Source organism: Polaromonas sp. P5_D5, assembly GCF_054049435.1.
Genome location: NZ_JBFUMJ010000009.1, coordinates 1 through 57,167, shown reverse-complemented (window position 1 = coordinate 57,167; position 57,167 = coordinate 1). Strand labels below are relative to the sequence as shown.

Here is a 57,167-nt window from a genome sequence, read left to right as displayed (position 1 = left end):
AAGTACCCGTTTATTCCTGCCTAGCGTTTGACGCAATCCGCGTAGTAGCGCGTCTTGCCCTTGGCATCCACCTGTTCCACAAGGCCATGGATGTCTGTTTCAAAGCCTGGGCACTGGGCGTTGAACTCGCGCGAGAACTTCAGGTAGTCCACGATTTTCCGGTTGAACACCTCGCCCGGTATCAGGAGCGGAATGCCCGGCGGGTACGGCGTGACCAGGCCCACGGTGATGCGGCCTTCCAGGTGGTCGATTTCAACCCGTTCCGTCGTGCGATGGGCAATGTGGGCGTAGGCGTCGCTGGGTTTCATGGCGGGGGCCAGGTCGCTCAGATAGACCTCTGTGGTCAGGCGAGCGATGTCGTACTTGGCATACAGCGTATGGATATGCTGGCACAGGTCGGCCAGGCCCATGCGCTCGTATTTGGGGTACTTCTGGCAGAACTCCGGAAGGATCCGCCACATCGGCTGGTTCTTGTCGTAGTCGTCCTTGAACTGCTGCAGCGCCGTCAGCAGCGTGTTCCAGCGGCCCTTGGTGATGCCGATGGTGAACATGATGAAGAAGCTGTAGAGGCCGGTCTTCTCGACGATCACGCCGTGCTCGGCCAGAAATTTGGTCACGATGCTGGCCGGGATGCCGGTTTTGGCAAACTTGCCGTTCAGGTCAAGGCCGGGCGTGACGATGGTGGACTTGATCGGATCCAGCATGTTGAAACCGGTGGCCATCTGGCCAAAGCCGTGCCAGTTGTTGGCGCCGTTTTTGGCCGTCTTGGCACTGCGGGATTCACCCTTGATGATCCAGTCCTGCGACTCGCCGATGCCCTCTTCGACCAGCTTGTCCGGCCCCCAGACCTTGAACCACCAGTCGGTGCCGTATTCCTCGTCGATCTTGCGCATGGCGCGGCGGAAGTCCAGCGCCTCGGCAATGCTTTCTTCGACCAGTGCCGTGCCGCCGGGTGGCTCCATCATGGCCGCGGCCACGTCGCAGCTGGCGATGATGCTGTATTGCGGCGAGGTTGACGTATGCATCAGGTAGGCCTCGTTGAAGAGGTGCCTGTCGAGTTTGGTGTTCTGCGAATCCTGCACCAGCACGTGGCTGGCCTGGCTGATGCCGGCCAGCAGCTTGTGGATGGACTGCGTGGCGTACACCACCGCATTTTTTGGCCGCACTCGGCTCTTGCCCATGGCGTGGTAGCTGCCGTAGAAGGGGTGGAAGGCGGCGTGCGGCAGCCAGGCCTCGTCAAAGTGCAGGTTGTCGATGTAGCCGTCCAGCATGCCCTTGATGGTTTCGGTGTTGTAGAGCACGCCGTCGTAGGTGGACTGCGTCAGCGTCAGCACACGCGGCTTGACCTTGCTGCTGTCCACACCCTTGAGCAACGGATTGGCGTCGATCTTGGCGCGGATGGCTTCGGGCTCAAACTCGCTCTGCGGAATCGGCCCGATGATGCCGAAATGATTGCGCGTCGGCTTCAGGAACACCGGAATCGCACCCGTCATGATGATGGAATGCAGGATGGACTTGTGGCAATTGCGGTCAACGACCACCACGTCACCGGGCGCCACTGTGTGGTGCCACACCATCTTGTTGCTGGTCGAGGTGCCGTTGGTCACGAAGAAACAGTGGTCGGCATTGAAGATGCGCGCGGCATTGCGCTCGCTGGCGCCGATCGCGCCGTCGTGGTCCAGCAACTGGCCTAGCTCTTCCACCGCGTTGCAGACGTCGGCGCGCAGCATGTTCTCGCCAAAAAACTGGTGGAACATCTGGCCGACCGGGCTTTTCAGGAAAGCAACGCCGCCCGAGTGGCCCGGGCAGTGCCAGGAATAGGAACCGTCTTCGGCATAGTCGAGCAGTGCCTTGAAAAACGGCGGCTGCACGCCTTCCAGGTAGCTCTTGGCCTCCCGCAGGATGTGGCGCGCCACGAACTCGGGCGTGTCCTCAAACATGTGGATGAAGCCGTGCAGTTCACGCAGGATGTCGTTGGGGATGTGGCGCGAGGTCTTGGTCTCGCCATAGACGTAAATCGGCACATCCAGGTTCTTGCGGCGTACTTCCTCGATAAAGGTGCGCAGGTTGAGCACGGCCGGGTCGAGGTCGGGGCCCGGCGAAAACTCTTCGTCATCAATCGACAAAATGAAGGCGCTAGCCCGGCTTTGCTGCTGGGCGAACTGCGAGAGGTCACCGTAACTGGTCACCCCCAGGACCTCGAAGCCCTCGGTTTCAATGGCCTGGGCCAGCGCTCGAATACCCAGTCCGGAAGTGTTTTCGGAGCGGAAGTCTTCGTCAATGATGACAATGGGAAAACGGAATTTCATGGCTTGGGCTGGAGTTCATGGTCGCCCTGAACCTGTCGGAGGGCATGGGAAACGCTCAGAGGGCATAGACAGGTTGAGCCCGGGCGGTGAGAGGAAGCTTTTTCCAAGCAGCGAAGTGTAAGGACATATTGTTGCGCTACGCTTGTCTTGGGGTCTAATTGCCCCAAAATGTAGCGGATGACCGACAAAAGGAGGATGCATGAGTGAATCGACTATTTGGTGGCTGCTGGCGGGGGCCGCAGTGGCGGTGGAGCTGGCCACGGGAACGTTTTACCTGCTGATGGTGGCTTTGGGCATTGCAGCGGCGGCCATTGCCGCGCATTTGGGCGCCTCGACGTCCATGCAGCTTATTGCAGCGGCCGTCGTGGGCTCGGCCACCGTGAGCATTTGCCACCTTGTTCGCAGCCGCGGGCCCAGGGAGCTGCCGGCAAGCACCAACCCGGACGTCAACATGGATGTCGGCGAAACCGTGCAGGTGGACGCCTGGCAGGCGGACGGCACGGCGCAGGTCCGCTACCGCGGCGCGCAATGGGCTGTGGTTCAGGCGGAAGGCGGAACACCTTCTGCTGGAACCCACCGCATCCGGGAAGTCATTGGCAGCAAATTAATCGTAGAAAAAACCTGAGGGAGTCAGCATGTCGTCTTATGTAGCACTGGTCATTTTTATCGTCGCGATGATCTTCGTCATCCGCGCCATCAAGGTCGTACCCCAGCAAAACGCCTGGGTGAAGGAGCGCCTCGGAAAATACGCGGGCACATTGACCCCCGGCCTGAACTGGCTGATTCCCTTTGTCGACCGCGTCGCCTACAAGCACAGCCTGAAAGAAATCCCGCTCGACGTCCCCAGCCAGGTTTGTATTACCCGCGACAACACGCAGCTGCAGGTCGACGGCATCCTGTATTTCCAGGTCACGGACCCGATGCGGGCCAGCTACGGCTCATCCAACTACATCGTGGCCGTCACACAACTGGCCCAAACCTCGCTCCGCTCGGTGATCGGCAAACTGGAGCTCGACAAAACCTTTGAAGAGCGCGACATCATCAATGCGCAGGTCGTTGCCGCCATTGACGAAGCCGCCCTGAACTGGGGCGTAAAGGTGCTGCGCTATGAAATCAAGGATTTGACGCCGCCCAAGGAAATCCTGCACGCCATGCAGTCGCAAATCACTGCCGAGCGGGAAAAACGCGCGCTGATCGCCGCCTCTGAAGGCCGCCGCCAGGAGCAGATCAATATTGCCACCGGTGAGCGCGAGGCATTCATTGCCCGCTCCGAAGGGGAAAAGCTGGCCGCCATCAACAACGCCCAGGGCGAAGCCGCCGCCATCATGGCTGTGGCCGACGCCAACGCCAAAGCCATTGAGCTGGTGGCCGCTGCCATCCGCCAACCTGGCGGTGAACAAGCCGTGCAGCTCAAGGTTGCGCAGCAGGCGGTAGAGGCCTACTCGAAGGTGGCGAAGGACGCCAAAACGACATTGGTCGTGCCCAGCAACATGACTGAAGTCGGTGCGCTCATCAGCTCGGCCATGAAAATGGTGCAGGCCAACAAGGTATAACGACGGGCTTTTCGCAGGCAAGACCATGAGCGCAAAAAACGTACTGGGCACGGATTTGGTGCCCTGCTCCTATGACCCGCTGACCGGCTATTTTCGGGACGGTTGCTGCAACACGGATGCGTCGGATGCGGGGTCCCACCTGGTATGCGTTCGCGTCACGCGTGAATTTCTGGCTTTTTCCGCCAGCCGCGGCAACGATCTTTCCACGCCGCAGCCTGTGTACCGCTTTGCGGGCCTTCAGCCGAATGACCGCTGGTGCCTGTGTGCCAACCGGTGGCGCGAAGCGCTGGAGGCCGGCTTTGCACCGCCTGTCGTGCTGGAGTCGACGCACAGCAAGGCGCTGGAATTCGTCTCCCTGGCCCAGCTGGAAAAGCACCGGTTCCAGGACGCACTCCACTGAGCCTGTTGCGCTTCGGGTGCAATTCCTGCCTCCGTCTGTTCGCAGCACTGCTATAATCGAAGGCTTCGCGGAAGGGTGGATGAGCGGTTTAAGTCACACGCCTGGAAAGCGTGCGTRGGGTTAAACCTACCGCGGGTTCGAATCCCGCCTCTTCCGCCAAACAGTCTCGTCGCCGTGAGTTTCCACACGGTGGCAAAAACTCCTAAAAGCCCAGCTTGCTGGGCTTTTTTGTGCCCGCTCCACTTTCGGCGCCTCATTTCCGGTCTTCCCGGGTTTTTGCCGGGCAAAAAAAAGCCACCTTGCGGTGGCTTTTTTCTTGCGGTGAACGATTAGTTCAGAGCAGACTTCTTGCCGTCTTTGTAGACGTACAGGGTGATAGCGGGGTTCTTCAGTTCGCCATTGGGTTCAAAAGCGATCGTGGTGGTCACGCCCTTGAAATTGGTTTTAATCAGCTCAGGGGTGTAAACCTTTGGATCCCAGGATCCGGCGCGCTTCATGGCATCAACCAGAACGAAGGTCGCGTCATAGGTGTACGGGCTGTAAACCTGGAACTGCTTCGGATACTTGGCTTCGTAGCGCTTCATCCAGGCTTCGCCGCCTGGCATTTTGGCCAGCGATGCGCCGCCTTCAGCGCAAACCACGTTGCCGATGGTCTTGGCGCCTGCAGTCAGCTTGGCAAGTTCTGCGGTGCAGATGCCGTCGCCGCCGAAGTACTTGACGTTGCCCATGCCGAGTTGTTCCATCTGGCGCAGCATTGGGCCGCCTTGTGGGTCCATGCCGCCGAAGAAGATCGCGTCAGGTGCTTTGGCCTTGATGGCGGTCAGGATGGCCATGAAGTCGGTAGCCTTGTCGGTGGTGAACTGCTCGTCAACCACGGTCATGCCTTTTGCCAGGGCCGTTTTCTTGAACACTTCAGCAACGCCCTGGCCGTAAGCCGTACGGTCGTCAATGATGGCGACTTTCTTCAGCTTCAGCGTGTCGGCAGCATAAAAAGCCAGGCCAGCGCCAAGGGCGTTGTCATTGGCAATGATGCGGTAGGTGGTTTTGTAGCCTGGCTTGGTCAGGTTGGGGTTGGTTGCAGCGCCCGTGACGTGGGGAATGCCGCAATCGTTGTAGACCTTGGAAGCGGGAATGGTGGTTCCGGAATTCAGGTGGCCGACCACGCCGGCGACTTTGGAGTCGCACAGCTTTTGTGCAGCGGCGGTGCCCTGTTTTGGATCAGCGGCGTCATCTTCAGCAACAATTTCAAACTTGACCTTTTTGCCGCCGATGACCACGTTTTGCGCGTTCAGGTCTTCGATGGCCATGCGCACGCCGTTTTCATTGTCTTTGCCGTAATGGGCTTGCGAGCCGGACAGCGGCGCCACGTGACCGATCTTGATCACTGCGTCTTGGGCAGAGGCAAAACCCGCTACTGCAGCGAGAGCAGCCACTACTGTCAGTTTTAATTTCATTTGCATAAAAAACACTCCGATTAGGAAATTACCGTTAAAGGTTGAGAACAATTTTTTTACTCAACGGGGCCGAACATAACGCAATTTCCGGGCCCGCACCATAGCAACGTCCCTAGGTTAAATTCCGATAAGGGGGTTTACCCGGGGAGCAGATTGCCTTATGTGAACTTGTGTTTCAAGGGTTGGGCACAGCGAAAAAGCATCTGTGCAGACAGCCGCTCGCGCATCCTATGCGTCCGTGTTTGGCGGTGCCGCTTCGTGCTTCAAAGCCTGGCTCACAGATTGACGGACAACGTCCTCAATTTCTTCGCGCAGACGTGGAACCAGGGTTTGCGTGTGCTCCAGGATAAGTTGCCCTACGACCTCCCGCAAACGCCGCTCAAGAACCAGGTTCACCCGCTGCAGCACGCGTTGCACCATCTGCTCCTGAAGCTCTGCAGAAGCGGTAGACGGCGGCACCGGCAAACCAGTCCTGGCTGGTTCAGGCGGCGCAGCCGGCATCGGTGCAGGCATGGGCCGCACGACTTCCGTCAGCGTCGGCACAAACCGCGGCGGTGCGGGCGGGCGGTTCATGCGCCCTCCCCGGCCGTCGCAAGGTCATGGCGTTTCATGGCATAGCCCCTGTCGGTGTAGTGCTTCCACCGGCTTCGCGCTGCAAGACGGTCATCGTCGGCCTGCGCCACAACTTCGATAAAACGTTCGAAGCGTTCAAATTCGGCGGGAATGCCATGCCCCAGATTGACCAGTACGCCGTAATGCGGGCAGTCCTTGAGCGACTCGGCCAGCACCACCGGCGTTGCCGCCAATGTACTTTGGGGGGCGCCCGCACGGCAATGCGGCACAAATTCCGCAGGCGAAAAACTCCAGATCAACTGGTCCAGTTCCGCCAGCACCGCCGCATCCCCCGTCACCACAACGCTGGCGCCGCTCAGGTAGGCCTTGCGAAGTAACCGGCAGCTGTAGGCCAGCTTGTCCGGCACATTGAAGTGAAAGGCGATTTCGGTCATGCCCGGGTTTTGGATGCGGATTTGCGCCTGGAAACTGTTTTGGCTTTTTTGCCCGATGCTTGGGCCGAAGTCCCTGCCCTGGCAGGCACCACCTGGTCCAGCAGGTAGTCCAGCAGTAGCGGCACCGGCCTGCCGGTCGCACCTTTGGCGGCTCCGCCTTTCCAGGCCGTACCGGCAATGTCCAGGTGCGCCCATGGAAAACTGGCTGTAAACCGCTGCAGGAACTTGGCCGCGGTCACCGCACCCGCGGCACGCCCCGCCACGTTGGCGACATCTGCAAAATTGGTCTTGAGTCCTTCGGCATAATCGTCATCCAGTGGCATCCTCCAGCACAGGTCCAGGGACGATTCGCCTGCCGTCGACAACGCCTCGGCCAAGGTGTCGTCGCTGGAGAAAAGCCCGCTGCGCACGCCGCCCAGGGCAATCACGCAGGCGCCGGTCAGCGTCGCGATGTCCACCACCGCCCGGGGCTTGAAGCGCTCAGCGTAGGTCAATGCGTCGCAGAGCACCAGCCGCCCTTCGGCGTCGGTGTTCAGGATCTCAATGGTCTGCCCGCTCATGCTGGTCACCACATCGCCGGGCTTGATGGCGCGGCTGCCCGGCATGTTTTCGCAGGCGGGAATCAGGCCTACCACATTGAGCGCCGGCCGCAGCTCTGCCAGCGCCCGGAAGGTGCCCAGAACGCTGGCGGCACCGCACATGTCGAACTTCATCTCGTCCATTTCGGCCGCGGGCTTGATGGAGATACCGCCCGTGTCAAAGGTGATGCCTTTGCCAACGAGTACGACGGGCGCCTCGGCCCTGGCCGCCCCCTCATAGCGCAGCACGATAAAACGTAACGGCTCGGCCGAACCCTGCGCCACGGCCATGAAGGAGCCCATACCGAGTTTGGCGACCTCTTTGGGGCCCAACACCTCCACCTTGATGCCGCGCAGCTTGCCCAGTTCCCTGGCAGCGCCGGCCAGAAGCGTCGGTGTCGCGTGGTTGGCCGGACGGTTCGCCCACTCCTTGGCAAATTCAATGCCCTTGATCAGCGCTGCGCCTTTGTCAATGCCGGGTCGCGCGATTTGGGCACTTGCGGCGTCATTCACGGCAACCACCACCCGTTGCAACCTGCCGGGACCGGCTTTTGTGTTCTTGGCGGCTTTGGACTTGGTGGTAGCGTAGGTATAAGTGGCATCACCGCAAGCGACCACGGCCGCGCGCACGGCTTCAGCTCGAAGACCGCCCACGGCACCGAAGCAAATGGTCAGGTGCTGCACGTTTGCAGCCTTCAGGGCGCCCAGGCCGGCACTGACGGCGGTACGAACGTTTTTGGCGCTGGCATCCCCGACGCCCGCCAATACGACCCGCCTGGCAGTAATGCCGGGAGCGCGGTACGTGCTCAGGAGCTTGCCCGGCTTGGCCTCAAAGTCCCCCGACTTGATCGCCAGCGATGCGAGCACCGAAAGAGGGTCATTGCCGGAGCCCGGATCCTGGGGTACGAGAACCAGCAGCGCGTCGGTTTTTTCACTGCAAATACGGGTGGGTGTCAGTGTTTTGAGTTCAAAGTCCATAATTCAGGGTCTGGTAAATAAACCAAAGTAAAACAAAAAATAAAACGAAGCCAAGGCAGATATTCAGTCAATGTTATTCCAATCCACGATTCGCAAAGAGCTGGCACGCAGTTTTGGGGCCACGCTGGTCGTCCTGGTCACCATCGTGATGACCATTGTTCTGATCCGCACCCTGGGCCAGGCATCGCGCGGTTTCATCAATCCGCAGGACGTCATGCTGTTCATGGCCTACTCGGCGCTGGGACGCCTGCCGACCATCCTCACGCTGTCGCTGTTTATTGCGATGGTCAGTACCTTGTCGCGCATGTACCGCGACAGCGAAATGGTGGTGTGGTTCACCAGCGGTCAGGGCCTGTCGGGTTTTCTGCGGCCGCTTTTCCGTTTTGCATGGCCTGTCCTGCTGGTCATCACGCTGATGGCTCTTTTTGTTTGGCCCTGGACCAACCAGCAAACCAAAGACATGCAAAGCCGCTATGAGCAGCGCGGCGACCTTGACCGCATTGCCCCTGGCCAGTTCCAGGAATCCTCCAGCGGCAACCGGGTTTTCTTCATCGACCGCGACCTGGCGGGCGAGCGCTCCAGCAACAACGTCTTCATCGCTGCGACCGAAAAGGGCAAGAGTTCCATCACCACGGCCCGCTCGGGCCGCATCGAGGCCAGAGGTGACGCGCAGTTCCTCATGCTCGAAAACGGCCAGCGCCTGGAAAACGTGATCGGGCAATCGGCGCTCAAAATCAGCGACTTCGAAGAGTACGGCACCAAAACCGGCGATAACAATCCGCTGACCGAAAACGCACCGGAAGCCAAACTGCTGTCCACCCGCTCCCTGATCAAGGCGCCGACCCGCGGCAACCTCAGCGAGCTGGCGTGGCGGCTGGGGCTGGCGCTGGCATCCATCAACTTTGTCGTGCTGGCGGTGGCCCTGGCCAGCGTGAATCCGCGCGGTGGCCGCAGCGGCAACATGATCTTTGTGCTGCTGACGTTTGTGGTCTACAACAACCTGGTCAACCTCGGGCAAAGCTGGATTTTTGTGGGCCTCATCAGTTTCAGTAACTTCCTGCTGGCGCTGCATGGCGGCGTCCTGCTGCTGGCCCTGGCCTGGCTATCCAAGCGGCAGTTCAACTGGACGCTGCGGCCCGCCCGGCGCATCAACCGTACACCGCTGGCCGTACGTGACAGTGAAAGCCACGCATGAAAACCATACGCCGCCTGATCTACGGTGAAGTGCTGGCTGCCATCGCCCTGGTGGCACTGGGCTTCCTGGCCCTGTTCTTCTTTTTTGACCTGGTCGATGAACTGCAATACCTCGGCAAGAGCAGCGGCATCAACGCAGCCGATATCTACCAGATCAGGCACGCATTGTTGTATGTAGGCCTGCTGATTCCCAATCATTTGTACGAGCTGCTGCCGATCTCCGTCCTGATCGGCACCATCTTTGTGATGGCCCGGCTGGCACAGAGCTCCGAATACACCATCCTGCGCACCAGCGGACTCGGCCCCTGGCGCGCGCTGAAGTTGCTGCTGGTCCTGGGGGCGCTGTTCGTGGTGTTCAGTTTCGCCGTGGGCGATTATGTGGCGCCTGCCAGCGAACGGGCCGCACAGCTGCTCAAGGCGCGCTACCAGAACAAGATCACCATCGGCCAAACCGGTGCCTGGCTGAAGGAAAAGCAGGCCTACAACACCTTTGTGGTCAATGTGAGGGCGCTTACTCCCGACAACGAAATGCAGGGTGTGCAGATTTTCGAGTTCAACAACAAGGGACTGATCGTCTCCACCACACAGGCGCCGCTGGCAGCGTTCACCGCCGGCGATGCCTGGGAATTGAACCAGGCCACGCGCGCAGAGTTTGATGTTCCAGCCGGCGCCAGCAGCGCCGCCAAACCCGGAGGCAGCGCCAAGGTCAACCGCACAGTGCTAAAGAGCTTTCGCTGGCCTACCGAAATCAGCGCTGAAATGGTTTCGGTGGCGCTGCTCAAGCCTGAGCGCATGGGCACCATTGACCTGTTCAATTACGTCCGTCACCTGGACGCCAATGGGCAGACCGCGCAACGCTATGAAATAGAGTTCTGGAAAAAAGTCTTTTACCCGCTCAGCTGCCTGGTGATGGTGATTCTGGCGCTGCCTTTTGCCTACCTTCACTTTCGCTCCGGCGGCATCGCCGGCTACGTGTTCGCCGGTGTGATGATCGGCATCAGCTTCTTCCTGCTCAACAACGTGTTCGGCTATATCGGCAACCTGCGAAACTGGCAGCCCTGGCTTGCGGCTGCCACGCCAGGCCTGCTTTATATGGCCGTCTCGCTGGGCGCGTTTGGCTGGCTGGTGCTCAGGCGTTAACGGACGCTACCGTTCATGACGTCCCTGGCCCATACGCCGCGCGGCATCATCCTGCTTGCCCATGGCTCGCGCGACCCGCAGTGGCGCGACCCCATTGAGGCGGTTGCCGCTCAAGTCCGTCTCCGCGAGCCCGGCACCCCTGTCAGTTGCGCCTACCTGGAGCTCTGCCCACCTTCATTGCCTGAAGCCGCTACAAATTTAATAGCTTCTGGCGCCCGCCATATAAGGGTGTTTCCGCTTTTCTTTGGTATAGGCAAGCACGCCCGGGAAGACTTGCCGCTGCTGGTCGAACGCGTCAGGTTGGCACATCCAGGCGTAGAAGTCGAGCTTCTGCCTGCAGCCGGGGAATACCGCGAATTGACCGCACTTATGGCCAGCATTGCCTTGTCATAACCGTGGAGGCATGGCGCATCGGTACGGCGGTTGGGCTCCTCTTTAGCGTAAAACAGGCATAATAAAACCAATAATTAGCCTGAATTCGATATGAACCTTCACCAATTCCGCTTCGTCCAGGAGGCCATCCGGCGCAACCTGAACCTGACAGAGACCGCCAAGGCCCTGCACACCTCGCAGCCCGGCGTATCCAAGGCCATCATCGAGCTTGAAGAGGAACTCGGCGTCGAAATCTTTGCACGGCACGGCAAACGCCTCAAGCGCGTGACGGAACCCGGGGAACACGTCCTCAAAAGCATTGAACTCATCATGCGCGAAGTCGGCAACCTGCGCCGCATTGGCGAGCAGTTTTCTGCCCAGGACAGCGGCACCCTCTCCATTGCCACCACCCATACGCAAGCCCGTTATGTGCTTCCGCAGCCCGTTGCCAAGCTGCGTGAAGCCTTTCCCAAAGTCAATGTCAGCCTGCACCAGGGCTCTCCCGACCAGGTGGCGCGCATGGTGCTTGATGAGGTGGCCGAAATCGGCATCGCGACCGAATCATTGACGCAGTACGAAGACCTGGTGACCCTGCCCTGCTACGAATGGCAGCACATGCTGGTCATTCCTGTTGACCATCCGTTGGCCAAAAAAGACAACATCACGCTGGAAGACCTGGCGCAAGAACCCCTGATCACTTACCACCCGTCTTTCACCGGCCGTACCAAGATCGACCTGGCGTTTGCCGCCAAGCGCCTGCAGCCGCGCATTGCGCTCGAGGCGATTGACTCCGACGTCATCAAGACCTATGTGCGCCTGGGACTGGGCGTGGGCATCGTCGCAGAAATGGCCATCAAGGAAGACGGCACCAACAGCGACCTGATTGCCATCGCGGCCGGCCCGCTGTTCGGTATCAACGTAGCCCGCGTGGCCTTTAAGCGCAGCGCCTACCTTCGCAATTTCGTCTATAAATTCGCCGAACTGCTCAGCGACAAGCTGGACCGCGCCCTGATCACCAAGGCCATGGCTGGCCGTGTCAATGACTATGAGGTTTGACTCCCCCCCGTGGCGGGCTTCGCCCGCCTCCCCCTCAGGGGGCGCCGCAAGCGGCCCGGCAAAGCCGGTTCCGCCGCGGCCGCTTGCAAAAGAAACACATCCAGCCCAATCATGACCATGATCCTCGAACGAACTCCAGATCTCAAAACCAAGCTGCCCGCTGTCGGCACCACCATCTTCACGGTGATGTCCACACTGGCTGCTGAAAAAGGCGCTGTCAACCTGGGCCAGGGATTTCCTGATTTTGAGTGTGACCCACAGTTGGTCAACGCCGTCACGGACGCGATGACAAAAGGCCTGAACCAGTACCCGCCCATGACGGGCGTTCCGGCGCTGCGCGAAGCCATCTCAGCCAAGGTGGCCAAACTTTACGGTCACCGCTACGACGCCAACACCGAGATCACCATTACCGCGGGCGCCACGCAGGCCATCATCACGGCCATCCTGGCTGTCGTTCACCCCGGCGACGAGGTCATCGTGCTGGAGCCCTGCTACGACAGCTACGTGCCCAACATCGAGCTGGCCGGTGGCGTCGTGGTGCGCGTTCCCCTCACGCCCGGTACCTTCCGGCCCGACTTCGACAAAATTTCCGCAGCGATCACATCCAGGACACGGGCGATCATCGTCAACTCGCCCCACAACCCGAGCGCCACGGTATGGACCGAGGCCGACATGCTCACGCTGCAGGACATTCTGGCGCCCACTGACGTCCTGCTGATCAGCGACGAAGTCTATGAGCACATGGTGTTCGATGCGGCCCAGGGACGCATCCATCAAAGCGCCGCACGTTTTCCCGGCCTTGCCGCGCGTGCGTTCATTGTCAGCAGCTTTGGCAAGACTTACCACGTCACCGGCTGGAAGGTCGGCTACGTGGCCGCACCCGCAGCACTGACCACCGAGTTCCGCAAGGTGCACCAGTTCAACGTCTTCACCGTGAATACCCCTGTGCAATACGGGCTTGCCGCGTACATGGCCGATGCGCAGCCTTACCTGGACCTGCCGGCCTTCTACCAGCGCAAGCGCGACCTCTTTCGCGAAGGCCTTGCCAAAACCCGCTTCAAGCTGTTGCCCAGCGAAGGCAGCTACTTCCAGTGCGTGGACATCTCCGACGTGAGTGACCTGGACGAAGCCGGGTTCTGCAAATGGCTGACCACTGAAATCGGCGTGGCGGCGATTCCCCTGTCGGCGTTTTACGGCAACGGCTTTGACCAGCGCGTGGTGCGGTTCTGTTTTGCCAAAAAAGACGAAACATTGAACACGGCGCTGCAGCGCCTGGCCAAGTTGTAAACGCGGCAAGCCTCGCATGTAAGCCAAGGCTGTCAGTATTTGCCGACGGCTGGACAGGCGTTCATCCTGCTTGTTTGCGCCCCGCACCGGGAAAGAATCACTTCACATAACAAGGAGTGCTTCAAATGTCCCTATCCCTTATCCTGCTGATCGTTCTTATTCTTATCCTGGTCGGCGCTTTGCCTACCTGGGGCCACAGCCGCAGCTGGGGTTACGGGCCCAGCGGGGGTGTCGGCCTGGTGGTGTTGATCCTGGTCATCCTGCTGCTGATGGGACGCATCTAGTCCGCACCTTCCGTTGGTGATTCACCAGGAAAAATGGCCTTGCATTGCAAGGCCATTTTTTTGCGCTCCCATCTCACAAGCCTGTTTCAACTATTCAGTTGCTGCCACGCTTTTTAGCGGCGGCATAACAAGCCTTCGGCAGTTGTTAGCCTTCGCCGAAAGGTCTGGACTCAGCTATTGAGCTGAGCCCAGACCTTTTCTAACCGCTTAATGCTGACCGGCTGCGGTGTGCGCAGCTCCTGCGCAAAAAAGCTCACACGCAGCTCTTCCAGCAACCAGCGGAATTCCTGCATGCGCGCATCCACCGCGCCTTTTCGCTCAGCCACCAGCCGCCAGTAACGCTGCTCCTGCGGTCGCAACTCGGTCATCCGTGCGGCATCACGTGCCGGGTCGGCGCGCCATTTTTCCAGCCGCAACGTGATGGCCTTGAGGTAGCGTGCGAAATGCTGCAGTTGCCCATAAGGTGTGGCCGTCAGAAAGCGTTTGGGTACGAGGCGCTGCAGTTGCTGGGCGGCATCTGCCGCGGCTTCGGCGGCATTTTTCGTGTCCTTGATCTTGCGTTGGGCCACAGCGAACTCGGTCAGGATGCCGGCAGCCAGCCGGGCCACCTCGCTGGCAATCAAGGTCAGGCGCCCTCGCCCATCGTCGATGCGTTTTTTGAACTCGGCTTCGTGCGTCGGCAACGGGTCGAGCAAAAAGGCACGGTCCAGCGCCACTTCGATGATCTGCTCGCGCAATTCCTCCAGCGTACCGCCGCCGGAATTGTCGGCTGCGCGGCCCACCAGCATGTAGCTGGTAGCCGTTTTCTGCAGCTCCGGCAGGTTCTTTTCCAGGTACTTCAGCGCATCCTTGATTTGCAGGGAGAACAGCCGGCGCAAGCCGGCGCGGTGCTTCGCGGCCGCCACGTCGGGTTCGTCAAACACCTCGATCGTCACCGCATCGCCCAAATCAATGAGCGCCGGAAACCCTATCAGCGTCTGCGAACCCTTGCGGATTTCCATCAGCTCCGGCAACTCGCCAAAGCTCCAGCTGGTGTAGCGCTCCGGCGCTCTGGGTGCTATCTTTTCAGGAGCTGCTTGCGCACGTCCTGATTGGGCCGGAGGCCGATTTGATACTGAATTTTCGGTGGATACCGTCTTTTCGGACCCAGATTCGGGTGCTTTTGCCAGGTTTTTGAGTCCCGCCAGCGCCTGGAAGGCACCCCGTGCCTGCGAGCCCAGTTCGCCCTTGAGCGCGCCCAGGTTGCGGCCCGCGCCCAGCTGGCGCCCGTGCTCGTCGACCACGCGGAAGTTCATGAACAGGTGCGGGGGCAGCATATCCAGCTTCATGTCATTGCGCTTGACGTCCAGCGAGGTCGCATCGCGCACCAGCTTGAGCACCGCATCGGTCAGCGAGCCGCTGCCGAACACCTCGGGTTGCAGCAACTGCTCCGTCATGCGGGCGGCGGTATCGGGCAACGGCACCAGCCGCGAGCGCGGGCGCTGGTGCAGCGTCTTGATCAGCGCCTGCACCTTGTCCTTGAGCATGCCCGGCACCAGCCACTCGCAGCGCTCTTCATTGACCTGGTTGAGAGCGAACAGCGGCACATCCACCGTCACGCCATCGCGCGCGTCGCCGGGTTCGTGCAGGTAAGTGACCCAGCAATCCACACCACCCATTCGCAGTGTCTTGGGAAACGACTGCGTAGTGATGCCGGCAGCCTCATGCCGCATCAGTTCTTCACGCGTCAAGAGCAGGAGCTGCGGCTGCTTTTTGACTTCCTCCTTGTACCAATGTTCGCAACTTGCACCACTGTGTACGTCAGCCGGGAGTTGCTGGTCATAAAAAGCGTAGATCAGTTCCTCGTCCACCAGCACGTCCTGGCGCCTGGCTTTGTGTTCCAGATCCTGCACCTGCTGGATCAGCTTCAGGTTCGCCGCGAGGAAAGGCAGCTTGGTGTCCCAGTTCCCGGCCACCAGTGCTTCACGGATGAATATCTCGCGCGCCGTGACCGGGTCGACACGGCCGAAATTGACGCGCCGCCCGTTATAGACCACCAGGCCGTAAAGCGTGGCACGCTCCAGCGCCGTCACCTGCGCAGCCTTTTTCTCCCAGTGCGGGTCCAGCAGCTGCTTGGCTAAAAGATGCCCAGCCACCTGTTCTATCCAGGCCGGGTCAATGTTGGCAATGCCACGGCCAAAAAGGCGTGTGGTTTCCACCAGCTCGGCCACCACAATCCAGCGGCCCGGCTTTTTGCTCAGGCGTGCGCCGGGGTGGCGGTAGAACTTGATGCCGCGTGCACCCAGGTACCAGTCTTCCTCGTCGCTCTTGCAGCCGATGTTGCCGAGCAGGCCGCACAGCATCGATAAATGAAGCTGCTCATAGCTGGCAGGCTTGTCGTTCAGGACCCATTTCTGTTCGCCCACAACCGTATGCAGCTGCGAATGGATGTCGCGCCATTCGCGCACGCGGCGGATATTGACGTAGTTCTCGCGCAGCAGGTTCTCATACTGGCGGTTTGACAGTTTATGGTCGGTGCCGTGGCCGCCACGCGCGTCGCCCAGCCATTTCCACAGCTTCAGGTAACCACTGAACTCGCTCTTCTCATCATCGAACTTGGCATGCTGCTGGTCGGCTTGGGCCTGTTTGTCCATGGGGCGGTCGCGCACATCCTGCACACTGAGCGCGCTGGCGATCACCAGTACCTCGTCGAGCGCGTTGCGGTCCTTGGCTTCCAGAATCATGCGGCCCACGCGCGGGTCCAGCGGCAGCTTGGCCAGCGTGCGGCCGACGCCGGTGAGCTCGTTGTCTTCGTCCACCGCGCCCAGCTCGGCCAGCAGCTGGTAGCCGTCGGCAATGGCGCGGCGCTGCGGCGGCTCGATAAAGGCAAACTCTTCCACATTGCCCAGGTGCAGCGCCTTCATGCGCAAAATCACCGAAGCCAGCGAACTGCGCAGGATTTCAGGGTCTGTGAAAGGCTGGCGGCCCTGGAAGTCCTTTTCGTCGTAAAGGCGTATGCAAATGCCATCGGCCACCCGGCCGCAGCGGCCTGCACGCTGGTTGGCCGCGGCCTGCGACACCGGCTCCACCATGAGCTGCTCGACTTTGTTGCGAAAGCTGTAGCGCTTGACGCGCGCCGTGCCCGCATCCACCACGTAGCGAATGCCCGGAACAGTCAGCGAGGTTTCGGCCACGTTGGTGGCCAGCACGATGCGCCGCCCACTGTGGCCGTCAAAAATGCGGTCCTGCTCGGCCTGGCTCAGGCGCGCGAACAGCGGCAGCACCTCGGCGTTGCGCGTCAGCGGCTGGTGCGCCAGGTGCTTGCGCAAGTGGTCAGCCGCCTCGCGGATCTCGCGCTCTCCGGGCAGGAAAACCAGGATGTCGCCTGCGCTGTGCGGGCTCAGCCAGAGCTCGTCGACTGCGTCAGCAATTGCATCGTTCAGGTCGTGCTCGCGTGACTCCTCAAACGGCCGGTAGCGCTGTTCGACGGGAAACATGCGGCCCGACACCATGATGACCGGCGCCGGAATTTTTGACCCCCACGCTCCGCGCTGCGCGTCGTCGCTGCCCCCCGAGGGGGCGTCGCCCGGCTTAGGGCGGCCCGGCGCCGGGGCGGCAGAAGCAAAGTAATCCGCAAACCGCTGCGCATCAATCGTCGCCGAGGTGATGACCACCTTGAGGTCGGGCCGGCGCGGCAGCAGCTGGCGCAGGTAGCCCAGCAGAAAGTCGATGTTCAGGCTGCGCTCATGGGCCTCGTCGATGATGATCGTGTCGTAGGCTTTGAGCAGCGGGTCGGTCTGCGTCTCGGCCAGCAAAATGCCGTCGGTCATCAGCTTGACGGAAGCGTCGCGCGAGAGCCGGTCCTGGAAGCGCACCTTGTAGCCCACCACGTCGCCCAGCGGCGTTTTCAACTCCTCCGCGATGCGCTTGGCCACGCTGGACGCGGCAATACGGCGCGGCTGGGTATGGCCTATCAGGCGGCCCTGTCCGGCCGGGTAATTGAGCTTGCCGCGCCCCATGGCCAGCGCAATCTTGGGCAGTTGGGTGGTTTTACCCGAGCCAGTTTCGCCACAGACAATGATGACCTGGTGGGCCGCCATGGCGGCGGTGATTTCGTCGCGTTTGCCCGAAACGGGCAGCGACTCTGGAAAGGTAATGGCGAGGGGAGACAAGGATGGAGGCGAAGAAAAAGGCAAGCAGAGCAGGATAAAAGCGGCAGCAGCGCTGCCAGAGCGCTCAATTATCGGGTGTTCCAGCCCGCAGCGGACCGGCTATGGTTATGGCGCCGCGATCAGGCCGCCAGCACAGGCAAGTCGACGGCTTCCCCACTGGTCTCGTCAAACCACGCAATGCGGCTCGGGTAGCTCAGCGCGGTGCGCGACATGCCTCGCCCTATGCTCACTGCCGAAGAGGCGCGCGCATCGGATTTGGAGACCCGCAGCACGCCAAGGCCGACCTCGGCAACCCAGCGCGTCTGCTGGTTCCCTACCAAATCACCCTCCAGTGTGGTGTTAAGCACCACCGGCCGCGCCAGGGCGGCCTGGACCCCGCGCGCCAGGTGGATCAGCTGGCCGCTGTCATGGCAATTGCGCATCAGCAGCAAAAACCCGTTCTCTTCCAGGCGCCCCATTTCCACATGCGCGGGTACGGTGCGGCGCAACCGGCCGGCACATACAAACAGTGCGTGGTTGGCGGCCGCATGGCCATAGAGCTTTTCCAGCACATAAAGATTGGCCACCGACACCACAATCACGCCCAGCGGCACGGGTTCATCGCGGTAACGCCTGAAGGCCGCCTCCAGCATGTTGCCGGTTTCGCTGTGCGAGCGCATGCGTGTGACCGGGTCGTAGCTGGGGCCGTGTGCCATGGCCCGGTTCAACTCGATCAGGTAGGAATAACGGGTCCAGAGCACAGCCGCCATGGTGGCCAGATAACACGTGCCGGCGACAGCGGTCACCGCGTGCACCTGCCACGGCACATGGGCACGGTCCAGTGCCACCCAGCTCAGCCCCGCAATGGCCACCAGCATGAAGGAGACGCCCGAGACGGCCACCCAGGCCAGGCGATCCCCCCGCACGGCGCTGCGAAGACTGAGCGCCATTGCCACCAGCCCCAGAAAACACGCCACCGCCAGGCTCAGCGCCAGGGCGTGGCGCGGGCTCAATGCCCAGCCAGCCGCGATACTCAGAAGAGCCAGGCTCGCCAACCAGGTCAAGGCGCGCCGGGCCGAGTCCGGATTGCGCAGGATGCCAAGAATGGAAAACAGCAGGTAAGCCAGTAGCGCAGAGACCACGCTGGCCACATGGGCCAGGAAACGGTCCAGAAGATCGGCGTTCTCGATCGGCAATCCGCCCAGGAAGGCCACCACAAAAAACGTCGAGGCGATTGCCGAGACAGCCGCATTGACGGCAATGCGCCGCAGGGACCGGATATAGGCAAATGCTGAACCGGCCAGCATCAGGCTGGCTGACCCGAAATAGCAGCCCCAAAACCCGATCGCGTATTTGTCCATGAACCCGAACCATACCCCGCCGCCCCTCATTAAGCAAACCCTCAAATGCAGTACGCCGGCAAAAAGCACACCCTCGCCAAAGCCGGCATTTGCATCCCTCAGGCCGGCTGTGTCTCCCTTACACTCACTGGACTTTTTCCGTTTACCGGGGAAACAGCGCCCAGGGAGACCGCTTGCCACCTTCCGCGCCGTCCCCGGCTGCCCTTGACCCGCCACAACCGATCCCGAAAGCGCGCCCATGTCTGCCGTCTTCAATTTCACCTTTGTGCCCTGGTTCCGTTCAGTCGCACCCTACATACACACCCACCGCGGTAAAACGTTCGTCGTAGGCATTGCCGGCGAAGCGATTGCGGCGGGCAAGCTCCAGCACATTGCCCAGGACCTGGCACTGATCCAGAGCATGGGCGTGAAGATCGTGCTGGTGCACGGCTTTCGCCCGCAGGTCAACGAGCAGCTCAAGGCCAAGGGGCACGCCGCAAAATATTCGCACGGCATGCGTATCACGGACGAAGTCGCGCTCGACTGTGCCCAGGAAGCCGCCGGCCAGCTGCGCTATGAGATTGAGGCGGCCTTCAGCCAGGGCCTGCCCAACACCCCCATGGCCGGCTCCACGGTACGGGTGATTTCGGGCAATTTCATCACCGCGCGGCCGGTCGGCATCCTCGACGGTGTGGACTTCAAACACTCGGGCCTGGTGCGCAAGGTGGACACCGCCGCCATCGGCCGTGTGCTGGATTTCGGCGCCATGGTGCTGCTCTCGCCCTTTGGCTTCTCACCCACCGGCGAAGCCTTTAACCTGACCATGGAAGAAGTCGCCACTTCGGTGGCCATCGCCATGCAGGCCGACAAGCTGATCTTCCTGAGCGAAATTCCCGGTATACGCATCCACCACGACCAGCCCGAAAGCGAAGACAACCCCATCGACACCGAGCTGCCGCTGGCCGCCGCCGAAAAACTGCTAGCCACCCTGCCCAACGGGGAACGCCCCACCGACACCGCGTTTTACCTGCAGCACTGCGTCAAGGCCTGCAAGGCCGGCGTGGAACGCAGCCACATCCTGCCCTTCGCGGTAGACGGCGCGCTGCTCCTGGAAATCTATGTGCACGACGGCATCGGCACCATGGTGATCGATGAAAAACTCGAAGAACTTCGCGAAGCCACGGAAGACGACGTGGGCGGCATCCTGCAGCTGATCGAGCCTTTTGAAAATGACGGCACGCTCGTCAAGCGCAGCCGCACCGAAATCGAGCGTGACGCCGCCAACTACAGCATCATCGAACACGACGGCGTGATCTTTGCCTGTGCGGCGCTTTACCCCTACCCCGAAGCCAAAACGGCTGAAATGGCGGCGCTCACCGTGTCGCCGCAAAGCCAGGGCCAGGGCGACGGTGAGAAAATCCTCAAACGCATCGAGCAACGTGCCCGCGCCGCCGGCCTGCAAAGCATCTTTGTGCTGACCACCCGCACCATGCACTGGTTCATCAAGCGCGGCTTTGTGCAGGTAGACCCGGACTGGTTGCCCGAAGGCCGCAAGCGCAAATACAACTGGGACCGCAAGAGCCAGGTGCTGGTCAAGAAGTTGTCATAGGGGCTTTCCCCTTGAACGGTTTTTCTTTAGCATCCGGTGACTCCCGTCCCATCTACACAGGAAACCCCAGCATGCTCCAGCTCCGCCCCAACTGCGAATGCTGCAACCGCGACCTGCCCGCCGAGTCGCCCGATGCCCGCATCTGCACCTTTGAATGCACGTTCTGTGTTGACTGCGTCACCACCAAGCTCAAAGGGGTCTGCCCCAACTGCGGCGGTGAATTCACCACGCGGCCGCGCCGCCCGGCCGACATGCTGGCCAAGTACCCGCCTTCGAAAGAGCGTGTTTTTAAACCTCAGGGTTGCGGAGCCGCACCATGAACACCGCCACCCTGCTGCTTTTTTCCATCGTGGCACTGGTGGCTATTGCCACGCCCGGCCCCACCGTCCTGCTGGCGCTGGCCAATGGTTCGCGCTACGGCGTGCGCCGCTCCGTGCCCGGCATGCTGGGGGCCGTGGTGTCCGACTTTGTGCTGGTAGGCGCCGTAGCTCTCGGTCTGGGTGCGCTGCTGGCGGCCTCCGAGTTCTGGTTCTCGGTGCTCAAGTGGGCAGGCGCGGTCTACCTGGCCTGGTTGGGCATTCGCCTGCTGCGCTCACGCGGCGGATTTGAAATCCCCGCCGAAGGCAATGCCGGCACGCAACACGGCAGCCGCGCAATTTTCATGAAGTCCTTCCTGGTGGCGGTGACCAACCCCAAGGGTTACCTCTTTTGCTCAGCCCTGCTCCCGCAGTTCATTGACCCGGCTGCTGCCCAGGCACCGCAATACCTCGCCATTTCGCTGGTATTCGCCGGCATCGATTTTTCCGTCATGTTCGGCTATGCCTTCATAGGCGCACGCGCAATACGCCTGCTCAAGGCCTCGGCCACACGCTGGATAGACCGCGCTTGCGGCGGCGCGCTGCTGGCGCTGGCGGGCTCGCTGGCGTTCTACCGCCGGGCAAACAGCTAGGGTCGCACGGCCCCGCTATGTGCGCTGGCGCACGGACTTTTCAGGCAAGACCTGTACACTGCCGGAGTCTTTGCAAAGACTTCACTTATCCCCGGCCAGGATTCTGGAAGCGCCGCCCATAGTCGGCGCTTCGCAGGGTCGTCGTTACTTTTACAGAAACATGGCCCATGTCACCTATTACCAGCCTGAGCGTTCTTGACGCCATTGCCAAAGCCGATGGCATAGAGGTCAAGCGCCAGGAAGCACTGCTCAAGACAGGCGCATTGCAGACGGCCATCCTGACGAGCGAAAATTTCTCGATCATCGCAACCGACGAAAAAGGCATCATCCAGCTCTTCAACGTCGGTGCCGAACGCATGCTGGGTTATATGGCGGCTGAAGTCGTCAACAAGATCAACCCCAGCGACATCCATGATCCGCAGGAAGTGATGGCCCGGGCCCAGGCGCTGAGCCTGGAGCTCGCCACCACCATCACGCCCGGCTTCGAGGCGCTGGCATTCAAGGCCTCGCGCGGCATTGAAGACATTTACGAGCTGACCTATATCTGTAAAGACGGCAGCCGCTTTCCGGCCATCGTGTCCATCACCGCATTGCGCGACGATTTCGGCACCATCATCGGCTACCTGCTGATCGGCACCGACAACTCGGTACGCAAGCAGGTCGAAGTGGCCTTGAAGGAAGCGATGGCCGTGGCCGAGAAGGCCAACCTCGCCAAATCGGACTTCCTGTCCAGCATGAGCCACGAGTTGCGCACACCGCTCAGCGCCATCCTCGGATTTGCGCAGCTGATCGAATCCGGCACGCCGCAACCCACGCCCTCGCAAAAACGCAGTGTGGACCAGATCCTCCAGGCCGGCTGGTATCTGCTGGAATTGATCAACGAAATCCTGGACCTGGCATTGATCGAGTCCGGCAAGCTGTCGCTGTCGCTGGAACCTGTGTCGCTGGCCGAGGTCATGCTTGAATGCGAGACCCTGATCGAGTCACAGGCCGGCAAGCGCGGCATTACCGTGACCTTTCCGAAATTCCCTGTGCCCTGCTTCGTGAATGCCGACCGCACCCGGCTCAAGCAGGTACTAATCAACCTGCTGTCGAACGCGATCAAGTACAACACCAGTAGTGGAACGGTCTTGATCAACTGCGTGGATCTGCCGCAAAAGCGCATCCGTATCTGCATTGAGGACACGGGTGAAGGCCTGAACCCTGCCAAGATCGACCAGCTTTTTCAGCCCTTCAACCGCCTGGGCCAGCAAGCCACCACCGAACAAGGTACGGGCATTGGGCTGGTGATGACCAAACGCCTGATCGAGCTGATGGGTGGCGTCATCGGCGTCGAGAGCGTTGTCGGAAAAGGCAGTGTGTTCTGGATTGAAATGGACGTGACCGACGAAATTGCATTGCGAACAGAGCTGGCAGCCCTGGCACCGATCCTGCAAAGCCAGGTGGCTACCGATCCACGTGCCCATACACTTCTGTACGTAGAAGACAACCCGGCCAACCTGATGCTGGTGGAAGACCTCATCGCGCGCCGCTCCGACATCCGGCTGCTGTCGGCCCGTGACGGCATCAGCGGCATCGCGATGGCCAAGGCCTCGCAGCCGGACATCATCCTGATGGACATCAACCTGCCGGGCATCAGCGGCATCAAGGCGGTACAGATTCTGTGTGCCGATCCGTTGACAGCACACATTCCGGTGGTGGCGCTCAGCGCCAATGCCATACCCCGTGACATTGAAAAAGGCATGGAAGCCGGCTTCTTTCGCTACCTCACCAAGCCCATCAGGATCAATGAATTCATGGACACCCTGGACCTGGCGCTGGCATTTTCCAAAACAAAGTCCATGCAGGCCTCCGTGCCGGAAAAAACCGCATGAACACCGAATTCGACATCCTGAACGGCAGCATCCTGGTGGTGGACGACCAGCCCGTCAATGTGCAGTTACTCGAACAGCTGCTGGCAGGCGCCGGCTATACCCAGGTCAGGTCCACCATGAATTCGCTGGAGGTAGCCGCGCTGCACGCAGAGCACCGCTACGACCTGATCCTGCTCGACCTGAAAATGCCCGGCATGGACGGCTTCCAGGTGATGGAAGCACTCAAGGAAGACCAGCACGACAAATACCTCTCTGTCATCGTGCTGACCGCGGAGCCGGCCCACAAGCTGCGCGCCTTGCAGGCCGGCGCCAAGGATTTCATCAGCAAACCGTTTGACCTGGTCGAAGTCAAGACGCGCATCCACAATGCGCTGGAAGTGCGCCTGCTGTATAAAAAGCTGGAAAACTACAGCAAGCTGCTGGAGCTGGCCATGCAGCAGAGCACCGCAGAAACCGACGAAGCGCGAAGCCGCTAATAGCGTCTGGCTGGACCAGGCGGCCAGGCCCATCCCTCTAGTCTGCGGCCCGCATTTACTGCTTGAGCTTTTCAAGCAGGAAGTCGATGAACAAGCGCACCCGCAAGGGCACGTGCCGGCCGTGCGGGTATAGCAATGAAAACGGCCGTGACCGCCCCACAAAGGGCTGCAACACCTCTTGCAGCCGGCCCTGGCGCAAGTCTTCTTCAACAATAAAACGGTAAGTCTGCAGCAGGCCCGCGCCATGCCGGGCCAGCGTCACCCCACCCAGCAGGTCTTCCGAGCAGCAGTACCCACCGCTGGTAGCCACCTCCAGTTCCTTGCCCGCCTGGCTGAACAGCCACGGGATTTTCTGACCACTACTGGGCAACAAAAACTGGATGCAGTCATGCTGCTGCAAGGCCTCCAGCGAGGTTGGGGTTCCCGCCTGCTGCAGGTACGAGGGCGCGGCCACCACCACCAACGCGGCATCTTCGAGCTTGCGCGCGACCAGACTGGAGTCGGGCTGCGCGCGCCCGCGTATGGCCAGGTCGTAGCCCTCGTCGGCAAAGTTGACATTGCGGTTGCTCAGGTTGACCTCGACCTGCACTGCTGGATAAAGGGCTCGAAAAGCCGGCAGCAGCGGCAGCACGCGGTAATGCCCGTAAGGCGTGGGCAGGCTGATACGCAGCACGCCGGCGGGCACCAATTGCTGACCCGTGGCTTCGCGCTCGGCTTCCACCAGCTGTCCCAGGGCCTGCCGCGCCTGCTCAAAATAAGCGCGGCCGGCTTCGGTCAGCCGTATCTGCCGCGTCGTGCGCGTGAAGAGCCGCACACCCATCCTTTCCTCCAGGCGCGACACCGAGCGGCTCACAGCGGCAGGCGTGAGGCCGGCACTGGCTGCCGCCACAGTGAAGCTGCTGAGCTCCGCCGCAAGGCAAAAAAGCTCAATGCTTCCCAGCTGAAGATCATCGAATTGACGGCTCATGGCTTTGATTTTCTGTGGATTATCTATTACGCCATGTAACTTATGAAGTTAATCAACCTCCATTTATCTCTCCAAACATCATCAATAGCATGAGGCCTTCCCAACTAATTTGATCAAGGAACCCATGAAACTGTTTTTCTCTCCCGGCGCCTGCTCACTGGCTCCCCACATCGTTCTGAAGGAAACCCGGCAGGCCTTCAAGCTTGAAAAAGTTGATACAGGCACCCACACCACCGCAGACGGGGCCGACTACTACGCCATCAACCCCAAGGGTGCCGTGCCGCTGCTGGAGCTCGAGAGCGGCGAGCGCCTGACCGAAGGCCCCGTCATCGCCCAATACATTGCCGACAAGGCCGGCCGCGCCGACCTGCTTCCGGCCGCCGGCAGCATGGACCGCTACCGCGTGATGGAGTGGCAGAACTACATCACCTCGGAGCTCCACAAAACCTTCACGCCGCTCTTCAACCCGGACCTGGACAGCAGCGCCAAGAAAACCCTGGCCAGCGTTCTGCGCAAAAAATACGAATGGGTCAACACCCAGCTGCAGTCCAAAGACTATCTGCTCGGCCAGTCCTTCACCGTGGCCGATGCCTACCTGTTTGCCGTCACAGGCTGGGCCAAGTACGTGTCGCTGGACCTGGCGGACCTGAAGCACCTGCAGGATTTCCTGGCACGCGTGGCCGGCCGGCCCGCCGTGCGCGAGGCCCTGAAGGCCGAAGGGCTGCTGGCATGAGCCGCTGGAAAACCACGGCCCTGACCCAGAGGTTGGGCCTGGCAGCGCCGATTGTGCAAGGTCCCTTCGGCGGCGGACTTTCCTCGGTGGCCCTGACCGCGGCGGTCTGCGAAAGCGGTGGGCTGGGCTCGTTTGGGGTGCATCACCTGACAGGCGCGCAAATTGAGCAGACGGCGCAGGCCATACGCCTGAAAACGAAACGGCCTTTCGCCTTGAACCTGTGGGTGCCGCATGAGAACAGCGAGGATCCGCCACTCACAGACCCGCAGTTCGAGCAGCACCTGGCGCTGCTTGCGCCTTATTTCAAGGAACTCGGTGAACCCCTGCCGACCCGGCCCGAGCGTTTCAGCCCGCGCTACGAAGACCAGGTGCAGGGCCTGCTGGCAGCCCGGCCCGCCGTGTTCAGTTTTGTATTCGGCATTCCGTCGCCGGAGATCCTGCGCCAATGCAAGGCGCTTGATATCCTGACTTTAGGCGCCGCCACAACACCTGAAGAGGCGATAGCGCTCGACAGCGCCGGCGTTGACATGGTGGTGGCAACCGGCTTTGAGGCTGGTGGGCACCGCGTGTCCTTTCTCCGCCCGGCCGACAACTCGCTCACCGGCACACTGGCGCTGATTCCGCAGGTGGTCGACGCGATCAAGGCCCCCGTCATTGCCGCAGGCGGCATTGCCGATGGCCGCGGCATTGCAGCAGCCCTGGCGTTGGGCGCCCAGGGCGTGCAGATTGGCACGGCTTTCCTGGCGTGCGTTGAGTCATCCGCCAGCGACATCCACCGCGAAAAGTTATTCAGCCCCGACGCCAGGTACACCGCCCTTACCCGCGCTTTCAGCGGGCGCCTGGCGCGCGGCATTGAAAACCGCTTCATGAACGAGTTGAAGGCGCACGAAGGCCACATTGCGCCCTACCCGGTCCAGAACTGGCTGACAGGCCAGCTCAAACCAGCTGCCATTGCCCAGGGCAGAACCGACTTGATGTCGCTCTGGTCCGGTCAGGCCGCACCCCTGCTCAGGCACCGGGATGCGAGCTCGCTGATGCAGGCGCTGCAGCAGCAAACCGACGACGCGCTAAAACGGGTTGCCGGGTCAGTCTGACCCTCAAGCAGGACTTGTGTGATGACAGCGCATGACGATGGATTGACTGAAGGTGCCTGTTTGAGGTGCAGTCACCTCAATGAAAATCGCGACTCGATGTGCCCAGCCGCCCCAGCAGCGGCGTGAGGTCTTCGAGCCGATGCGCCACCAGGTTGCGCACCGCGCCGTAACCTTTGGTGCTGCCGCGTTCTTCACTACGCTGCCATATACCGTACACCGCCAGCAGCCGGGCGTGCAACACCTCACCGCGTTGCGCCTCGCGCAGTGATTTCCAGATGATCACATTGACCGGCCCGGTTTCATCCTCCAGCGTGACGAAGATGGTGCCCTTGGCAGTTTGCGGCTGCTGGCGCACGGTGACGATGCCGCAGCCGGCCACCTCTTCACCGTCGGGCAAGGCATTAAGCTCGCTGGCGCTCAGCAGGCCCCTGCGTGACAGCCGTTCCCGCAGCAAGGCCACCGGGTGGCGCCGCAGCGTGAGGCCGGTGGCCTGGTAGTCGAACAGGATGTTTTCGCCCTCGGGTGTGTCGGGCAAGGCCAGCGGCGTTTCGTGCGTGGGCACCGATTTGAGCAGGCGTGGCGCCAGTTTGATGGCCGAAGCCTCCCAGACCTGCTGGCGCCGGTGTCCGGCCAGCGGCAGCAGGGCATCGGCGGCGGCCAGCGCGTTGATTTCGAGCGTACCCAGCTGGGCGCGCGACACCAGGTCTTCCGTCGAAGTGAAAGGCGCTTGCGCCCGCGCCTCCACCAGCCGCAGTGCAGCTTCTTTGCGCAAACCGGCCACCAGGCGCAGGCCCAGGCGCACCGCCGGCTGCGTATCCGCAGGCAGCACACCCTGCGGCTCCAGCGTGCAGTCCCATTCACTGTGCATGACGTCCACTGCGCGCACCTCCACCTGGTGGCGGACAGCGTCCTGCACCAGCTGGGACGGCGTGTAAAAGCCCATGGGCTGCGAATTGACCATGGCCGCCAGAAAGCAGGCCGGCTCGTGGCGCTTGAGCCAGCAGCTCACGTAGACCAGCTTGGCAAAGCTTGCGGCATGGCTTTCCGGAAAGCCGTAGTCGCCGAAGCCCAATATCTGACTGAAGATGCGCTCTGAAAATTCGGCGCTGTAGCCGTTTTTGACCATGGCATTGACGAGGCGGCCATGAAACCGGTCTACCCCGCCCTTGCGCTTCCAGGCCGCCATGGAGCGGCGTAAATCGTCGGCCTCCCCGGGCGTGAAGTCAGCGGCGATCATCGCGATCTGCATCACCTGCTCCTGGAAGATCGGGATGCCCAGCGTGCGTTCCAGGGCCGGGTTCAGCGCCGGGTATTCCGGCACGACGTCTTCGCCCCGCCGCTTTTTATCGCGTGCCTTCAGGTACGGGTGCACCATGCCGCCCTGGATGGGCCCCGGCCGCACGATAGCGACTTCCACCACCAGGTCGTAGTAATTGCGCGGCTGCAAACGCGGCAGCATGGACATCTGGGCCCGGCTTTCAATCTGGAAAACACCCACCGTGTCGGCTTCGCAAATCATGTCGTAGGTGGGCGTGTCGTCCGGCTCGACCTGGTGCATCTCCAGCTGGCTGCCCCGCGTCTGGTTCACCAGGTCCAGGCAGCGCCGGATGGCTGACAGCATGCCCAACGCCAGCACATCCACTTTCAGCAGGCCCATGGCCTCCAGGTCGTCCTTGTCCCACTGGATGATGCGGCGGTCTTCCATTGAGGCCGGCTGCACCGGCACCAGCCGCGTGAGCTTGCCCTGGGTGAGCACAAAACCGCCGACATGCTGGCTCAGGTGACGCGGAAAGCCAATAAGCTGCGCCGACAGGTCAAACCATTGCAGCACCGGCCCTTCTCGGCCCTCCAGCCCGGCTTCCTTGAGTTTTTCCTGCAGCACCTCGCTGCCGTCAAACCAGAAATGCTCTTTGGCGAACAGGTCTATCAGTTCAGGCGCCATTGCCAGCGCCTTGCCCACATCGCGGATCGCGCTGCGCGGCCGGTAGCTGATGACGGTGGCGGCAATGGCGGCGCGGTCGTGGCCGTATTTGCCGTAGATGTACTGGATGACTTCTTCACGCCGCTCGTGTTCGAAGTCCACGTCGATGTCGGGCGGTTCACTGCGCTCGCGGCTGATAAAGCGCTCAAACAGCAGCTTGCTTTCCGCGGGGTTGACGGCCGTGACGCCCAGGCAAAAGCACACCACCGAATTGGCCGCTGAGCCGCGTCCCTGGCAAAGGATTTCCTTTTCTCTCGCAAACCGCACGATGTCGTGCACGGTGATGAAGAACATCTCGTATTCAAGTTCTTCGATCAGCGCCAGCTCAAAGCCCAGCTGCCGCCTGATCTTGTGCGGTATGTGATGCGGGTAGCGGGTGTGGGCACCCTGCCAGGTCAGCCGCCGCAGCCAGCGCGAAGGCGTTTCGGCCGCCGGCACCATGTCTTCCTGCGGGTAGCGGTACAGGTTGCGAATCTCATCGAGATTGAAATTGCACCGCGCCGCCACTTCCAGCGTGGCGCGCAACAGGCTGGCGGGGTAAATCTCGGCCAGGCGCATGCGCGGCCGCAAGTGCGCCTCGGCATTGGGCTGCAGCGCAAAGCCGCATTCGTGCACCGGCTTGCCCAGCTTGATGGCGGTCATCACATCGTGCAGCGGCTTGCGTGAGCGCTTGTGCATCAGCACATGCCCCGCCGCCACCAGCCGTATGCCGGTGCGCTGCGCAACCTCCTGCAGCTGCTGCAGGCGCAGCGCGTCGTCTAGGCCCTGCAGCAGCTCCACCGCCAGCCAGGCATTGATACCAAAAAGGCCTGCAGCCCAGGTGCAATGAGCGCAAAGCGCTTCTGTATTGATAGCACCCGCACCTGCTTCATGCATGGGCGCGAGCAAAATTTCGCAATCCCCCAGCCGGGAGAAATCCGTTTCGCCCAGCGCGACGCGGTAGCTGCCTTTTTCCACCACGTCACCGGCCTTGCGCGCTTCGGTGATGAACTCGCACAGGTTGCCCCAGCCTGCCGCGTTGTGCGGCAGCACCACCAGCCTGAAGGCATCGGGCGCCTGCACCAAAAATTCCGCGCCCGGCAGCAGCTTGAGGCCCATCTCTTTTGCCACCTCATGCGCCCTGACCACCCCGGCCACCGAACATTCGTCGGTGACGGCCAGCGCCTGGTAGCCCAGCTCGGAAGCGCGTTCGGCCAGCTCCTGCGCATGCGAGGCGCCACGCTGGAAGCTGAAGTTGCTCAGCGCGTGCAGTTCGGCGTAATCGGGAAGTGCGTAGGCAGGCATGCGGGCCTCAGGCAAAAAAGCCGTGCAAATACCAGGTGCGTTGCCGGCCGGCCTGGGCGGCAGAGCCCAGCCTTTCGCTGTAAACCCACAGCAAGCTGCCCTGCTGGCTGCGGTAGATGTAGTAGTCGCGGAACGCCCACGGCTTTTCACACAGGCCCGGCTCAGCGCTGCGGTTTTCGTGATCGGCCAGCAGCCATTCGGCAGCCTCCAGCCGCTGCGGCCCGGCCAGGCGCGTCAGCTTGCCCTGGTACACCGGGCTGTTGCCTGCAGCTTGCAGCTTCAGCGGCTCGGGCAGCAGCCAGGCAGGGTACAAGGCTTCAGCCCGGGCTTCTGGAATGTGGGAAGTGGCTTTTCTTAAACCTTTTAGGCCTCTGGCGCCCGATGGCTTTGCGCAAGCAGCTATTGATTTAATAGCGCTTCTGGCGCTCACCCAGCGCTGCATCAGCTCGGGCCGGTGGTCGCAGCAAGGTTGCCAGGCTTGCACATTGGCATCACCCAGGCGGGCGCTGAGCCGCTCGACCAGCTCCACCACGCTGTCGCCCTGCCGGCGCGCTTCCATCAACAGGCTGCCGGTGGCGGCTGCCGAATCGGCCAGCAGCTCGGTGGCCAGCGACTGCAGCGTCAGGCTGTGCACCGGCGCCGGCAGCTTTTGCTGCGCCAGGTGCTCTGAGATGAGGCGTGCCATGTGACGCAGGTCTTGTGCGGGCTGGGCGGTGCGAATCTCGAGCTCGCCGGTCGGAGGCACATCGCGGCGTTTGTCCAGGTGCCAGATGATTTTCAGGGCGCAGAGCCCGCTCTGCCGCCCCAGCAGCCAGGCGTGCAGGTGAACCAGCAGGCGCTCAACGCCCGCCATCAGCGCGGGGCCATGGGTGACCAGTGCATTGAGCTCCAGTTTTTCCTCAAAGTGTTCGGGCAGCACTTGCCACTCATAGTCGTCGGCTACGGTGCCGCGGGCGCGGTCCAGCGCCTCCAGCAGCTCGGCGCCAAAACGCCGCGCCACGCCGTCACGCGGCAGGCGCAGCAGGTCGTCCCAGCTGCGGCAGCCAATGCGCTCCAGCACACCGAGGTGCGGGCGTGCGGCCGTCAGAGTGTGCATGGGCAGGTCGGCCACGCGTTTCTTCACCACGCCAGCTTGGCCTTCCCGCATCCGAAGACGCCCTAGCGCTATCAAAGATGTAGCACCTTGCGCACGTTCTATAAGGGCAACAGCCTGATTTGATTCAAAAAACAGCTCAATTTTCTGCGCCAGCAGCTGCATCAGCCGCGCCAGCCCGCCAAACAGGCGCAGGCTGCCCGTCACGTCCATCAGCACCGCTTCGTCGACCAGCGCCACGCGCGGCGTAAAACCCAGCGCCAGGCTGGCCACCGCCCGCTGCAATGCAGCGGCGTCCTCGCCCCACTGCTGCACCGCGTCAGTGGTGATCGAGATGCGCAATGCGATCCAGCAACGCATGGATGGGGCTCCGGGGTGAAGTAACAGGCAGCGACACCAGCGACGGCAGCAGGATGGGGGCAAGCTCTTCCCGCTTTTGCCGGGCCCTGTCGCGACTGGCTGCCAGCAGCGCTGACAGCCGGGCGGGCCGGGTGTCGAGCAGCACCGGCGCAGCCAGTGGCGGGCCGCGGCGCTTGAGCACGTGGACCAGCAGATTGCCGCCCTCCTGCACAGCGCCTTCCAGCAGCAGGCGCAGCGGCGCGGGTGACGATTCGTGTTGGGCCCGCAGCGGCCGGAACACAAACAGCAGCTTGTGGTGCGCATGCGCGGCAATCTGCAGGCGGCGCAGGTGGGCACTGCGCGCATCCGGCAGCCAGGCCAGCACGGCGGTCACGTCAGCGCACTGCAGCGCCTCTCGCGTGGCCCAGAGCAGCGAAGGCGCGTCACCGGGCTTGCCGTGAATGCTGATGAGCCGCCGCATGTCGATCTGGCGCGCGCCCAGCGCCGGGCCAAACGGCAGATAAGGCGCACCGACCAGCGCCGTCAGTTGCGCGCCAGGCTCATCCGGTGCGGCGGGCTGGTTGAGGGCCCGGGCCAGGCCGGGCGCCAGCAAACCCCATTCCTGCTGGCCCGCCTGCGGCAGCAGCAGTTCAACCAGCGCGCCCTGCGGCCAGCCTCCTCCTGGCAAGGCCAGGTCGAGCGCCGCATAACCTGTGGCCACCGTCTGCACACTCGCGCTGCCCAGTTCGCCGGCCCGCCAAACCTGGGCATTCAGGGCGTCGGCAAAGTCCGGCAAAGCGCTGGGCATTGCGGTAAGGGTGGGCATGGAAGGTGGTCCGGATCAAGCTGGATATACTGTATTTATGTACAGTATATGATCGATTCGATGCCCTGCCAACCTGCATGAAACCCGGGTACCCCAGTCGAGAATTATTCACCCCGGAGCCACCGGGAAAACCGGCACCTCCCTGCAAATCAGGATGCAGCGCGCTTGCCGGCGGTACCGCTGTTCTCGCGCGTCTAGAGTTTGGGCGGGAGTGGCCGGCCCACGTTGTGGGCGCCCTTGTCGGCCGCCTCCCAATACGCCTTGTCCAGCGTGCCGGGGTGGTTCTTGACCGGGGTGCCGACCGGCACATTGCCAGGGCGCTGAACGCCCTCCACCGAATAGGTTTTCAGCTTGGGCTTCTCGGTGGTGGAGGGGTTGAGCTCATGAAACTCGTGCGCCACCTTTGAAGGGTTTTGGGGAGACAACTTTTGGCCACGAACACTCGCCAGCGTTTCAATGTGCGTCATGCACCGCGTCGTGTAGGGGTCGGGTGCCTCACCGAACAGGTGAAACACGCCGTGCTGCTGACGTTCGCTCGTCATCTGCTTGAGCTTCCAGAGCTCGAACACCGACACCTTTGCGCGCATCGCCTCCTTGGAGTCATAGCGGTATTCCCGTCCCTTCTTGCGATCGCTTTCTGGGGCCGGACGCGCCAGGAAGCGGTCCCTGTGCTCGGTCGGTGTATGGCTGCCATAGGCCAGGTTCGAGTAAGGCTTGGACTCGTCTATGCCGGTCAGCTGGTTCACGGCGCCAAACTTTGGCAAATCTGTACGGGGTGGGCCACTGCCCATCCGGAAATCTTCGTAATGACCCCACGAACCCCGTCCGTATTTGACGGTCATGTGTTCCGGCTGTTGTGGATTCGTCGTGTTTCTCCACGTGGAGAACTTGACCGGCACCACCGGCTGGTTTCCCAGGAAATAGGCACTGGCAGCGGCACCGGCACTCGCCAGGACCGGGAAGCCAAAGCGCGATAACACCCTTCCTGCTGCCATGGGGACCATCCTTGTGCCGCAGCGCGGCAATGTTGATGAGCTGACCTTCCGGTAAAACCGGCGACTGGATATTCAGTCTAGTCATGGCGCGCGGCTGGCGCCATCCCCTTTTTCAGGTGAAAAATTACATGCTTCGGCTATGGGTGCGTCGCTGCGGCCCTCAAGCTCGCAGCATGAGCTGGCCGGGGGCAATGCGCCGCCAAACTGGCGATGTGGTCGATTCAGCGCTTGCGCGCCTGGCGTGCGATCAGCAGCAAGCCCACGACCGCAATAGCCACAAAACACAGGAAAGACCAGTTGGCAATCGAGCCGCCCAGAAAGGTCCAGTCGATCTTGGTGCAGTCGCCGCTGCCCTTGAAGATCATGGGAATGGCGCGTTTGAGCGGAAAGGTTTCAATCATTCCGTAAAAGTCGCGGCCGCAAGAGGCAATTTCAGGCGGATACCACTGCAGGAAACTTTGGCGCGCCGCCACAAAAGCACCAAAACCCGAGAGCAGCACCATCAGGCCTGAACCGGCGATCAGCAGGCCCCGGCTTTTGGCGATGGCCGTCACGCCCGCCACCACCGCCACCAGCACCAGCGCATACCGCTGCACGATGCACATCGGGCAAGGCTCCAGGCCTACCACGTGCTGCAGGTACAGGCCAAAAGCCAGCATGGCCACGCAGGCCACGGCGATCAGCGCCAGCATGCGGCGCGGCATGGCGTCGAAATACGTCAAAAACATCAGGGAGCCCTCTTTTTTCTGGATGAATTATGAATTGTCCAGGGGTTCGGGCGTTTGGTGCCGGATAAGTTCCCTTCGGCGATACATGCAGGGCAGATTCTTCGCCGCTTACCCATCCCTGTCGCTCCCGCCCCCTGGTCCCCTCTCGCCCTAATTTGCCAGCGTTTGTCCTACAGATGGGCAACCCCGGCGGGCGTAGATTTTCAGGACGTCAGTTTTTTTGAAGATCCCAGAAAGGACCCCATGATGGAAATACACCGAGGACGACTCATCGACCATGTTCACCTGCGCGCCCATGACCTCACGGCCAGCAAGCGCTTTTACCGCGCTGTGCTGAAGTCACTGAACAAAGAAAGTGCCATCCAGGAAGCCGACGACCATTTCTCAGGCGACGAGTTGTGGATAGACCAGGCCGACGGCCCCACCTCGCATGTTCATCTGGCTTTCCGGGCCAAAGACCACGCAGAGGTCAAAGCCTTCTACGAAGCCGCCCTGGCCGCAGGCGGCACCGACAACGGCGCGCCAGGCGAACGCAAATACCACCCCGGCTACTACGCCGCCTTTGTGCTGGACCCGGACGGCAACAACATCGAAGCGGTGTACCACGGGCCTTTTGTGGCGTCGGCTGAGTCGGTGGTGATCAAGCCTGCGGAGTAGATAAAACCAAGACGGGCGAAGGGGTTGCGGCTGGCGGCAAAATGCACTTTGGAATGATTTCCAAGTCTTTTGCTTCAAGGAGCTGCCATGTGCCGCAACATCAAGACCCTGTTCAACTTCGAGCCGCCGGCCACGGAGCTGGAAATCCGCGACGCTTCGCTGCAGTTTGTGAGGAAGCTCAGCGGGTTCAGCGTGCCCTCCAAGGCGAACGAAGCCGCATTCGATCGCGCTGTGGAAGAGGTGGCAGCCTCTGCGCGGGTTCTCATCCGCTCACTGGTGACCAATGCCGAGCCTCGCAACCGGGAGGTGGAAGCAGAACGGGTGCGTGCCAGGTCGGCGCTGAGGTTTGGCGCGAGTCAGTAAACGAGGCGCTCTTTTCAAGGTCTCAGCTCATACCGCTGGAATCAGCTCCGGCCGCACGGTAGCGTCTATCACGATGGTGGCTCAGCTTCCCATTGGGTTGGCTGGAGGCTCGTCGCTCCATAAAAAGACTGATATAAATCAGCTCTACAAAAACAAGTATGAGCGCGCATGACGACCAAAGACGATTTGCCGAGGGAGAAACGCTGGAAAGACCTGTACATCCGGTCAAAGAAAGTTGCGCGTGCAGAGCAATTGGGCCTCGATTACCCTCGCACAACTGCAAAGCAACTTGTGCAGAAGGAAGAAACCGCCCGCAGCACTGAACGCCTGAAGGTATTGTTCGTTTGCAGCCGTAATCAATGGCGAAGCCCGACAGCAGAACAACTCTGGCGCAAACACCCCCAACTGGTAACTCGCTCGGGTGGTACGAGCCCTAATGCGCGCCATACGGTTTCAGTCGATGACATCCGTTGGGCTGACGTGGTTCTCGTCATGGAAGAAAAACACAAATCAAGACTGACCTCGGAGTTCACACGACTGCTTGACGGCAAATCTGTTCATGTTCTTGATATCCCTGACGACTACAAGTTCATGGACAAGGAACTGATAGAAATGCTCGAGCAATGTGTTCCAAGCATCCTTGGCATCGAGTGACAGACGATGGATCTACTCGAGGAGATCAAGGAGTCCTGGTACTGGGTTGGTCTCGATCCACTACAGCTTGTCGCCGAAAATGACTTTGGCAATCTACTGATAAAGGATCATTCAGGTCGCTACTGGCGCCTATGCCCCGAGGACTGTTATTGCGAAATCGTGGCTTGGGATGAAGCTTCTTACGACACGCTCGTCAATGATCCGGAGTTCAAGAAAGACTGGTTGATGGCAGCTCTGGTCAGGATTGCGAATGAAAAGCATGGCCCTCTCGTTGACGGGCGTAAATACTGTCTGGTGGTGCCTGGAATCCTGGGCGGGGCTTACGACATTTCCAATATCAAAACTGCCCCACTGTCCGAGATTGTGAGACGGTCCGGCGACCTTTCAAGGCAAATACGGGATTTGCCGGACGGTGCCAAGATCCGGTTAAAAGTGGTTGATTAGAGGTCGCATCGGAAGAGTCCACAGCGCCCCTCCACAAACACCTTCGCCTTGCGCGGCGTCACCACCAGCATGTCGCCTTCGCGCAACCGTTGCGGCGCCTCTTCGACATCACAAAACCCAGATAGAGCCTGTCAGTTGATGATTTTTCAGGCACAGTGATGCCTGAATGTGCTCTCACCATTTATCCGACAAGGGAAACTTGAGCGGCGACTTTGGCAAAATCAATGCCGGCTCATTTATTCAACATAGTGGGTCAACTCCATGTCAGTAAACAGTTTTTTCAAGTTTGGCGCGCCGTTTTATTTCGCAGGCCGCCACGTTATTCTGCGGTTTTGCGGGATATATCAGAGTTAGGCGTCGCAGAATGCGCTTCCGCACTTTTCTTGTGACTGGAGTTGAAGTCCTCGAGCTTGGAGGGCAGCACTGGCAAAGCAATGCCTGGCCTCCAGAACACTGGCGAGAACATAAGGGTCGCTTTCGCTTGTTCACGATAGCGATCGATGAGCAACTTTCCAGCGCGCTGAAGTCCAAGAACTACGGCGGTCTTGTCGAAGGAATTGTTGTAGCTCTTGAAGTCGCCTCCTTTGACCAATGGCCAGAGACCACGTTCACGAAGATAAACACGCCTCCTTCGTTCAAAACCAAGAGTAGAGACCTTTGGTGCTATGCCAAGCTCGACTGGATGAGTATTCAGAACCTCACCCTCAAGCAGCAATTCAAGGCGTACACCGAAGCAGTCATCGAAGCACTTGATCGAATCAACATCGCCAAGCGCAAGCCCAAGGGATTTCTCGCAGAGGATTGCTCAAAAGATCTGCGTCATATCCTGGGAACCTTGAAAGCGTCAACTCTCACACGGTCCGGTCGACTCAAGGATGACGCGAGCAATGCCTAATTCAGGCGTTACCCCTCCACAAACACCCTCGCCTTGCGCGGCGTCACCACCAGCATGTCGCCTTCACGCAAACCCATCTCGGCAAATTGCTGCGAAGTCATCTGGGCCTCGATGATCGAATCGCCCGAGACATTGCCCTTTTGTTCGTAGCCTTCGGCGGGAATCAGTTCCAGCCGCGCGATCGGGCCGATCACGATGGCGCGTTCCAGGTGGGCGACGATGCCTTCGGCGCCCGGTGCATAGCGCTGCACGTCCAGGTCGTGCGGGCGCACATAGGCAAAGGCTTTGGCGTCCTGGGCGCCGGCGTGTTCGGGTGAATTGAGGCGCAGGCCTTCGAGCTGGACTTCGCCTTCGTGGGCGCGGCCGTGGAACAGGTTCACGTCACCGAGGAAGCCGTACACAAACGGGCTGGCCGGGTGGTCCCACACCTCCTGTGGCGAACCAATCTGCTCGACCTTGCCTTGGTTCATCAGCACCACGCGGTCGGCAACCTCCAGCGCTTCTTCCTGGTCGTGCGTCACAAAAATGCTGGTGACATGCAGGTCGTCGTGCAGGCGGCGCAGCCAGCGGCGCAGCTCCTTGCGCACCTTGGCGTCGAGCGCGCCGAAGGGTTCGTCGAGCAGCAGCACCTTGGGCTCCACCGCCAGCGCGCGCGCCAGGGCAATGCGCTGGCGCTGCCCGCCCGAAAGCTGCGATGGAAAGCGCTCGGCAAGCCAGTCGAGCTGCACCAGGTTGAGCAGCGAATGCACTTTTTCCTTGATCTGCGCTTCGCTGGGCCGCTGGCCGCGCGGCTTGACGCGCAGGCCGAAAGCCACGTTTTCAAAGACGGTCATGTGGCGGAACAAGGCGTAGTGCTGAAAGACAAAACCGACCTGGCGCTCGCGCACATGCACGTCGGTGGTGTCTTCGCCGCTGAAGAGGATGCTGCCGCGGTCGGGGGTTTCCAGCCCGGCAATGATGCGCAGCAGCGTGGTCTTGCCGCAGCCCGAGGGACCAAGCAAGGCGACCAGTTCGCCCGATTGAATGTCCAGGCTGACGTCGCCCAGTGCCTGGAAGTCGCCAAAATGTTTGCTGACGTTGCGGATTTCGATGCTCATGATGTTTTCCTTTAGCGAGCGGCTGCCACGGCGGCCCCGTCAACGGGAGTCCGTGGACGCTCCGGCGGCAAATCAGCCGCGGCTTTCATTTCTGCTTCGTGGCGCCATTCGGCCACCGACTTGATGACCAGGGTGACCAGCGCGAGGATGGCCAGCAGCGACGCCACGGCGAAGGCAGCCACCGACTGGTATTCGTTGTACAGAATTTCCACATGCAGCGGCAACGTGTTGGTCTGCCCGCGGATGTGGCCCGACACCACCGACACCGCGCCAAACTCTCCCATGGCCCGTGCGTTGCACAAAATCACGCCATACACCAGGCCCCACTTGATGTTGGGCAGGGTCACATGCCAGAAGGTTTGCCAGCCGGTAGCGCCCAGCACGATGGCGGCCTGCTCTTCGTCGTTGCCCTGCGCCTGCATCAGCGGAATCAGCTCACGCGCGATGAACGGAAACGTCACGAACACGGTGGCCAGCACAATGCCGGGCACGGCAAAGATGATCTTGATGTCATGCGCCAGCAGCCACGGCCCGAACCAGCCCTGCGCACCGAAGATCAGCACGTAGATCAGGCCAGCCACCACGGGCGACACGGAAAACGGCAAGTCCACCAGCGTCGTCAACACCGACTTGCCGCGGAATTCGTACTTGGCAATGGCCCAGGCCGCGGCCACGCCAAATACCAGGTTCAGCGGCACGGCAATCGCCGCGGCAATCAAGGTGAGCTTGATGGCCGACCAGGCGTCGGGCTCCTGCAGCGCGGCAATGTAGGCGCCAAAGCCCTTGCGCAGGCCTTCGGTGAACACGGCGGCCAGCGGCAGGATCAAAAACAGGAACACAAACAGCAACGCCACCGTGATCAAGGTGTAGCGCACCCAGCGTGCTTCGGTGGTGCCGGCGGTGACACGGCGTTTAATGGAGGAGGAAGCAGTCGAGCGCAGCGAAGGGCCGCCCCGAGCAAGCTCAGCCCCCTCGGGGGGCAGCGCAGTACGCGAAGCGACAAGCGTGGGGGCCTGTTTCATGCTGGGGCTCCCGCGTTTCGGCGCTGCCAGGCCTGCAAGCCGTTAATGACCAGCAAGAGCACGAACGACACCAGCAGCATCACCACTGCCACGGCCGTTGCGCCGGCGTAGTCATACTGCTCCAGCTTGCCAATGATGATGAGCGGCGTGATTTCAGAAATCATGGGCATGTTGCCGGCGATGAAAATGACCGAACCGTATTCGCCAATCGCCCGCGCAAAAGCCATGGCAAAACCGGTGAGCAGCGCCGGCGTGATGTGCGGCAGGATGACCTTGGTGAAAATCTGCAGGCGCGTGGCGCCCAGCGAGGTGGCGGCTTCTTCGAGTTCCTTCTCGGCGTCTTCCAGCACCGGCTGCACCGTGCGCACCACAAACGGCAGGCCGATGAAAATCAAAGCGATCACCACACCGGCCGGCGTGAAGGCCAGCTTGATGCCCATGGGTTCGAGGTACTGGCCGATCCAGCCGTTGCCGGCCAGCAAAGCCGTGAGCGAAATACCGGCCACGGCAGTGGGCAAGGCAAACGGCAGGTCCACCAGCGCATCGACGATTTTTTTGCCCGGAAATTTGTAGCGCACCAGCACCCAGGCCAGCAGCAGGCCAAACACCAGGTTGACGAGCGCGGCGATCAGCGATGCCCCAAACGTGAGCCGGTAAGACGCCAGCACGCGCGGCGACGTCACCGCTGTGACGAACTGGTCCCAGCTCAGCGTGAACGTTTTGAAAAACAGCGCCGAGATCGGAATCAGCACGATCAGGCTGAGGTACAGGACGGTATAGCCCAGCGTGAGGCGGAAACCGGGCAGCACGCGTTTTGCGGCGCGTTTGCTACCCGCAGGAACACCCGGCACCACCGCGGAAGGCGGCGCCACAGAAGACAAGGCAGTCATGGTGGTGCGGCTTACTTGACGGTGTAGAGCTTGTCGAACTGGCCGCCGTCGTTGAAGTGCACTTTTTGCGCTTCACCGAGGCTGCCGAAGACGTCTTGCACCGTGAAGAGCTGCAGCGGCTTGAAGGTGCTGGCGTATTTTTTCAGGATGGCCTGTGAGCGCGGACGCAATGCATGGCGTGCGGCGATTTCCTGGCCTTCGTCTGAATAGAGGTAGTTCAGGTAGGCCTTGGCCAGATCGGCCGTGCCCTTCTTGGCCACGGTGCGCTCTACCACCGCCACCGGGTTTTCCGCCACGATGCTGATGGACGGGTAGACCGCGTCCACCTTGCCTTCGCCAAACTCCTTGTTCACCGACAACACTTCGGACTCAAACGTAATCAGCACGTCGCCAATATTGCGTTGCAGGAACACGGTGGTCGCGTCGCGCCCGCCCTTGCCCAGCACCGGCACGTTTTTGTAGAGCTTGCCGACGAACTCGGCGGCCTGCGCATCGGTGGCGCCCTTTTTCTTGGCGTAACCCCAGGCGGCCAGATAGGCGTAGCGGCCATTGCCGCCGGTTTTCGGGTTCACCAGAATCACCTGGATGCCGGGCTTGACGAGGTCGTCCCAGTCCTTGATGCCCTTGGGGTTGCCGTTGCGCACCAGGAACAGCATGGTCGACGTGGTGGGCGATGCATTGTCCGGAAACTTCTTCGTCCAGTCTTTGACGACCACGCCGGCGCCGGCCAGGAAGTCGACGTCGGTCGAGGTGTTCATGGTCACCACATCAGCATCCAGGCCGTCGGCTACCGAGCGTGCGATGGCGCTGGAGCCGCCGTGCGACTGGTCAATCTTGATGTCTTTGCCTGCGGTCTTTTTGTAGTGGGCAATGAAAGCGGCGTTGTATTCCTTGTAAAACTCGCGCGCCACGTCATACGAGCCATTGAGAAGCGTTTGTGCCGAAGCCGTGCCGGAGAACGAAGCGCCCGCGGCCAGTGCCAGCGTTGCAAGCGCGATTTTTATTTTTGAAGAAGTCATGCCGTTTCCAGGGATCCAAAAGAAGAAGACGAAGAATTTGCCGAAGAAGAAAAGTCAAGACGGGGCGCCGTCAGCGATGCATCACCTGCCAGCGACTGCAACAGCGCAATGCCCAGCGGCCATTCGCCGTGGCCCGACTCCACATTGATGTGGCCGGCGTCCTGCATGCGCACAAATTCGCTGCCCCAGGCGCGGGCATAGGCACCGGCCAGGCGCACCGGGCAATACGGGTCGTTGCTGCTGGCCACCAGCACGCTGCGGTAAGGCAGCTTCTGGTAGGGCACGGGCGCAAAGTCGCTCAGCACGGCACGGCGCTCCGGGTCTGCCGGCGCCACCAGCAAGGCGCCATGAATGCGCTCTGCCGCCTCCGGCGGCAGATGCGTCGTCGCAATGCAGCCCAGGCTGTGCGCCACGATCACGACCGGCTCGTCCTGCAGCACGATGGTGTTGGCCAGCGACGCGACCCAGGCCTTGCGCGAAGGCGTGATCCAGTCGTCCTGGCGCACGCGCACCGCATTGCTCAGGCGTTCGGCCCACAGGCTTTGCCAGTGGCCGGGGCCCGAGTCACGCCAGCCAGGGACGATGATGAAACGCAAAATGGTGATCCTCAGCGGGTTTCAAGCAAGTGAGCCACGCCAGGCGCCACCGCAGGCAACGACGTTGCCGTTTGCAAGCCGGGGCCGCGGAACCGGCTTTGCCGGGCCGCAGGCGCAGCGCCCCCTCGGGGGGCAGCGCAGTACACGCAGTGACAAGCGTGGGGGCATCATTTATTCGGTTGCGGCGTGACGCGCAGATAAGGCTTGATGGCCTTGAAACCTTTGGGGAAACGCTGGGCAAGTTCAGCCGGGTCTTGCAGGCTGGGCACGATGATCACGTCGTCGCCGTCTTTCCAGTTCACCGGCGTGGCCACCTTGTAGCCGTCGGTCAGCTGCAGCGAGTCGATGACGCGCAGGATCTCGTCGAAGTTGCGGCCCGTGCTGGCGGGGTAGGTAAACGTGGTGCGGATGGCCTTTTTCGGGTCAATGATGAACACGCTGCGCACGGTGGCCGTGGGGCCGGTGCTCAGGGCGTTCGGGTGAATCATGTCGTACAGGTTAGCCACCTTGCGGTCGGCATCGGCCAGGATGGGGAAATTCACCGTGGTGTTTTGCGTCTCGTTGATGTCGTTGACCCACTTGCCGTGGGATTCCAGCGCATCCACGCTGATGGCGATTGGTTTGACGTTGCGTTTGGCAAATTCACCGCCCAGGGCCGCGGTTTTGCCCAGTTCGGTGGTGCAGACGGGTGTGAAATCTGCTGGGTGCGAAAACAGCACCACCCAGGAATCGCCTGCCCACTGGTGAAAGGAAATCTTGCCGGCGGTGGAGTCCTGGGTGAAATCGGGGGCGGTGTCGCCGAGTCTGAGAGTGGTCATGCTGTGCTCCTTGATTGCTGATCAAAGCATTGTGGGGAGCAAGCGTTAAAACTCAAAAGAATATATCGCTCTTAATTTATCTCAATAATCGAATAACGATTCGAGGAATTGGTGTTTTCGGTGCTATGTTTTTGATAGCTTCTGGCGCATGCTGTTATTGGGCTAGCGGCTATTTTTGTGCTTGATAGCCGTGCCGGAACCAGCCTGGCAGCATCAAAACACAGCCCAACCATCCTCGCCCAAGGTGTTTTTGAGGCATTTTCAAGTATAAAAACGGCCTCCAGCCCAATAACAACATGCGCGAGCAGCTATGTTATTGATAGCAATTCGGCACAGAGTTCTTGTGGCACCGACCTGCAGCGGCAAGCCTTCCCGGCAATTGGCAGCTCAGGCCGGTGAACCCGACAGCTCTGTTTTCAGATGCGCCAGAAAGGCCTGCGCCGCCCGCGACAGCGTGCGGCCCGTCGCCGTTTGCACTTCCACATTGCGCAAATCCAGGCCACGGTCACGCAGGCGTATGCACGCAAACTCGCCGCGCTGGACCTTGTAGCGGACCGATATTTCGCCCGCAATGGTGACGCTTTCCGGGTAATGGCGCAAAAAGTCGTTCAGGCTGGTGATGTAGTTGCTGGTCAGCACCGGCGACACGGTCAGGCCCTGCAGGCTGCAGGCGATGTCAAACAGCTGGCGCACGGTGGTGTTTGCTTCCGGCAGCACGATCGGGTAGACCAGCAGCTGCTTCAGGTTGATCTGTTTGAACTGGGTCAGCGGGTGGTCAAAGCGCATGGCCGCCATCACCGGCGACGGCTGCACGTGCTCTACCTGGATGCCGCTTTCGGGAGTCCGGCTCATGGTGAGGCCGATGTCGGCATCCCCATGCAGGACGCGGCGTGAGCATTCCGCCGGGGGGTGCGCACCCAGGTGAAACTGGATGCCGGGATGCGTCTTCATGAAGTCGCTGATGGCCTTGGGCAGGAACTCCATTGCAAAACCTTCGGTGCAGGCCAGGCGCACCCGCCCGCGCTGCATGCCTTGCAGCGCCTGGATCTCATGCACCACACGCTCCGAGTCGTGTGCCGATTTGAGCGCGTGCACGGCCAGCATCTCCCCGGCGGCGCTGGGCACCATGCCCCTGGGATGGCGGTCAAAAAGCGTTGCGCCCAGCAGGTCTTCCAGGTGCGCGATATGGCGGCTGATGGCCGACCCCGCCACATTCAGGCGCTGGGAGGCTTCGCTGATGGAGCCGCAGCGCACGACCTCCAGGAAGTAGCGCAGCGCGGTGTCCTGCAATTGACGGGCAACCTGGGGAGAAAGGGTCATGGGCGTCGGGTGATGGCGGAGCTGCCAGAGCATTGCCGATTTGGCAACGCAATCATACATATTCTCTAATGCATGGAATGGTCTTTCGGTCTGGTTCTTGCGCAGAATGAGCCGTCTCCACTCCCCACGCCATGACGAAGGACTTTTATGAAGCAATTTTTCACCACGATGGTGCGTCAAAGTTTTGTGCTTGCGGCTTTCGGTGCCGGCCTGACTGCAGCCCATGCAGGCAAAGCCAACGACACCCTGGTTTACGCCTCGGACAGCGAGGTTGAGAACGTCAGCCCGTACCACAACAACATGCGTGAAGGCGTGATCCTGGCCAACCTGGCCTGGGACACGCTGGTCTACCGGGACCCCAAAACCGGTGAGTTCAAACCCCAGCTGGCCACCGCCTGGAAATGGGAATCCGCCACCGCGTTGCTGGTCACCCTGCGCCAGGGTGTCACCTTCCACAACGGTGACAAGTTCAGTGCCGACGATGTGGCCTACACCTTCAATGTGGTCACGGCGCCGGAGGCCAAAATCGCCACGCGCCAGAACACGGGCTGGATCAAAAACGTCGAAAAGCTCGGCGACTACCAGGTCCGCATCAATTTGAAGGCGCCGTTTCCGGCCGCGATGGACTACCTGGCCGGGCCCACGCCGATCTACCCCGCCGCTTACATGAAGAAGGTGGGCCTGGAGGGCTACAGCAAGGCGCCCATTGGCACCGGTGCCTACAAGATCACCGCCGTGGTGCCAGGCCAGGGCGTGACCATGGTGAAGAACACGGCCTACTTCAAGGACAGTCCGGCGGGCCAGCCGAATATCGGCACGGTGAAGTTTGTGGTGATCCGCGACCCGGAAGCGCGCGTGGCCCAGCTGATGACGGGCGCGGTGGACTGGATCTGGCGCGTGCCGTCCGACCAGGCAGAGTCGCTCAAGTCCAGGCCCAACACCACCGTGCTGAGCGGTGAAACCATGCGGGTGGGTTTCATGTCGATCAACAGCAACGGCACCACGCCGGAAGCCCTGCCCTTCAAGGACATTCGTGTACGCCAGGCCGTCAACCACGCCATCAACCGCAAGGGCCTGGCCGACAGCCTGGTGCGCGGCGGCAGCCAGCCGGTGTATTCGCCGTGCTTTCGCACCCAGTTCGGCTGCGAAACTGAAAAAGAGGTGAAGTACACCTACGACCCGGCCAAGGCCAAGGCACTGCTGGCGGCCGCGGGTTACCCCAACGGCTTCGACACCGACCTGTGGGCTTACCGCGAGCGTGAATATGCCGAAGCCATGGTGGGCGACCTGCGCAAGGTGGGCATACGCGCACGCCTGCATTTTGTGCAGTACCCGGTGCTGCGCACCGAAATCTACTCGGGCCGCGCGCCGCTGACCTTCCAGTCCTGGGGATCGTTTTCCATCAACGATGCGTCCGCGTTTGTCGGCAACTACTTTGAAGGCGGCCCGGACGACACGGCCAAAGACCCGCAGGTGATTGCACTGCTGAAAACCGCCGACAGCACGGTTGACAAGACCGAGCGCAAGAAGAAATATGCGCAGGCCCTGCAGCGCATCAGCGAGCAGGCCTACATGGCGCCCATGTTCTCCTACTCCACCAACTACGCCTTCACGCCGGACCTCAAATTCACGGCGCATGCGGACGAGCTGCCACGCTTCATCCAGGCCAGCTGGAAGTAGCCACGATGGCCCGGCCGTGCGCCGCATGGCTGGGCTGACCCGCGCAGTCCGCTAACGCAACAACCGGGGCATTCCCATGCTGCAATACATATTCCGCCGCTTTCTGGTGGCCCTGAGCGTCATGCTCACGGTGGCCGTCGTCAGTTTCATGCTGCTGCACCTTTCCGGCGACCTGGCGGCCTCCATCGCCGGTGCCGAGGCAAACGCCGCAGCCGTCGAGGAAGTGCGCGTCCAGTACGGCCTGAACCGCCCCATCACCACCCAGTTTTTTGACTGGCTGTGGGGCGCGCTGCACCTGGACTTCGGGCGTTCGTTCTTCTTCCAGAACACCGTGATGGAACTCATCGGCGAGCGCCTGCCCATCACGCTCAAGCTGGGTGCCGTGTCCCTGCTGCTGGCGGTGTCGGTGGCGATTCCGCTGGGCGTGCTGGCCGCCGTCTACCGCGACACCTGGATAGACCGGCTGGCCTTGATGGTGGCGGTGGTCGGCCAGGCCATGCCCAACTTCTGGTTTGCGCTAACGCTGATCCTGCTCTTCGCTGTCGGGCTGCACTGGTTGCCCGTTGCGGGCAACACCACCTGGCAGCACTTTGTGCTGCCGGCCATTGCGCTGGGCTACTACGCCATGCCGTCGCTGATGCGCCTGACGCGCGCAGGCATGCTCGACGTGCTGGGCGCGGACTACATCCGCACTGCGCGCGCCAAGGGCCTGAGCCCGGCACGCGTGGTGTTCAAGCACGCCTTGCGCAACGCCATCATTCCGGTTGTCGCCCTTGCGGCCGTGGAGCTGGGCTTCATGCTGGGCGGCTCGGTCGTCATTGAATCGGTCTATTCCATGCAGGGCCTGGGCCAGCTCGCCTGGGACTCCATTTCGCGCAACGACTACCCCGTGGTGCAGGCCGTGGTGCTGATCATCGCCGTGTTCTACATCGGGCTGACATTCCTGGCCGATGTCTTCAACGCCGCGCTCGACCCCCGCATGCGCACACGCTAGGACATCACCATGAACGCACCTTCCCTGACCGTTTCCGCCGCGCCGGCGCTGCCGCTGCCGCCCGTCCCCGCCTGGCGCCGCAGCCTGCGGCGTGTGCTGGGCCACCGCGGCATGACGCTGGGCAGCATCCTGCTGGGCCTGGCCGTGGTGGCCGCCCTGTTCGCGCCCTGGCTCAGCCCGCATGACCCGTATGCGCAAGACGTGACCCAGCGCCTGATCCCGCCGTTCTGGCACGACAAGGGCAGCTGGGAACACGTCTTCGGCACCGACAAGCTCGGCCGCGACTATCTGAGCCGCCTTTTGTACGGCGCCCGCGTATCGCTGGGCATCGGGCTGGTCGCGGCACTGGTGTCCGGGCTGATCGGCACCACCATGGGCGTGCTGGCGGGCTATTTCGGCGGCCGCGTCGACGCCGTGGTCAGCTACATCATCACCACCCGGCTGGCCATGCCGGTGGTGCTGGTGGCGCTGGCCACAGCTTCCCTCATCGGCGGCTCATTGCAGGTGGTCATCATCCTGCTGGGCCTGTTGCTGTGGGACCGCTTCGCCATCGTCACGCGCTCGGCCACGCAGCAGCTGCGCGACGCCGAATTCATCGCCGCCGCCAAGGCGCTCGGCGCGTCCACGCCCTACATCCTGGTGCGCGAACTGCTGCCCAACCTGATGGGCCCGCTGACCGTGGTGGCCACGCTCGAGATGGCGCACGCGATCTTGCTGGAATCCACCCTCTCCTTCCTGGGCCTGGGCGTGCAGCCGCCCACGCCGTCGTGGGGGCTGATGGTGGCCGAAGGGAAGGCCTACATGTTCTTCCAGCCCTGGGTCATCCTGGTGCCCGGGGTGGTGCTGGCCCTGCTGGTGCTGGCCATCAACCTGGTGGGCGACGGCCTGCGTGACCTGACCGCGCCCGACGGCCGCAACTGAAAGGGAACCCCCATGGACATTTTGCTGGACGTGAAAAACCTGCGCGTCGACCTGCCGACACCGGGCGGCATGCTGCACGCCGTGCGCGGCATCGACTTCCAGGTGCGGCGCGGGGAAATGCTGTGCCTGGTCGGCGAGTCCGGCTGTGGCAAGTCGATGACGTCGCTTGCGCTGATGGGCCTGCTGCCGCGCAAGGCCGTGCGCACCGCCGACCACATCCGCTTCGGCGGTGTGGACCTGCAGGGACTGCCCGAGCGGGAAATGTCCGCGCTGCGCGGCTCGCGCATGGCGATGATTTTCCAGGAGCCGATGACGGCGCTGAACCCGTCGTACACGCTGGGCGACCAGCTGTGCGAGGCGCTGCGCGCACACCGCAAGGTCAGCATGGCCGAGGCGCGTGAGCGTGCGCTGTACCTGCTCGAACGCGCGGGCGTTCCGCAAGCCGCAGACCGTTTGCGGCAGTACCCGCACCAGCTATCGGGCGGCCTGCGCCAGCGCGTGGTGATTGCCATGGCCCTGATGTGCGAGCCGGACCTGATCATTGCCGACGAACCCACCACCGCGCTGGACGTCACCATCCAGGCGCAGATCCTTAGACTGATCCGTGAGCTGCAAAAAGAGTTCGGCACCGCGGTGGTCTTCATCACACACGACCTCGGCGTGGTGGCGCGCATCGCAGACCGCGTGGCCGTGATGTATGCGGGCGAAGTGGTGGAAACCGCGCCGGTGGCCGAACTGTTCGCCCACCCCGCCCATCCCTACACCCGCGGGCTGCTCAACTGCATTCCGGTACGCGGCAAGACCCTGCCCGGCAGCCGCCTGCAGGCGATCCCCGGCGTGGTGCCCAGCCTGGTGGGCAAGGTAGAGGGCTGTGCCTTTGCCAACCGCTGCAGCCAGGTACAGGCAGGCTGCGCCAACACCCCGCCCTATGTGGCGCTGGACGCGGAGCATGCCGTGCGCTGCGTCGCGGCTTCACCCTTGCTGGCGGAGGCCGCATGAACCCCACCACCCCTTTGGCAACGCCCCCGGGCGGCAGCGAAGACATTGCGCTGGAGCTGTGCGCGCTCAGCCGCGTCTTCAAACTCAAGCGCGGGCTGTTCACGGCGCCCGGTGAAATCAGGGCGGTGAATAACGTCTCGCTTCGCATCCGCAAGGGCGAAACCCTGGGCCTGGTCGGGGAGTCCGGCTGCGGCAAAAGCACCCTGGCCAAGATGCTGCTGGGCTTGCTGCCGCCCACCTCCGGCAATGTGCTGGTCAACGGCAAGGAAGTCGACAGCAGCCAGCGCCGCGCCCTGGCGCGCCACATCCAGCCCATTTTTCAGGACCCGTATTCATCACTGAACCCACGCCGCACGGTGGCAGGCATTGTCGGGGTGCCCCTGGCCCTGCACAAAGTGGGCACTGCACAGGAACAGCAGCGCAAGGTGCGCGAGATGCTCGACCTGGTCGGCATGCCCGAGCGCACGCACAGCCAGTACCCCAACCAGCTTTCGGGTGGGCAGCGCCAGCGCGTGGCGATTGCGCGGGCACTGGTGCTGCGCCCCGACATCCTGATCTGCGACGAACCGACATCGGCGCTCGACGTGTCGGTGCAGGCGCAAATCCTGAACCTGCTGATGGACCTGAAGGCCGAGTTCGGGCTGACCTACTTCTTTATCAGCCACGACCTGGGTGTGGTCGAACACCTGGTGGACCGCGTGGCCGTGATGCACCGCGGTGCCATCGTTGAGCTGGGCACGCGCGAACAGGTCTTTGCCCGGCCCGAGCACCCCTACACCCGCATGCTGCTGGCCTCGGCCCTCACGCCCGAGCCCGGGCTGGGCGTGCCGGACATTGCCGCCGAAGCCATCGGCTGACGTTTTACCTCTCCATTTCAACCGCGCAATTTCCCTTCAATTTCAAGGACCTCTCATGAGCCGTACCCAAGCCGTGGCCCAGACCCTCGCCTGTTTCGACGACGGGCGTTTCCAGCAAACGCTGGACCGACGCGTTGCCTACAAAACCGAAAGCCAGGACGCCGCCAGCGGCCCCATCCTGCACGCCTATCTACAAAACGAAATCACGCCCAAGCTCACGGAGCTGGGTTTTGCCTGCCGCATCGTCGACAACCCGGTGCCGGGCAAAAGCCCTTTCCTGCTGGCCGAGCGCATCGAGCCCGGCGCCGCCTTCACCATGCTGACCTACGGCCACGGCGACGTGGTGCGCGGCTACGATGCCCAGTGGCGTGAAGGCCTGAGCCCATGGAAGATCGTGGTGGACGGCAACCGCTGGTACGGCCGCGGCACCGCCGACAACAAGGGGCAGCACACCATCAACCTGACCGCGCTGGAACAGGTGCTGGCCGTGCGCAGCGGGCGCCTGGGCTACAACGTGAAAATCATCCTGGAAATGGGTGAAGAAGACGGCTCACCGGGCCTGAACGAGGTCTGTGCCCTGCACCGCGATGCGCTGGCGGCCGACCTGTTCCTGGCCTCCGACGGCCCGCGTGTGTCGGCTTCGCGCGCCACGCTGTTTCTCGGCTCGCGCGGCGTTTTCAACTTCGACCTGCACCTCAAGCTGCGCGACGGTGGCCACCATTCGGGCAACTGGGGCGGCCTTTTGCGCAACCCCGGCATCCGCCTGGCCCACGCGATTGCCAGCCTGGTGGACGCCCGCGGCCGCATCCTGGTGCCCGGCCTGCTGCCCACCGCCATTCCGGCCAGCGTGCGCACCGCGCTGCAGGACATCGAGGTCGGCGGCGGCCCGAACGATCCCGAGATCGATCCCGACTGGGGCGAGCCAGGCCTCTCGCCGGCCGAGCGCGTGATCGGCTGGAACAGCCTGGAGGTGCTGGCCTTCACCACCGGCAACCCGGCCATGCCAGTGCATGCCATTCCGGCCGAGGCACGCGCGCACTGCCACATGCGTTATGTGGTGGGCAGCGACCCGGCGAGTTTTCTGGCGCACATCCGCAAGCACTTGCTGGCCCACGGCTTTGACGATGTGGAAGTGCGCGGCACCGACGTGAACATGGCCGCCACCCGCCTGGACCCCGACAACGCCTGGGTGCGCTGGGGCATGGCTTCCATCGAGCGCAGCACCGGCCGCCGCCCGGCCCTGCTGCCCAACCTCGGCGGCTCGCTGCCGAACGACGTGTTTTCTGAAACGCTGGGCCTGCCCACGCTGTGGGTGCCGCATTCGTACCCCGCCTGCTCCCAGCACGCCCCCAATGAACACATCCTGGTGGACACCACCCGTGAGTCGCTGCAGATCATGGCCGGCATGTTCTGGGACCTGGCCGAAGAAGGCGCCGGCGTGATGCAGGAATGCGCATGAGTGCCGCGATGGCCACCGCGATGACCGCCGTACAAGCGCCAGGCTGCGCCGCCACCGAATGGCTGGCCGGCCAGCGCCCCGCCATGCAGGCGGCCCTGGCCACGCTGGTCGACATCGACTCCAGCAGCCACGACAAGCCGGGCACCGACCGCGTGGCCCAGGCCATGGCAGGCTGGCTGCAAACCGCGGGCATCAGCGCCGAACACCGCGGTGATGTCGCCGAGGGTGACGTGCTGCTGGCCCGACTGCCGGGCGCGCAAGCAGCGGCAGCGCCGGTGGTGTTAATGGGCCACCGCGACACCGTGTTCCCCACCGGCACCGTGGCCCAGCGCCCCTGGCGCGTGGACGGCGAGCGCGGCTACGGCCCCGGCGTGTCCGACATGAAGTCCGGCCTGGTGCTGCAATGCTTTGTGATGATGGCGCTGCAAAAACTGCCGCCGTTGCCCTTCCCGGTGCTGGGCCTTTTCACGGCCGACGAAGAAATCGGCTCGCAGAACGGCCGCATCGCCATCGAAACCCATGCGCGCGGCGCGCGAGCGGTCTTCAACTCAGAGCCCGGCCGCGTCAGCGGCAACCTGGTCACCGAGCGCAAGGGCGGCGCCACCTTTTTGATTGAAGTCACCGGCCGCGCCGCCCACTCGGGCATGAACCACGCCGACGGCGCCAGCGCCATCGGCGCCCTGGCGCAACTGGTCACCGCGTTGCACGCGTTAACCGATTACAGCTGCGGCATCACCACCAATGTAGGTTTGATCAGCGGCGGCATGTCGACCAACACCGTGGCGCCAGCCGCGCAAGCCAAGCTGGACGTGCGCTTTCGCACCCTGCCCGAGCGCGAAGCGGTGTTCGCCAGCATCCACGCCCTGGCCGCCGCACCCGGTGTGCCGGGCACCACCATCCGCATCACACAGATGTCGGAGTCGCTGCCCCTGGAACCCGAAGCCAGCAGCGACCTGATGCGGCGATACAAAACGAGCGCGGCCGAAGTCGGTTTCGATGTTGCCGGAGAAGCCACGGGCGGTTGTTCCGACGCGGGCTTCACCGCCTCGCTGGGCATTCCCACGCTGTGCGGCGTTGGCCCAGTGGGCGCCAAGGCGCATACCGATAACGAATACTGCTGTCTCGATACGTTGGTGCCGCGTGCGCAGGCGCTGGTCAAAACAGTGTTGAGCCTGGCGGCTTGAACTGGCTGGCCGCGGCGATGTGACAAGCAACGGGTCAACGCAAGTGCTCCTGTTTTTATAGCTGCTCGCGCTCGCCTCTATTGGCTTGCAGCCATATTTACCATGAGAAATTGGGCTTTCAGCGGCTGACTACCGGCCCCGCCAGCGTTAAGAATGGGCATTGAGGCATCTGCCCACGACTGGTTGTAAGTAACGTAGAGATGGAGTGATCCCCTCGGGTCAGACTTCAGCGCAACTCAACAAGGTGATGAAAGATTTTGTGGCGACCTAACGATGGACGCCATTTGCTTCTGCGCTCAATTCTCTCGAAAAGGCGCCGTCTGCTCTAAGCGGCCGCGGTGTGGGCTGTTCATGTTCAGTTGTTGTGCCGTAGGTGAATTTTCACTATCGCGTGTAGGTTACCTCTGCCCGGTCCGCACCAAGCCGCTTGATTAAAACGTTTGCTGAACTTCCTCTGCGCTAACTAATGAAAACGACTTGTGGCGGCCAGACGACGAGTGCGATTTAATTTGGTTTGCCGGAGCCGTTCAACCTAAACTGACAATGGCACTAATTTTCATCATCAGCACAAATACTGCTTTTTGATGATCTCAAGATATGCCCTGACGCTAACCAAAACGGTACTAGTCAAGCACAGAACTTAAAACCTTGACAGAGATCACATCGCCGTATTGGCAGCGGTATGCAATGGATGGATTATTTACATAAATAGAAATTAAACTTCTTTAGGTTCTCGCTAAATCTGCATTCGCGTTCTCTCTGCCTCCGCCTCTCCCGATGGCGTGCCGTGAATGAGCTAGCCGTTGAACGACTTCATACCTTTATAACTACGCTATCGAAAGCTCAAAACGAATGACTGCTGTATCGGGAAATTGGTCAAATCACACCGCCAAGTTTCAACGCTTAAATATAGCGGTGTTGGTCCTTGCTGGTGCATTGGGATTCCTGTCAACCAATAGCTATGCATTAGATACATTGAATCCCTTGTCGCCATCGGCCATGGAGGCAACCCGGGTGGCCCCGCGCGATATAGTGGGTGATCTGGGCGGTGTGCCGGTAACTATTCCGCGCCACTTTGCAAATTACGTGGAATACGAAGGCGATCCTGGCTGGGGCGGGAAGCGGCAGGGGCCAAGGCCCCTGCGCACCCATCAGTCCAAGCTGATCAGCTTTGGCTACTACACACGGTTTCCAGATATGGCGGGGCAGTCTAGTGCAGAACTGATAGAGGACAAAGCTGGCCATCCAGCCTCTAAAACCTCGTGGATTAGCGTTGGCATTTCCACAGGAACAGATTATCCAGGCGACCAATTCCTGGATCGGCAAGTAGCAGCAATCGGCAATTCAGCGAACACTCTCAAATATGAAAAGTACGAAGAGCTTCCAGCAAAGCAATACGGTTTAAAGGTATACGCCGCCACCGGAATGAACCCTAAGACGGGCACACCGCATAGAGAGGACAGAGACGCGCGTGATCTTTTTGTAMACGCTGATAAAGCAGGCAGCGTCGACACCTATATCAATTGCAGCAACCGACGTGTTTCGGCTCCGCCTTGCGAACACACCTTTAGTCTTGCACCTCATATGAGAGCAAAGGTCTATATTGTTTACCGTCGCAGTCAATTGGCGAACTGGCGAGAGATTCAGGAGGCAGTTAGCCGGCAAATCCTGGGCTTCAAAGCCGTGTCCGCTGCGACCTCAGCGAAACCCTAGTCTGTGATCGCTATCACTTCTCAACAATCAAATAAGCATTTCCATGGCACAAGCAATTTCTAGTCAACAGCTCAGTCAGTACATCGGCCAAATTCAAACGGGTGGAGTCGAGCAGGCACGACTGATTTACGACGTCTTGAACACGCAGGGGTATGGCTACGCTGGCTGGGCTGCAGGCGTGGCTCGCGGAGACTCAATTACCGGTATATCCGCTTTAAATTATTTGCAAGGCACAGCAATGATGGGCCTGGGTGGTGAGGCCTGCCGCAACTTAACGCAAACGCAGATTGACGGGATTCGCGTAGATATGGCTATAGGCTATTTACAAACCTTACAGGATATAGCTTTGCAATCTGGTGGCTCGGTAAGTCGTGATGTCCGCTACAAGGAAACAGAAAAATTCCATGAAATAGCTTTTCAGAATAACGGCCTCACCCTCGACAACTGGACCCTAAAAACACCTATGGACATAGCCACCCAAACATTGGGTGAAGATCAAGTGGAAGAAATTTGGGAAAAGCTTCGCCGGACCGGCGGGACGGGATTTAATTCAGTTGTTGAGAGCACTTGGTTGTTGACACGTGTGGGTAAAGCCATGTCTTCGTCCGATCCTGCAACGGCGCAGAAAGCGAAAGACTGGATGGACAAGGTTCCCGGCCCTGCAAACTGGGACCAAATTAAGAGATTCCTCGATATTGTTGGAAGTCAATTCAGTGGGATTGGTGACATCGACTACGACATCAATGGCAACGTCAATTCCAATTTCACCTCCGCTCGCAATCTTGTCATCCGCCGAGATCCGCTGGTTCTGGACCTTGACGGCGATGGCCTCGAATTGGCAGGCGCCAGCGGTGCGACCCTCTTCGACCACAACGCAGACGGCATCAAAACCGGCACCGGCTGGGCCAGACCCGATGACGGTTTTTTGGTGCGCGACCTCAACGGCAATGGCACCATAGACACTGGCCGGGAGCTCTTTGGCGTAGACACCATCAAGAGCAATAGCACGTTGGCCACAGATGGCTTCGATGCCTTGCGTGACCTGGACGCCAATGGCGATGGCTTTATCACCAGTGCAGATGCCGCATTTAGCGAACTCAAGATTTGGCAAGACGCCAATCAGGACGGCATTACCCAGAGCGGTGAGCTCAAGACCCTGACTGAGCTCAACATCACCAGCATTGGCGTCAACGGCAGCAGCACGGGTCCACAAGCGGGACAGGTGATCAACAACAACACCGTGGCCCTGAGCGCCACCTTTACCCAGAACGGCCAGACGCATACTGTTGGTGCGATCGACCTTGAAACCAATAATTTCTTTACCGAGTTCCCGCCGGAAGTGGTGGACGAGGCCGGTAACCCTGTTCCCATCACCGCGCAAGCCCAGGCATTGCCGCAGATGAATGGTTCCGGCATGGTGCGCAATTTGCAGGCGGCGGCCAGCCTGAGCGCAGACCTTGCTACGCGTCTGGAGACTTTTGCGGCCGCCACCACACGTGATGCCCAGCGTGCTCAGCTTGATACCTTGATATCTGCGTGGGCAGACACCTCTGGTTTCTCACACGGATTGGCGGTGGGCTACAACGCTGGCACAACGTATAACTTGCCACCGGGCATTACCGTTGCCCAGTACCGGAATCTCATTTACGTGCTTGAAGCCTTCAACGGCAGCAGGTTTTATGGCGACGAAACAGGCGGCCCGCGGCCGGCAGGTTTTGCGATTCTGAGTCACCAGCCCACCGAAACAGGCAATGTGGTGTATGAATACATCATCAGCCCGCCGCCACAACAGCTGGCTTTGTTGCAGCAGGCGTACGATGCGCTGAAGGAAAGTGTGTACTCCGCACTTGTTGTTCAGACGCGGTTGAAGCCCTACCTCGACAGCATTGAGCTGGCGATTGATGAGACCGGCGTTCATTTCGACACCACCGTTGCGCGGGCCATGGCCAATACCCGGGCTGCGAGTGACACGTACAACACAGCCATCGATCTGGTTGAACTGCACAAGTACGCCTCCGCCACGGTTAAAGGAGTGGGCTGGGAACCCTATTTCACGCTCCAGAGCATTCTTGAAAACAACACCAACACGCCCGAAATCCAGGTCATGCTTGCAGCGGAGCATGTCGCTGTACTGGGAAGCGGCGATACCAACCACGCGGTGCAGGACAACGCAAACTGGGCGGTGGTTGGCAGTGCCGGCGCCAACGTGATTTCTGGCGGCGGAGGCAACGACGAGTTGTACGGCGGCGCCGGCAATGACACCATCAATGGCGGTGCGGGCGTTAACCTGCTGGATGGCGGTGACGGTGACGACGTGCTGTACGCCGACCAAACCTCTACCTCCAACACCCTGATCGGTGGCGCCGGTAATGACACGCTGAGCGCGTTTTACTACGGCCCGAACAACAACGTGTTTGAAGGCGGAACCGGTGATGACAACATCGTCGGCACGTGCTTTACAGACACCTACAAATTCAACCTGGGCGACGGCCACGACACCATCCAGGAAAATCAGTCAATCAGCCCCACGCCAGTCGACAAATTGATCTTTGGTGCAGGCATACTGGTCAGCGACATCAGCAGCTACCGGGTGGGCAACGACATGGTCTTTGCCCATGTCAATGGCACCGACAAGATTACGGTCATCGGCTGGTTTGCCAATTCCGGTTACCAGATCGAGCGGGTCGAGTTTGCTGACGGGACGGTGTGGAATTCGGCTGACCTGACGGTTGCAGGCCTGATCGTCACCGGCACGGCCGGCGACGACGTCATGACCGGCACCCCCATGGGCGATACCTTGCTTGGCATGGGCGGTAACGACACCATTACCGGTGCTGCCGGCACAAACATTCTGGACGGTGGTGATGGCGACGACGTGCTGTACGGAGAGCAAAACTCCACATCCAACACCCTGATTGGCGGTGCGGGGAATGACACGATGAGTGTCTTCTACTATGGCCCCGGCAACAATGTATTTGAGGGCGGTACGGGCAACGACACCATCACTGGCGGCTGCTTTGTGGACACCTACAAATTCAATCTGGGTGATGGCCAAGACACCATCACCGAGAACCAGTCGACGGGCCCCACACCAATCGACAAGCTGGTCTTTGGCGCCAACATACAGGCTGGCGACATCAGCAGCTACCGGGTAGGTAACGACATGGTCTTTGCCCATGTCAATGGCACCGACAAGATTACGGTCATCGGCTGGTTTGCCAATTCCGGTTACCAGATCGAACGGGTCGAATTTTCGGATGGAACAATCTGGAATTCGGCCGACCTGACGACTGCGGGACTCATCGTGACCGGCACCACCGGTGACGACGTCATGACCGGCACGGTCATGGATGACATTCTTCACGGTGGCGCCGGCAACGACGACATCCGCGGGGGCGCAGGCGTGAACATCCTCGACGGCGGTGACGGCGATGACGTGCTGTACGGCGAGCAAAGCTCCACCTCCAACACCCTGATTGGCGGCGCAGGCAATGACACCTTGAGTGCCTTCTACTACGGCCCGAACAACAACGTGTTTGAGGGCGGTACAGGCGG

The 57,167-nt window shown here is 61.3% G+C and carries 50 protein-coding genes and 1 tRNA gene; 31 read left to right on the top strand and 20 right to left on the bottom strand.

From position 1 onward, the window contains the following. Positions 1–20: 20 nt before the first annotated feature. Positions 21–2,309 carry an Orn/Lys/Arg family decarboxylase gene (locus tag ACXJKE_RS22195; RefSeq protein WP_457282753.1) on the bottom strand — a complete coding sequence of 763 codons (2,289 nt, stop codon included), beginning with the start codon at positions 2,307–2,309 and terminating at the stop codon, positions 21–23. Between the two features lie 199 nt (positions 2,310–2,508). Between ACXJKE_RS22195 and ACXJKE_RS22190 the strand changes: the two genes are divergently transcribed. The 4 genes from ACXJKE_RS22190 (at position 2,509) to ACXJKE_RS22175 (ending at position 4,421) form a co-directional block, all read left to right on the top strand. Continuing rightward, positions 2,509–2,934, top strand: coding sequence for an NfeD family protein (locus tag ACXJKE_RS22190; protein ID WP_457282752.1), 426 nt, complete (start codon positions 2,509–2,511; stop codon positions 2,932–2,934). 10 nt (positions 2,935–2,944) lie between these two features. Next, positions 2,945–3,862 (top strand): SPFH domain-containing protein, encoded by a 918-nt coding sequence (locus ACXJKE_RS22185; protein ID WP_348045061.1) that lies wholly within the window; start codon positions 2,945–2,947, stop codon positions 3,860–3,862. A 25-nt stretch (positions 3,863–3,887) separates the two neighbouring features. Then, positions 3,888–4,262 (top strand): DUF2237 family protein, encoded by a 375-nt coding sequence (locus ACXJKE_RS22180; RefSeq protein ID WP_457282751.1) that lies wholly within the window; start codon positions 3,888–3,890, stop codon positions 4,260–4,262. A 69-nt stretch (positions 4,263–4,331) separates the two neighbouring features. Further along, positions 4,332–4,421 (top strand) — tRNA-Ser (locus ACXJKE_RS22175). A gap of 170 nt (positions 4,422–4,591) precedes the next feature. On the opposite strand, the gene ACXJKE_RS22170 is transcribed toward ACXJKE_RS22175, so the two are convergent. From ACXJKE_RS22170 to ACXJKE_RS22155, 4 genes are all read right to left on the bottom strand, one after another. Then, the gene (locus ACXJKE_RS22170) at positions 4,592–5,722 is read right to left on the bottom strand and encodes a branched-chain amino acid ABC transporter substrate-binding protein (protein ID WP_457282750.1); all 1,131 of its coding nucleotides are present in this window, start codon (positions 5,720–5,722) and stop codon (positions 4,592–4,594) included. Positions 5,723–5,944: 222 nt separating this feature from the next. After that, on the bottom strand, positions 5,945–6,289 hold the full coding sequence (locus tag ACXJKE_RS22165; protein ID WP_457282749.1) for a hypothetical protein: 345 nt from the start codon (positions 6,287–6,289) through the stop codon (positions 5,945–5,947). Further along, positions 6,286–6,723, bottom strand: coding sequence for a DNA polymerase III subunit chi (locus ACXJKE_RS22160; protein WP_457282748.1), 438 nt, complete (start codon positions 6,721–6,723; stop codon positions 6,286–6,288). The genes ACXJKE_RS22165 and ACXJKE_RS22160 overlap by 4 nt, the downstream gene beginning before the upstream one ends. Continuing rightward, entirely contained in the window at positions 6,720–8,279 is a 1,560-nt protein-coding gene (locus ACXJKE_RS22155; RefSeq protein WP_457282747.1) for a leucyl aminopeptidase, read from the bottom strand. The genes ACXJKE_RS22160 and ACXJKE_RS22155 overlap by 4 nt, the downstream gene beginning before the upstream one ends. Positions 8,280–8,349: 70 nt before the next feature. On the opposite strand from ACXJKE_RS22155, the gene lptF reads away from it, so the two are divergent. The 6 genes from lptF (at position 8,350) to ACXJKE_RS22125 (ending at position 13,612) form a co-directional block, all read left to right on the top strand. After that, complete coding sequence (lptF, locus tag ACXJKE_RS22150) at positions 8,350–9,474, top strand: LPS export ABC transporter permease LptF (RefSeq protein WP_457282746.1); 1,125 nt, start codon at positions 8,350–8,352, stop codon at positions 9,472–9,474. Beyond that, complete coding sequence (gene lptG, locus ACXJKE_RS22145) at positions 9,471–10,613, top strand: LPS export ABC transporter permease LptG (RefSeq protein ID WP_457282745.1); 1,143 nt, start codon at positions 9,471–9,473, stop codon at positions 10,611–10,613. The genes lptF and lptG overlap by 4 nt, the downstream gene beginning before the upstream one ends. 15 nt (positions 10,614–10,628) lie before the next feature. Beyond that, the gene (locus ACXJKE_RS22140; protein WP_457282744.1) at positions 10,629–11,006 is read left to right on the top strand and encodes a sirohydrochlorin chelatase; all 378 of its coding nucleotides are present in this window, start codon (positions 10,629–10,631) and stop codon (positions 11,004–11,006) included. A gap of 90 nt (positions 11,007–11,096) precedes the next feature. Further along, a complete protein-coding gene (locus ACXJKE_RS22135; RefSeq protein ID WP_457282743.1) occupies positions 11,097–12,041 on the top strand; it encodes a CysB family HTH-type transcriptional regulator in 945 nt (314 codons plus the stop codon). 111 nt (positions 12,042–12,152) lie between these two features. After that, a complete protein-coding gene (locus ACXJKE_RS22130) occupies positions 12,153–13,328 on the top strand; it encodes a pyridoxal phosphate-dependent aminotransferase (protein WP_457282742.1) in 1,176 nt (391 codons plus the stop codon). Positions 13,329–13,453: 125 nt separating this feature from the next. Further along, complete coding sequence (locus ACXJKE_RS22125) at positions 13,454–13,612, top strand: DUF3309 family protein (RefSeq protein ID WP_457282741.1); 159 nt, start codon at positions 13,454–13,456, stop codon at positions 13,610–13,612. Positions 13,613–13,782: 170 nt separating this feature from the next. Here the strand turns inward: ACXJKE_RS22125 and hrpA are convergent, their stop codons facing one another. Together hrpA and ACXJKE_RS22115 are read right to left on the bottom strand one after the other, a co-directional pair. Further along, the gene (gene hrpA / locus ACXJKE_RS22120; protein WP_457282740.1) at positions 13,783–17,763 is read right to left on the bottom strand and encodes an ATP-dependent RNA helicase HrpA; all 3,981 of its coding nucleotides are present in this window, start codon (positions 17,761–17,763) and stop codon (positions 13,783–13,785) included. Between the two features lie 119 nt (positions 17,764–17,882). After that, on the bottom strand, positions 17,883–19,103 hold the full coding sequence (locus ACXJKE_RS22115; RefSeq protein WP_457282739.1) for a diguanylate cyclase domain-containing protein: 1,221 nt from the start codon (positions 19,101–19,103) through the stop codon (positions 17,883–17,885). A gap of 238 nt (positions 19,104–19,341) precedes the next feature. Between ACXJKE_RS22115 and argA the strand changes: the two genes are divergently transcribed. From argA to ACXJKE_RS22090, 5 genes are all read left to right on the top strand, one after another. Next, complete coding sequence (argA, locus tag ACXJKE_RS22110) at positions 19,342–20,691, top strand: amino-acid N-acetyltransferase (RefSeq protein WP_457282738.1); 1,350 nt, start codon at positions 19,342–19,344, stop codon at positions 20,689–20,691. A gap of 71 nt (positions 20,692–20,762) precedes the next feature. Further along, complete coding sequence (locus tag ACXJKE_RS22105) at positions 20,763–21,011, top strand: DUF1272 domain-containing protein (protein WP_457282737.1); 249 nt, start codon at positions 20,763–20,765, stop codon at positions 21,009–21,011. Next, entirely contained in the window at positions 21,008–21,640 is a 633-nt protein-coding gene (locus ACXJKE_RS22100; protein WP_457282736.1) for a LysE family translocator, read from the top strand. Before ACXJKE_RS22105 ends, ACXJKE_RS22100 begins: the two co-directional genes overlap by 4 nt. A 167-nt stretch (positions 21,641–21,807) precedes the next feature. After that, positions 21,808–23,514, top strand: a complete 1,707-nt coding sequence (locus ACXJKE_RS22095; protein ID WP_457282735.1) for an ATP-binding protein — start codon at positions 21,808–21,810, stop codon at positions 23,512–23,514. Continuing rightward, entirely contained in the window at positions 23,511–23,990 is a 480-nt protein-coding gene (locus ACXJKE_RS22090; protein WP_457282734.1) for a response regulator, read from the top strand. Before ACXJKE_RS22095 ends, ACXJKE_RS22090 begins: the two co-directional genes overlap by 4 nt. Positions 23,991–24,045: 55 nt before the next feature. Here ACXJKE_RS22090 and ACXJKE_RS22085 read toward each other — a convergent pair whose 3' ends face one another. Then, positions 24,046–24,957 carry a LysR family transcriptional regulator gene (locus ACXJKE_RS22085; RefSeq protein WP_457282733.1) on the bottom strand — a complete coding sequence of 304 codons (912 nt, stop codon included), beginning with the start codon at positions 24,955–24,957 and terminating at the stop codon, positions 24,046–24,048. 124 nt (positions 24,958–25,081) lie between these two features. On the opposite strand from ACXJKE_RS22085, the gene gstA reads away from it, so the two are divergent. Together gstA and ACXJKE_RS22075 are read left to right on the top strand one after the other, a co-directional pair. Beyond that, positions 25,082–25,690 carry a glutathione transferase GstA gene (gstA, locus tag ACXJKE_RS22080; RefSeq protein WP_457282732.1) on the top strand — a complete coding sequence of 203 codons (609 nt, stop codon included), beginning with the start codon at positions 25,082–25,084 and terminating at the stop codon, positions 25,688–25,690. Further along, positions 25,687–26,784: an NAD(P)H-dependent flavin oxidoreductase gene (locus tag ACXJKE_RS22075; protein WP_457282731.1), complete on the top strand. Its 1,098-nt coding sequence runs from the start codon at positions 25,687–25,689 to the stop codon at positions 26,782–26,784. The genes gstA and ACXJKE_RS22075 overlap by 4 nt, the downstream gene beginning before the upstream one ends. Before the next feature lie 76 nt (positions 26,785–26,860). Here ACXJKE_RS22075 and ACXJKE_RS22070 read toward each other — a convergent pair whose 3' ends face one another. The 5 genes from ACXJKE_RS22070 to ACXJKE_RS22050 all read right to left on the bottom strand — a co-directional run bounded on the left by ACXJKE_RS22070 (position 26,861) and on the right by ACXJKE_RS22050 (position 34,030). Beyond that, positions 26,861–30,049, bottom strand: a complete 3,189-nt coding sequence (locus ACXJKE_RS22070) for an error-prone DNA polymerase (RefSeq protein WP_457282730.1) — start codon at positions 30,047–30,049, stop codon at positions 26,861–26,863. A 7-nt stretch (positions 30,050–30,056) separates the two neighbouring features. Then, positions 30,057–31,502 (bottom strand): Y-family DNA polymerase, encoded by a 1,446-nt coding sequence (locus ACXJKE_RS22065; protein WP_457282729.1) that lies wholly within the window; start codon positions 31,500–31,502, stop codon positions 30,057–30,059. Continuing rightward, positions 31,462–32,307 (bottom strand): translesion DNA synthesis-associated protein ImuA, encoded by an 846-nt coding sequence (imuA, locus tag ACXJKE_RS22060; protein ID WP_457282728.1) that lies wholly within the window; start codon positions 32,305–32,307, stop codon positions 31,462–31,464. Before imuA ends, ACXJKE_RS22065 begins: the two co-directional genes overlap by 41 nt. 194 nt (positions 32,308–32,501) lie before the next feature. Continuing rightward, positions 32,502–33,302, bottom strand: coding sequence for a hypothetical protein (locus tag ACXJKE_RS22055; protein ID WP_457282727.1), 801 nt, complete (start codon positions 33,300–33,302; stop codon positions 32,502–32,504). 221 nt (positions 33,303–33,523) lie between these two features. Further along, the gene (locus ACXJKE_RS22050) at positions 33,524–34,030 is read right to left on the bottom strand and encodes a disulfide bond formation protein B (protein WP_457282726.1); all 507 of its coding nucleotides are present in this window, start codon (positions 34,028–34,030) and stop codon (positions 33,524–33,526) included. 246 nt (positions 34,031–34,276) lie between these two features. On the opposite strand from ACXJKE_RS22050, the gene ACXJKE_RS22045 reads away from it, so the two are divergent. From ACXJKE_RS22045 to ACXJKE_RS22025, 5 genes are all read left to right on the top strand, one after another. Beyond that, complete coding sequence (locus ACXJKE_RS22045; RefSeq protein WP_457282725.1) at positions 34,277–34,687, top strand: VOC family protein; 411 nt, start codon at positions 34,277–34,279, stop codon at positions 34,685–34,687. Positions 34,688–34,774: 87 nt separating this feature from the next. Further along, entirely contained in the window at positions 34,775–35,050 is a 276-nt protein-coding gene (locus tag ACXJKE_RS22040; RefSeq protein WP_457282724.1) for a DUF2277 domain-containing protein, read from the top strand. Positions 35,051–35,218: 168 nt separating this feature from the next. Beyond that, the gene (locus ACXJKE_RS22035; protein ID WP_457282723.1) at positions 35,219–35,704 is read left to right on the top strand and encodes a low molecular weight protein tyrosine phosphatase family protein; all 486 of its coding nucleotides are present in this window, start codon (positions 35,219–35,221) and stop codon (positions 35,702–35,704) included. Between the two features lie 6 nt (positions 35,705–35,710). Beyond that, positions 35,711–36,148 carry a T6SS immunity protein Tdi1 domain-containing protein gene (locus ACXJKE_RS22030; protein WP_457282722.1) on the top strand — a complete coding sequence of 146 codons (438 nt, stop codon included), beginning with the start codon at positions 35,711–35,713 and terminating at the stop codon, positions 36,146–36,148. A gap of 364 nt (positions 36,149–36,512) precedes the next feature. Beyond that, complete coding sequence (locus tag ACXJKE_RS22025) at positions 36,513–37,043, top strand: hypothetical protein (protein ID WP_457282721.1); 531 nt, start codon at positions 36,513–36,515, stop codon at positions 37,041–37,043. Positions 37,044–37,051: 8 nt separating this feature from the next. Here the strand turns inward: ACXJKE_RS22025 and ACXJKE_RS22020 are convergent, their stop codons facing one another. The 7 genes from ACXJKE_RS22020 to ACXJKE_RS21990 form a co-directional block, all read right to left on the bottom strand. Next, positions 37,052–38,140, bottom strand: coding sequence for a sulfate/molybdate ABC transporter ATP-binding protein (locus ACXJKE_RS22020; RefSeq protein WP_457282720.1), 1,089 nt, complete (start codon positions 38,138–38,140; stop codon positions 37,052–37,054). An 11-nt stretch (positions 38,141–38,151) separates the two neighbouring features. Continuing rightward, the gene (gene cysW / locus ACXJKE_RS22015) at positions 38,152–39,162 is read right to left on the bottom strand and encodes a sulfate ABC transporter permease subunit CysW (protein ID WP_457282719.1); all 1,011 of its coding nucleotides are present in this window, start codon (positions 39,160–39,162) and stop codon (positions 38,152–38,154) included. Then, positions 39,159–40,052, bottom strand: a complete 894-nt coding sequence (gene cysT / locus ACXJKE_RS22010; protein WP_457282718.1) for a sulfate ABC transporter permease subunit CysT — start codon at positions 40,050–40,052, stop codon at positions 39,159–39,161. Before cysT ends, cysW begins: the two co-directional genes overlap by 4 nt. A gap of 11 nt (positions 40,053–40,063) precedes the next feature. Beyond that, positions 40,064–41,071, bottom strand: a complete 1,008-nt coding sequence (locus ACXJKE_RS22005) for a sulfate ABC transporter substrate-binding protein (RefSeq protein WP_457282717.1) — start codon at positions 41,069–41,071, stop codon at positions 40,064–40,066. Then, positions 41,068–41,667 (bottom strand): RBBP9/YdeN family alpha/beta hydrolase, encoded by a 600-nt coding sequence (locus ACXJKE_RS22000; protein WP_457282716.1) that lies wholly within the window; start codon positions 41,665–41,667, stop codon positions 41,068–41,070. The genes ACXJKE_RS22005 and ACXJKE_RS22000 overlap by 4 nt, the downstream gene beginning before the upstream one ends. 167 nt (positions 41,668–41,834) lie before the next feature. After that, a complete protein-coding gene (locus tag ACXJKE_RS21995) occupies positions 41,835–42,485 on the bottom strand; it encodes a peroxiredoxin (RefSeq protein ID WP_457282715.1) in 651 nt (216 codons plus the stop codon). 387 nt (positions 42,486–42,872) lie between these two features. Beyond that, positions 42,873–43,805, bottom strand: coding sequence for a LysR family transcriptional regulator (locus tag ACXJKE_RS21990; RefSeq protein WP_457282714.1), 933 nt, complete (start codon positions 43,803–43,805; stop codon positions 42,873–42,875). Between the two features lie 168 nt (positions 43,806–43,973). On the opposite strand from ACXJKE_RS21990, the gene ACXJKE_RS21985 reads away from it, so the two are divergent. The 9 genes from ACXJKE_RS21985 to ACXJKE_RS21945 all read left to right on the top strand — a co-directional run. Further along, positions 43,974–45,485 carry an ABC transporter substrate-binding protein gene (locus ACXJKE_RS21985; RefSeq protein ID WP_457282795.1) on the top strand — a complete coding sequence of 504 codons (1,512 nt, stop codon included), beginning with the start codon at positions 43,974–43,976 and terminating at the stop codon, positions 45,483–45,485. A 76-nt stretch (positions 45,486–45,561) separates the two neighbouring features. Beyond that, positions 45,562–46,479, top strand: a complete 918-nt coding sequence (locus ACXJKE_RS21980; RefSeq protein ID WP_457282713.1) for an ABC transporter permease — start codon at positions 45,562–45,564, stop codon at positions 46,477–46,479. A gap of 9 nt (positions 46,480–46,488) precedes the next feature. Beyond that, the gene (locus ACXJKE_RS21975; RefSeq protein WP_457282712.1) at positions 46,489–47,400 is read left to right on the top strand and encodes an ABC transporter permease; all 912 of its coding nucleotides are present in this window, start codon (positions 46,489–46,491) and stop codon (positions 47,398–47,400) included. 12 nt (positions 47,401–47,412) lie between these two features. Then, on the top strand, positions 47,413–48,399 hold the full coding sequence (locus ACXJKE_RS21970) for an ABC transporter ATP-binding protein (RefSeq protein ID WP_457282711.1): 987 nt from the start codon (positions 47,413–47,415) through the stop codon (positions 48,397–48,399). Then, positions 48,396–49,256, top strand: a complete 861-nt coding sequence (locus tag ACXJKE_RS21965; protein ID WP_457282710.1) for an ATP-binding cassette domain-containing protein — start codon at positions 48,396–48,398, stop codon at positions 49,254–49,256. Before ACXJKE_RS21970 ends, ACXJKE_RS21965 begins: the two co-directional genes overlap by 4 nt. 55 nt (positions 49,257–49,311) lie before the next feature. Further along, the gene (locus tag ACXJKE_RS21960) at positions 49,312–50,715 is read left to right on the top strand and encodes a M20 family metallopeptidase (RefSeq protein ID WP_457282709.1); all 1,404 of its coding nucleotides are present in this window, start codon (positions 49,312–49,314) and stop codon (positions 50,713–50,715) included. After that, the gene (locus ACXJKE_RS21955) at positions 50,712–51,899 is read left to right on the top strand and encodes a M20 family metallopeptidase (protein WP_457282708.1); all 1,188 of its coding nucleotides are present in this window, start codon (positions 50,712–50,714) and stop codon (positions 51,897–51,899) included. The genes ACXJKE_RS21960 and ACXJKE_RS21955 overlap by 4 nt, the downstream gene beginning before the upstream one ends. 852 nt (positions 51,900–52,751) lie before the next feature. Then, positions 52,752–53,612, top strand: coding sequence for a hypothetical protein (locus ACXJKE_RS21950; protein ID WP_457282707.1), 861 nt, complete (start codon positions 52,752–52,754; stop codon positions 53,610–53,612). Positions 53,613–53,655: 43 nt separating this feature from the next. Then, the coding region (locus tag ACXJKE_RS21945; RefSeq protein ID WP_457282706.1) for a calcium-binding protein at positions 53,656–57,167 on the top strand (3,512 nt) is incomplete at its 3' end.

Bases quoted from the DNA above. Each gene is read 5' to 3' on its own strand.
- ACXJKE_RS22180 (WP_457282751.1), top strand. From the start codon at position 3,888: ATGAGCGCAAAAAACGTACTGGGCACGGATTTGGTGCCCTGCTCCTAT.
- ACXJKE_RS21975 (WP_457282712.1), top strand. From the start codon at position 46,489: ATGAACGCACCTTCCCTGACCGTTTCCGCCGCGCCGGCGCTGCCGCTG.
- ACXJKE_RS21965 (WP_457282710.1), top strand. From the start codon at position 48,396: ATGAACCCCACCACCCCTTTGGCAACGCCCCCGGGCGGCAGCGAAGAC.
- ACXJKE_RS22095 (WP_457282735.1), top strand. From the start codon at position 21,808: ATGTCACCTATTACCAGCCTGAGCGTTCTTGACGCCATTGCCAAAGCC.
- ACXJKE_RS21985 (WP_457282795.1), top strand. From the start codon at position 43,974: ATGGTGCGTCAAAGTTTTGTGCTTGCGGCTTTCGGTGCCGGCCTGACT.
- ACXJKE_RS22035 (WP_457282723.1), top strand. From the start codon at position 35,219: ATGACGACCAAAGACGATTTGCCGAGGGAGAAACGCTGGAAAGACCTG.
- ACXJKE_RS22135 (WP_457282743.1), top strand. From the start codon at position 11,097: ATGAACCTTCACCAATTCCGCTTCGTCCAGGAGGCCATCCGGCGCAAC.
- ACXJKE_RS22040 (WP_457282724.1), top strand. From the start codon at position 34,775: ATGTGCCGCAACATCAAGACCCTGTTCAACTTCGAGCCGCCGGCCACG.
- ACXJKE_RS22170 (WP_457282750.1), bottom strand. From the start codon at position 5,722: ATGCAAATGAAATTAAAACTGACAGTAGTGGCTGCTCTCGCTGCAGTA.
- lptF (WP_457282746.1), top strand. From the start codon at position 8,350: ATGTTATTCCAATCCACGATTCGCAAAGAGCTGGCACGCAGTTTTGGG.
- cysW (WP_457282719.1), bottom strand. From the start codon at position 39,162: ATGAAACAGGCCCCCACGCTTGTCGCTTCGCGTACTGCGCTGCCCCCC.
- ACXJKE_RS22075 (WP_457282731.1), top strand. From the start codon at position 25,687: ATGAGCCGCTGGAAAACCACGGCCCTGACCCAGAGGTTGGGCCTGGCA.
- ACXJKE_RS22020 (WP_457282720.1), bottom strand. From the start codon at position 38,140: ATGAGCATCGAAATCCGCAACGTCAGCAAACATTTTGGCGACTTCCAG.
- ACXJKE_RS21960 (WP_457282709.1), top strand. From the start codon at position 49,312: ATGAGCCGTACCCAAGCCGTGGCCCAGACCCTCGCCTGTTTCGACGAC.
- cysT (WP_457282718.1), bottom strand. From the start codon at position 40,052: ATGACTGCCTTGTCTTCTGTGGCGCCGCCTTCCGCGGTGGTGCCGGGT.
- ACXJKE_RS22025 (WP_457282721.1), top strand. From the start codon at position 36,513: ATGCGCTTCCGCACTTTTCTTGTGACTGGAGTTGAAGTCCTCGAGCTT.
- ACXJKE_RS21955 (WP_457282708.1), top strand. From the start codon at position 50,712: ATGAGTGCCGCGATGGCCACCGCGATGACCGCCGTACAAGCGCCAGGC.
- ACXJKE_RS21990 (WP_457282714.1), bottom strand. From the start codon at position 43,805: ATGACCCTTTCTCCCCAGGTTGCCCGTCAATTGCAGGACACCGCGCTG.
- ACXJKE_RS22055 (WP_457282727.1), bottom strand. From the start codon at position 33,302: ATGGCAGCAGGAAGGGTGTTATCGCGCTTTGGCTTCCCGGTCCTGGCG.
- ACXJKE_RS22100 (WP_457282736.1), top strand. From the start codon at position 21,008: ATGAACACCGCCACCCTGCTGCTTTTTTCCATCGTGGCACTGGTGGCT.
- argA (WP_457282738.1), top strand. From the start codon at position 19,342: ATGTCTGCCGTCTTCAATTTCACCTTTGTGCCCTGGTTCCGTTCAGTC.
- ACXJKE_RS22190 (WP_457282752.1), top strand. From the start codon at position 2,509: ATGAGTGAATCGACTATTTGGTGGCTGCTGGCGGGGGCCGCAGTGGCG.
- ACXJKE_RS22050 (WP_457282726.1), bottom strand. From the start codon at position 34,030: ATGTTTTTGACGTATTTCGACGCCATGCCGCGCCGCATGCTGGCGCTG.
- ACXJKE_RS22130 (WP_457282742.1), top strand. From the start codon at position 12,153: ATGACCATGATCCTCGAACGAACTCCAGATCTCAAAACCAAGCTGCCC.
- ACXJKE_RS22090 (WP_457282734.1), top strand. From the start codon at position 23,511: ATGAACACCGAATTCGACATCCTGAACGGCAGCATCCTGGTGGTGGAC.
- ACXJKE_RS22105 (WP_457282737.1), top strand. From the start codon at position 20,763: ATGCTCCAGCTCCGCCCCAACTGCGAATGCTGCAACCGCGACCTGCCC.
- ACXJKE_RS21995 (WP_457282715.1), bottom strand. From the start codon at position 42,485: ATGACCACTCTCAGACTCGGCGACACCGCCCCCGATTTCACCCAGGAC.
- ACXJKE_RS22045 (WP_457282725.1), top strand. From the start codon at position 34,277: ATGGAAATACACCGAGGACGACTCATCGACCATGTTCACCTGCGCGCC.
- ACXJKE_RS22115 (WP_457282739.1), bottom strand. From the start codon at position 19,103: ATGGACAAATACGCGATCGGGTTTTGGGGCTGCTATTTCGGGTCAGCC.
- ACXJKE_RS22160 (WP_457282748.1), bottom strand. From the start codon at position 6,723: ATGACCGAAATCGCCTTTCACTTCAATGTGCCGGACAAGCTGGCCTAC.
- ACXJKE_RS22125 (WP_457282741.1), top strand. From the start codon at position 13,454: ATGTCCCTATCCCTTATCCTGCTGATCGTTCTTATTCTTATCCTGGTC.
- ACXJKE_RS21980 (WP_457282713.1), top strand. From the start codon at position 45,562: ATGCTGCAATACATATTCCGCCGCTTTCTGGTGGCCCTGAGCGTCATG.
- ACXJKE_RS22005 (WP_457282717.1), bottom strand. From the start codon at position 41,071: ATGACTTCTTCAAAAATAAAAATCGCGCTTGCAACGCTGGCACTGGCC.
- ACXJKE_RS22140 (WP_457282744.1), top strand. From the start codon at position 10,629: ATGACGTCCCTGGCCCATACGCCGCGCGGCATCATCCTGCTTGCCCAT.
- ACXJKE_RS22070 (WP_457282730.1), bottom strand. From the start codon at position 30,049: ATGCCTGCCTACGCACTTCCCGATTACGCCGAACTGCACGCGCTGAGC.
- imuA (WP_457282728.1), bottom strand. From the start codon at position 32,307: ATGCCCACCCTTACCGCAATGCCCAGCGCTTTGCCGGACTTTGCCGAC.
- gstA (WP_457282732.1), top strand. From the start codon at position 25,082: ATGAAACTGTTTTTCTCTCCCGGCGCCTGCTCACTGGCTCCCCACATC.
- ACXJKE_RS21970 (WP_457282711.1), top strand. From the start codon at position 47,413: ATGGACATTTTGCTGGACGTGAAAAACCTGCGCGTCGACCTGCCGACA.
- ACXJKE_RS22155 (WP_457282747.1), bottom strand. From the start codon at position 8,279: ATGGACTTTGAACTCAAAACACTGACACCCACCCGTATTTGCAGTGAA.
- ACXJKE_RS22085 (WP_457282733.1), bottom strand. From the start codon at position 24,957: ATGAGCCGTCAATTCGATGATCTTCAGCTGGGAAGCATTGAGCTTTTT.
- ACXJKE_RS22165 (WP_457282749.1), bottom strand. From the start codon at position 6,289: ATGAACCGCCCGCCCGCACCGCCGCGGTTTGTGCCGACGCTGACGGAA.
- ACXJKE_RS22030 (WP_457282722.1), top strand. From the start codon at position 35,711: ATGGATCTACTCGAGGAGATCAAGGAGTCCTGGTACTGGGTTGGTCTC.
- lptG (WP_457282745.1), top strand. From the start codon at position 9,471: ATGAAAACCATACGCCGCCTGATCTACGGTGAAGTGCTGGCTGCCATC.
- ACXJKE_RS22195 (WP_457282753.1), bottom strand. From the start codon at position 2,309: ATGAAATTCCGTTTTCCCATTGTCATCATTGACGAAGACTTCCGCTCC.
- ACXJKE_RS22185 (WP_348045061.1), top strand. From the start codon at position 2,945: ATGTCGTCTTATGTAGCACTGGTCATTTTTATCGTCGCGATGATCTTC.
- ACXJKE_RS22065 (WP_457282729.1), bottom strand. From the start codon at position 31,502: ATGCGTTGCTGGATCGCATTGCGCATCTCGATCACCACTGACGCGGTG.